This window comes from Streptomyces sp. NPDC002463 (assembly GCF_042889835.1).
GTDB classification, from domain to species: domain Bacteria; phylum Actinomycetota; class Actinomycetes; order Streptomycetales; family Streptomycetaceae; genus Streptomyces; species Streptomyces nymphaeiformis.
In genome coordinates, this window is the sequence record NZ_JBIARL010000002.1 from 549,570 (window position 1) to 604,857 (window position 55,288).

Here is a 55,288-nt window from a genome sequence, read left to right on the forward strand (position 1 = left end):
CCCGCGCGAGCTCACCGCCGACCAGGTGCGCGAGGCCGTCGCCGGCTTCGCCTCCGCCGCCCGCAACGCCGTCGAGGCCGGCTTCGACGGCGTCGAGATCCACGGCGCCAACGGCTACCTGATCCAGCAGTTCCTCGCCTCCGGCTCCAACCACCGCACCGACGAGTGGGGCGGCCCCGTCGAGAACCGCATCCGCTTCGCCGTCGAGGTCGTCAAGGCCGTCGCCGCCGAGATCGGCCCCGAGCGCACCGGCCTGCGCATCTCCCCGGCCAACACGCTCAACGACATCAGCGAGACCGACACCGACGAGATCTACACCCGGCTCCTCACCGCGATCGAGCCCGTCGGCATCGCCTACCTCCACGTCCTGGAGACCGGCCCCGAGCGCCGCCCGCTCGTCCTCGACCTGCGCAAGCGGTTCGCCGGCACGTTCATCCTCAACCCGGCCACCGGCGCCGACCCGACCGGCGCCGAGTCGCTCGCCCTCATCGAGGACGGCACCACCGACCTCGTCGCGTACGGCAGGCTCTTCATCGCCAACCCCGACCTGCCCGCCCGCCTGAAGACCGACGGCCCCTACGCCTCCCCGAACCCCGCCACCATGTACGCCGGCGGCCCCGAGGGCTACATCGACTACCCCGCGCTGTAGGTCGCGGGTACGCGGAAGGGGCGAGGGGTCCGAACCCCCCGCCCCTTCCGCGTACCACCGGCTACCAGGCCTCCGTGACCGCCCGGCGCGCGCCCTCCAGGTCCACCGCGCGGCCCGTGTCACCGAGCGCCGCGCCCAGGGCGGCCAGCGAGGACTGCACGGCCCCCGGGGTCGCGTCCACCCCGTAGTGGTTGACCCGGATCATCTCCTTGGCCAGCGCCCCGCCACCCGCGATCAGCGGCAGCGACGGATCGGCCGCGAGGGCCTTCGCCACCAGCTCCGAGGCGTCGACACCCGCGGGCGTCCGCAGCGTCGTCGCCACCGGCGCCGCGTCCTTCGCCTCGTACACGAACGGCTCCAGACCGCCGCCCAGGGCCAGCGCGCCCGCACGGGTCGCGGCCGCCGCCGAGGCGTGCCGGGCCATCAGCGCGTCCAGGCCCTCGGCCTCGATCCGCTCCACACAGGCCTCCAGGGCCAGCATCTCCAGCTGCGCCGGCGCGTGCAGCAGAGTCTTGCGTCCGCCGTCGATCCAGCGCTCCTTCCAGTCCAGGAGGGAGAGGTACGAGCGGCGCGGCGCGGCCGGGTTGGCGGCGAACCGCTCCCAGGCCCGCGCGCTCACCGACACCGCCGACACACCCGCGGGGCCGCCCATCGCCTTCTGCGCGCCGATGATGCACATGTCCACGCCCCAGGCGTCCGGCAGCACCGGCTCCGCGCCGATCGACGCCACCGCGTCCAGGTAGAACAGCGCGCCGTGCGCCCGCACGACCTCGCCGATCTCCGCCACCGGGTTGGTGTTGCCGGTCGCCGCCTCCGCGTGCACCAGCGAGACGAAGTCGATCTCCGGGTGCTCGGCGAGCGCCCGCTCCACCTGCTCCGCCGTCACCGCCGTGTGGAACGGCACCTCCAGGTCGACCACGGTCGCCCCGCAGTCCCGCAGCCAGTTCCCGAAGGTCTGACCGTACGGACCGGTGACGACGTTCAGCGCGGTCGAACCGGCCCGCGCGCCGCTGCGGATGCACCCCTCCAGGGGCAGCAGCGCCTCGCCCTGGGTGATCACCACGTCCTGCTCCGTGGAGAGCAGGGCGGCCACCCGGCGCTCGATGGACGCGAAGTGCGCGGCGGTCAGCGGGGCCAGGTCCAGCAGCGGATGTGTCACGGTCACGGTTTCCTTCTTCGGTGTCGCATGCGTGTCGCATACATCGGTTCGGGCTCGTGCCAGCGTAAGTGCTCGCCCGGAGGGATCCCCCGTCACGGTGCTGTTCGGAACGTGTCACAGGGCTCGCACCACCGCTTCCCCCGGAGTCCCGGCGGTGGGATGTTTCGGGCCGGAGCGACCCCGCCCGGGGCCGCCGGGAGGAGACGGGGTGGACACCATGGCTCGGAGCACCGGGAGAAGCGGCAGAACCGGCGCGGGCGGCAGGGCGCGGCTGCGCCGGGCGGCGGTGGCCGCCGCGGCGCTCGCCGTCGCCGCGCCCCTGACCCTCGCCGCCTCCGCGGACGCGGGAGCGGCGGGGTCGGCGGATACGGCGTGGGCGGCCGGGATGCGCTCGATCGTCTTCGCCCGCTACGACACGGCGGCGCCCATCGAGGACCTGTACACGATCTCCCCGCTCGGCGGCACGCCCGTCAAGCTCACCCACACCCCCACCGTCAGCGACGTGATGCCCAGCTGGTCCCCGGACCGCAAGCGGGTGGCGTTCCTCCGCTACGGCTCCGACGGCGCGATCGACGGCATCTGGACCATGGCGATCACGGGCGGCGACCTGAAGCCCGTGCCCGGCACGCAGGGCGCCTCCGACCCGGCCTGGTCCCCGGACGGCACGCGGATCGCCTACTCCAAGCCCGTCGGCGGCGAGCGCGAGATCTACGTGACCGACCTCGACGGCAGCCCGAACACCCGGCTCACCACCACCGCCGAGGACGAGTACCACCCGACGTGGTCCCCGGACGGCACCTCCCTCGCGTACAGCCGCGCGGACGCGTCCGGACACAGCCGGCTGATGCGGATCACGCTGTCCACCCTGGCCCAGACGCCCGTCACCCTGGCCGGTTCCCAGGACTGGACGCCCGACTGGTCGCGGGGCGATTGGATCGTCTTCAGCCGCGTGGACTCCACCGGCTTCGCCCACCTCTACGCCGTCCGGCCCGACGGCGGCGGGACGCACCGCATCACCTCGGCCCGCGCCCACGACAAGAACCCCTCCTGGTCGCCGGACGGCAGGCGCCTCGTCTTCACCCGGGGCGGCACCGACGACGCGGACCCCGAGCACCTCTTCCTCGTACGGGCCGACGGCACCGGCCTCACCCAGCTCACCACGACCGACTCGCACGACCTGGAGGCCGACTGGCGCCCCTAGAGACGGTCCCGCGGCGGCTCGTAGAGTGCGGGTATGAGCGATCACGAGGTGCTGCACGTGAAGGGGCGGGTGCTCGTCGGCCCGGAGGACGTACGCGACGAACTGTGGTGCGTCGACGGGCGGATCACCTTCGACCGGCCCGCCGCCGAGGCCGTCACCGTCGAGGGCTGGGTGCTCCCCGGACTCGTCGACGCCCACTGCCACGTCGGCCTCGACCGGCACGGCCCCGTCGACGAGGCCACCAGCGAGAAGCAGGCCCTCACCGACCGGGACGCCGGCACCCTGCTCATCCGGGACGCGGGATCGCCCTCCGACACCCGCTGGATCGACGAGCGCGAGGACCTCCCGAAGATCGTCCGGGCAGGGCGGCACATCGCCCGCACCCGCCGCTACATCCGCAACTACGCCCACGAGATCGAGCCCGCCGACCTCGTCGCGTACGTCGGCCGCGAGGCCCGCCGCGGCGACGGCTGGGTCAAGCTCGTCGGCGACTGGATCGACCGCGAGGTCGGCGACCTCACCGCCTGCTGGCCGCGCGCCGAGGTCGAGGCGGCCATCGCGGAGGCGCACCGGCTCGGTGCCCGCGTCACCGCGCACTGCTTCGCCGAGGACTCGCTGCGGGACCTCGTCGAGGCCGGCATCGACTGCATCGAGCACGCGACCGGGCTCACCGAGGAGACGATCCCGCTCTTCGCCGAGCGCGGCGTCGCGATCGTCCCGACCCTCGTCAACATCGCGACCTTCCCGCACCTCGCCGACGGCGGGCAGGAGAAGTTCCCCCGCTGGTCGGCCCACATGCGCCGGCTCCACGAGCGGCGGTACGACACCGTCCGGGCCGCGTTCGACGCGGGCGTGCCCGTCTTCGTCGGCACCGACGCGGGCGGCTCCCTCGCCCACGGCCTGGTCGCGGAGGAGGTCGAGGAGCTCACCAAGGCCGGCATCCCGCCGATCGACGCGCTCGCGGCCACCGCCTGGGGAGCCAGGGCCTGGCTGGGCCGCCCGTCCCTGGAGGAGGGCGCCCCGGCCGACCTCGTCGTCTACGGCGAGGACCCGCGCGCGGACGTCCGCGTCCTGGCGGCACCGCGGCGGGTCGTCGTCAACGGGCGGGTCGTGGGCTGAGCGCCGGCCGACAGGCGGCGGAGGCGGCTCTCGTACGACCGGCTCCGGCCCCGGCTCGGGTAGGGCGCCGGCCGGTCGCCGACACCAGGCCGAGCCACCGGGCCGTCAGCGGCTCAGGAACGCCAGCCGGGCGCGCTTCTCCGGGATGAAGACCTCCGGGAGGTCCACCTCCGGGAGCACGACCTCCGGGCCCAGCTCGAAACCGGCCCGTGTCATGCGGGCGAGCGCCTTCTCGTTGGCGGCGTCCGGCTCGATCACGATCCGGGTGTGGTCCGTCAGCGAGAAGTCGACGAGCGCGGTGAGCAGCCGGCCCGTGAAGCCGGGCTCGGGGGCGAGCCCCGGCGCGACGAACAGGTGCACGCCGATGTCGCCGGGCAGCGCCTCGTAGCACTCGCTCACCCGGTCCGCCGCCGGGTCGTACGTCTGGAAGAGCGCGACCGGCTCCCCGTCCCGGCTGACCAGGTAACCGTGGTGCGTGGTCAGCGAGTCGAGGTGCGCGTAGATCTCCCGGACCTGCTCGACGGTGGTGCCGACCATGCCCCAGAAGCGGGCCCGCTCCTCGTTGACCCAGCGGTGCAGGAGGTGCGCGTCGGCGTCGGGGTCGACGGGGCGGACCGTGACGGTGCCGAAGCCCTCGACGGTCTGGACGTGTACGGGGACGGTCATGCCCTGCTCCTTCTCGAGCTTCTGCCAGTCGGTGGTGACGGGGGCGAGCTCGCCCCGCAGCCACAGGGGGAGTTGGTCGCGGTGGTGCGGGTCGCCGGGGACGCCGGACGCGCCGAACGGCACGATCCAGCGGCTCCGCTCCCGGTCGCCGAGGTCCCAGACGTACCGTGCGGCGGAGGCGCGGGCGCTGCGGTCGGTCCACCCGGGGACGCTGGACGTGGAGAGCACGCAGTCGTGGTCGCCGCCGAGCCCCGGCCACTGCCCGTCGTCGGGATCGGGCAGCGCCTGCCAGGGCGCGAGCCGGTGCGTCGCGCCCCAGGCGGCGGGCGGCTCACCGGCGCCGACCTCGTCGAGCGCCTCGCGCACGATCCGGTCGACGTCCCCGGCGGGCACGGGCCCGGCCACGAGCAGCGTCTCCAGGGCGAAGGCGACGCGCGGCCCGAGCGCGAGCCAGGGCTGGAAGAGGGCGGGGTGCGGGGCCGGTTCACGCAACGCAGCGAAGGCCTCGTGCCGAGCGAGCCGCCGCACGACGGCCCCACGCACGGCCGCGTAGAGCCCGGCCCCGACGCTCTCGGCGTCCATCCGCCGATCCCAGTCGAGCAACCGCGCCCGGACGGCGGAACCGGCGGGGGAGAGCGGGACGGCCGGACCGCCGCCGTCGGCGCCGGACCGGGAGCCCGGCGACGGCACGCCGCCGACGCGTCCGGTCGCGCCGGTGACGCCGATGGCGCCGGCGCCGCCGGTCATGGCGGGGGTGCCCGTGGCGCCCGTGCCGGTGGCGCGGACCGCTTCGGCGGAGCCGGCCGCTCCGTCGACGGCGGCCTCGGTCGCCGCCGGCGCTCCCTCGCCGGCCTCCAGGTACCCGCCCACGCGCCGTACCGCCGTCAGGAGCGCCGTCGCCGAGGGGTTCGCGGTGTCCCGGTGGATCGTGGCCGTCGTCTCCGGGGTCCAGGTCGTCGACGCGGCGAGCAGTTCGTCGATGCGGGCCGCGCGGTGCGGTGGGGCGAACTCGACGCCCAGGGGCGCCGCCAGGCCCCGGGCGTTGGCCATCACGGCGTGGCCGTGGACCTCGGCGCGGGGGAGCGGCGCCGGTGCGTCGGCCCAGGAGTGCGCCGGGTCCCAGGCGGGCACGACGCGCAGGGAGTTGGCCCGGTGCCGTACGGGCACGTGTCCGGCGACCCGGTGCAGGAGCCCGCCCCGGGTGTCCGCGGCCTGGACGACGTTCACCGGCTCGACCCAGTCGTCGAGCGCCGCGTCCACGTCGGCGACGGTCCGGGCGCGAAGGAGCGCGGGCAGCGCCCCGAAGCCGAGCTCCCCGGTGACCCGCGGCGGGTACCGCAGGGCGATCCCCTCCCACTCGGCGGAGCCGTCCCCGGGCGGCCCGCCGATGATCACCGGTCCCCGGGCCGTCTCGATCACCTCGGTCACCACCGGCTCCCCGCCCGCGACCTCGACGGTCTCCCGGTGCGCGGCCGCCGGGGCCCAGCCGTCCGGGCCGAGGGCCTCCACGGTGCCGTCGGGGCGCCGGCGCAGCCGTTCCCGGTAGAGGTCCTGGTAGTCCGCCATCGCGTTGGTGATCGCCCAGGCCACCGGCCCGGTGTGGCCGAAGTGGGCGAGCCCGGGGACGCCGGGCACGGCGAGGCCCACCACGTCGTACGCGGGGCAGGCGAGCCGGATCTGCTGGTAGACGCCCGGCGCCTCGATGAAGCGGTGCGGGTCGCCGGCCACCAGGGCCGCCCCGCTCGCGGTCCGCCCGCCCGCGACGACCCAGCCGTTGGAGCCGGCGGTGCCGGGCCCGTCGGTCGCGAAGAGCTCCGTCCACTCCTCGCCGAGCCGCCGGGCGACCTCGTCCCGCCACAGTTTGGTGGGGAAGCCGGCGAAGAGGATGTGGGTGGAGAGCCAGACGGCGAGCGGGGTCCACGGTTCCCACCGGCCGGGCGCGAGGCCGGTGGACGCGAACTCGGGTGCGCGGCCGGCCCCTTCGGAGAGTCCGTCGTTGACCCCGTCCACGTACGCGCGTACCCACGAGGCCGTGGTCGCGTCGGTCTCCGCGAGCCGGTCGAAGCAGCGGCGGGCGGTGTCGGCGAGCCGCGACCGCCGGGCGAAGGCGTCCCAGCCGAGCTCGGCGGCGCCGAGGAAGGCGGCGGTGGTGCCCTGGGCCCGGTGCCGCTCGACCTCCAGCTGCCAGGCGCGGTCGCGGGCGGTGACCCGGCCCTGGGCGAAGGCGAGTTCCTCCGGGTCCGCGGCGCGCAGATGGGGGACGCCCCAGGCGTCCCGGTAGACCTCGATGCTCACGGAGACGGAGACCTTTCTTAGGTTAGGCTGGCCTAAATTAGCCTACAGGAGTCTGGAGTCCGCCCTTCTCGCCAGGTTGACGATCCGTGACCCGTGAGCGGTGCGGCTCGTTCTCATCGCCCCCGCGCACCCCACGCGCCCGTCGCCGTACGAAACACGCGGGGCGACCGGGAACGGTTGTGTCGAAAAAAATCGAAAATGAACACGGAAACCCCCCTTTGGGGTGAACTCACGCCAGGAGACTGCCAGTTCACTCTCCGTGCGTAAAGATTCCGGTGTCTCAAGTCGCCGAGGCCGCACCGACCCACCGTCCCCGTGGTGAGCGGCCGGCGACGCCATGTCTCTTGTGGGGGTTCCACCATCTTGAACAGCAACACCTTCCGCCTGCCCGTACGCCGTTCCGCCGCCGCCGCGACCGTCGCCGCCCTGGCCGTCGGACCCGTGCTCCTCGCGGCCCCCGCGGCGCACGCCACGGACGGCGAAGGGCGCTCCACCGCCGTCGTGCTGCGGGCCGGACTCGACGTCTCGCTCCTCGGCAAGACCGTGAACGTGCCGGTGCGGGCCTCCCTCAACGAGGTCAAGGCGCCGGAGAGCGAGAACGAGACCGCGCTCTCCGTGAAGGTGCAGGGAGCCGAGGGCGGGGAGCCGATCGACCTCCTCAAGGCCGACGTCGCCACCGCCGACGCCACCGTGGACGAGAAGAAGGCCGAGGGGTACGTCAACCTCGTCAAGGCCCGGGTCCACGTCCCCGGCATCCCGCTGCTCTCCCTCATCGAGGTCGAGAAGGTCACCTCCAAGGCCCTGTGCGAAGTGGGCAGGAAGCCGGTCGCCGAGTCCAACGTCCTCGGTCACGTGACCGTGTTCGGCAAGAAGACCACCCTGTCCGCGGGCGGCCGGACCCAGGTCGGCGTGCCGGGCGTCGGCAAGGTCACCCTGGACCTCTCCCGTACCTCCACGACCTCCCGCACCGCCGCCGCCACGGCCCTCGAACTCAAGGTGGAGGTCGACCCGCTGAAGCTCGGCGTCGCCGAGGTCAACGGCACGGTGACCCTCGCCGAGGCCACCTGCGAGACGCCCAAGGGCGCGGCCCCGACCGAGAAGCCCACCGAGAAGCCCACCGGGCAGCCGACCGGCCAGCCGAGCGAGCAGCCCTCGCAGCAGCCCTCGGCCCGGCCGAGCGACGCCGGCGGCATCAAGACCAACAACGGCGGCACCACGCCCACCGAGAACCTCGCCGAGACCGGCGGCAGCTCCACCACCCCGTACATCGCGGCCGGAGCGCTCGCCCTCCTCGTCGCCGGCGGCGGCGCCCTCGTGGTGACCCGCTCGCGCGCCCGCAACCGCGGCTGACGGCCCGAGGGGGAAGCGCCGGGGGGCGCCGGGAGGGAGCGAGGGTCCGGGGAGGGCGGTGGTGACGACACCGCCCTCCCCGGACCCTTCCGCGTGGGTACGCGGCTCGGCGCCGCACGGCCGGCCCGCAGGTCGGCCGCACGGTCAGCCGCAGCTCAGCCGCAGATCAGCAGCGCCTGGTCGAGCGCCTGCAGGAATCGGTTCGTCGTCGCCCGGTCCCGGACCGCGATCCGCAGCCAGTTCCGGTCGAGCCCCGGGAACGTGTCGCCCCGGCGGGCCGCGAACCCGAGCGACCGCAGCCGCTCCCGCACCACGTCGGCGCCGTCGATCCGCAGCAGTACGAAGGGGCCCTCCGCCCCCGCCACCGTCCGGACCTCGTCGAACTCCGCGAGCCCGGCGAGCAGATGCGCCCGCTCCACCCCGATCCGGTGCGCCGCGTGCTCCGCCTCCGCGAGCGCCGCCCGCGACATGCACGCCTCCGCCGCCACCAGGGCCGGCGTCGACACCGGCCACAGCGGCTGCGTCCGTTCAAGGGCCGCGATCGTCTCCGGCTCGGCCAGGACGTACCCGATCCGCAGCCCGGCGAGCCCCCACGTCTTGGTGAGGCTGCGCAGCACCACGAGCCCCGGCACGTCCGTCCGCCCGGCCAGCGACTCCCGCTCGCCCGGCACCGCGTCCATGAACGCCTCGTCCACCACCAGGGTCCGCCCCGGACGGGCGAGCGCCGCGATCGAGGCGGCCGGATGCAGCACGGACGTCGGGTTCGTGGGGTTCCCGATCACCACCAGGTCCGCGTCCTCCGGAACGGCCGCCGGATCCAGCCGGAAGCCGTCCTCCTCGCGCAGCAGCACCCGGCCCACCGCGTGCCCGGCGTCCCGCAGCGCCGCCTCCGGCTCGGTGAACTGCGGATGCACCACCACCGGCCGCCGCACCGGCAGGGCCCGCGCGAGCAGCACGAAGGCCTCCGCCGCGCCGGCCGTCAGGAGCACCCGGTTCGACGTCAGATCGTGCCGCTCGGCGACCGCAGCCCGCGCGGCCCGCCCGTCGGGGTAGGCGGCGAGGCCGGTCAGCGAGTCGGCGATCCGCTTCCGCAGCCAGTCCGGCGGGGTGTTCGTCCGGACGTTGACCGCCAGGTCGATGAGCTTCTCGTCCCGGACCTCGGCGTCACCGTGGTGGCGCAGGTCGTGGGCGTCGGTGTGCGTGTGCGTGTCCATGGCCGCCGTCGTGTGGGGGGTGGGGATGGTGGGGGGTGAGCCAGGCTCGCCAGCGATGTACCCGTCAGTCAAGGGCAACAACCGTGCGACGGACGTCACTTGGTTCGAACGAAATGGGGCAAAAGTGGCGATCGCGCAGGTCGCGCGCCGGGATTTCCGCTTCGGGACGAGAAGAACGGCGCATTCCGGGCCGGCGGGCAGGACGCCCCCGTCCCGGCCGGCGGGCAGGACGCCCCCGTCCCGGCCGGCGGGCAGGACGCCCCCGTCCCGGCCGGCGGGCGGCACCACCGGTCCCGCCGACACCGCCGGCCCCGCCCGCCCGTCGCCTCCCGCCGTCGCCGCCAGCAGCGCCGCCGCCTCCGCCACCGAGGCCGTACCCGTCGCCGAGAGCGGCAGCGCGGACGGATGCGGTACGGGTACGGCCGCCAGCTCCCCGGCCGGGAACCCGCGCACCGGCACCCCGAGCGCCGCCGCGGCCGCCACGATCCCCGGCTCCGCCACCCGCGCGTCGAGCGTGCCGAGCGACCGCACGTCCGCTCCCGTCAGACCCGCCTCCCGCAGGACCGCGCCGACGAGCGCGAGGACCTCGTCCGCCGCCGTCCCCGGCCGTACCCCCACGCCGAGGTGCGCACCCGGCACCCCATCGGATAGCAAAGGCCCATGGCTGTAGTCGTCGCGCTCGGCGCGTTCTTCATGACGCTCTTCGGCGGCTGGGTCGCCGGGCGCGTCACCGACCGCCGCCACCTCGTCCTCGGCCTCGCCGGCGGACTCATGCTCGGCGTCGTCGGACTCGACCTCCTGCCGGAGGCCCTGGACGCCGCGGGGAAGAAGGTCTTCGGCGTCCCGGAGGCCCTGCTGCTCTTCGTCGGCGGCTTCCTCCTCGCCCACGTCGTCGAACGGCTCCTCGCCGTCCGCCGGGCCGCCCACGGGGTCGGCGCCGACGAGCGCGTCCCTCAGGTCGGGCTCACGGCCGCCGCCGCGATGGTCCTGCACAGCCTCATGGACGGCATCGCGCTCGGCGCCGCCTTCCAGGTCAGCGGCGGCATGGGCGCCACCGTCGCACTCGCCGTCATCACCCACGACTTCGCCGACGGCTTCAACACGTACACGATCACGAGCCTCTACGGGAACGCCCGCCACAAGGCCCTCGCCATGCTCGTCGCCGACGCCGTCGCCCCGCTGCTCGGCGCCGGACTCGCCACCCTGTTCACCCTTCCGGAGGAACTGCTCGGGTGCTATCTCGGCTTCTTCGGCGGCGCCCTGCTCTACCTCGCCGCCGCCGAGATCCTGCCGGAGGCCCACCACGAACACCCCGCCCGCTCCACCCTGCTGTGCACGGTGGCGGGCGTGGCCTTCATCTGGCTCGTGGTGGGCGTCTCCGGCGGCTGATCTCACGCGCAGTGCTCCACGAACCGCGCGGCGACCTCAGGGGACCCCGCCCAGTGGGTGTGCACATAGCTGGCGTGCACCCCGCCCTGCACGAAGCCCTCCACCCGCCGCTCCGGCTGCCGCAGCCCCCAGGCCGCGAGCGGCCCCGCGCCCGGCTCGATCACCGTGCGGTGGAACTCGTGCCCGCGCATCCGGGCCCCGGCCGGCGCGAGGACGCTGTCGCTCACGGCGACGGCGTCCCGGTAGCCGAGCGTGAGCCGCTCCGACATCCGCGCGTCGGCGTCGAGCACCCCGCACATGGGCGTGCCGTCGAGCGACCGCGCCAGGTAGAGGAGCCCGGCGCACTCGGCGGCGACGGGCGCGCCGGAGGCGGCGAGCTTCGCCACGGCCATCCTGAGCGGCTCGTTGGCGGACAGCTGCTCGCCGTACATCTCGGGGAATCCGCCGCCTATGACGAGCCCGCTCGTGCCCTCGGGGAGGTGCTCGTCCCGGAGCGGGTCGAAGGTCACGACCTCGGCCCCCGCCGCTCGCAGGAGCTCCGTGTGCTCGGCGTACGAGAAGGTGAACGCGGCCCCGCCTGCGACGGCGATGACCGGTTTGCGGCCAGGCTTGTTCGCCGTCTGCAGCCCGGTGGTCGCTTTGTGCCCACCCTCCTCCAAGCTCTCGGCTTCGCTCGAGCAGGGGGCACCCCCATCGCCCTGCGGAACGCCTGCCCGCAAAGCGTGGGCGTCCCACGGCTCGGCGTCCAGCGAAGGCGCCGACCGTGCGAGCGCGAGCAGCGCCTCCATGTCGCACCCGGCAAGCACCTGCTCCGCCTGCGCGGCGACCGCCTCCACCGCCTGGGCCTGCCGCTCGGCGACCGGTACGAGACCGAGGTGCCGCGAAGGCGTGGCGACGGCGGGGGCCCGCCGCAGCACGCCGAGCACCGGCACCCCCGACTCCCCGAGGGCCTCCCGCAGCAGGTGCTCGTGCCGGTCCGTCGCGACCTTGTTCAGGATCACGCCCCCGATCCGCACCTCCGGGTCCCAGGACGCGAACCCGTGGACGAGCGCCGCCACCGACCGCGACTGCGAGGACGCGTCGACGACGAGGACCACCGGCGCCTTGAGCAGCTTCGCGACCTGCGCGGTGGACGCCAGCTCGCCCTGGTCGGCGGCACCGTCGTACAGGCCCATGACCCCCTCGACCACGGCCAGGTCGCAGCCGCGCGCCCCGTGCAGGAAGAGCGGCGCGATCAGCCCCGTACCGCACATGTACGCGTCGAGGTTGCGGCCCGGGCGGCCGGTCGCGAGCGCGTGGTAGCCCGGATCGATGTAGTCGGGGCCGACCTTGTGCGGGGAGACGGCCAGACCACGGCCGGCGAACGCGGCCATGAGGCCGGTCGCGACCGTGGTCTTGCCCGCGCCGGACGACGGCGCGGCGATGACGAGACGTGCTACCACTCGATGCCCCGCTGGCCCTTCTGACCGGCGTCCATCGGGTGCTTGACCTTGGACATGTCGGTGACGAGATCGGCGAAGTCGCAGAGCTCCTGCGGCGCGTTGCGACCGGTGATGACGACGTGCTGCTGCCCGGGACGGTCGCGCAGCACCTCGACGACCTCCTTGACGTCGATCCAGCCCCAGTGCAGCAGGTAGGCGAACTCGTCGAGGACGTAGAACTTGTACTTCTCCTCGGCGAGGTCCCGCTTGACCTGCTCCCAGCCCTCGCGGGCCTTGTCCTCGTGGGACTGCTCGCCCTCGGCGACCTCGCGCTGGATCCAGGACCAGCCCTCGCCCATCTTGTTCCAGGTGACCGTGCCGCCCTTGCCGGTCTCGCCGAGCGCCTTGAGGGCGTTCTCCTCGCCGACCTTCCACTTGGCGGACTTGACGAACTGGAACACCCCGATCGGCCAGCCCTGGTTCCAGGCGCGCAGCGCCATGCCGAACGCGGCGGTCGACTTCCCCTTGCCGACGCCGGTGTGCACCATCACCAGTGCCCGGTTGCGGCGCTGACGGGTGGTGAGACCGTCGTCGGGCACGACGGTCGGCTGTCCCTGCGGCATTAAGCGGCCCTCCTGGTGGCGTTGTCTGCTTGTACGTCTCTGACGAGGCCGGCGATCGAGTCGGCGCGCAGCTCGTCCAGGGTCACGGCGGTGCCGCCGAGTTCGCGCGCCAGGTTCCCCGCGAGCCCGAGCCGCACCGGCCCGGTCTCGCAGTCCACGACCACGCTCGCGGTGCCGTCGGCGGCGTGCAGCCGCGCGGCCCGGGCGGCGAGCGCCACCGGATCGCCGGCGGCCCGCCCGCCGGTCGCCCGCCCGTCGGTCACGACGACGAGCAGCGGGCGGCGCGAGGGGTCACGCAGCCGTTCGATCCGCAGCACGTCATGGGCCTTGAGCAGCCCGGCGGACAGCGGCGTACGGCCTCCGGTCGGAAGCTTCTCGAGGCGGGCGGCGGCCGCGTCCACGGACGAGGTCGGCGGCAGCGCGACCTCGGCGTCCCGCCCCCGGAAGGTGACGAGACCGACCTTGTCGCGCCGCTGGTAGGCGTCGAGCAGCAGCGACAGCACGGCGCCCTTCACGGCGCTCATCCGCTGCCGCGCCGCCATGGAGCCGGAGGCGTCCACGGCGAACAGCACCAGGTTCCCCTCGCGGCCCTCGCGGGTCGCCTGCCGCAGGTCGTCCCGGCGGACCACGAGACCGGGCCCGGACCGGCCGCGCGCCCGCTGGTGCGGGGCGGCGGCCCGGACGGTCGCGGCCAGGTGCAGCTTGGTCAGCGCGCCCCGGGGCCGGGTCGATCCGGTGGTACGGCCGTGCTCGGTGCGGGCCCGGGAACGGCGCCCGGCCGCGCCCTCGCCGAGACCGGGCACGCTCAGCACCTTCGTACGGAAGGGCTCGCCGGCCTTGACGGCGGCACGCTCACCGGCGCCGGAGCCCTGCGGGGCCTCCTGAGGGGCGGGCGCGCTCTCCGGGGCGTCGGCGGCCTCGGGCGCGGGGCCGTCGGGCCCCTCGCCCTGCGGCGGAACGCCCCCGCCACCGCCGGGCCCACCGTCGCCCGGACCGTCGGGCTCGGGATCCTCGTCGTCGCCCTTGAACTGCTCCAGGGTCTCGTCGAGCTTGTCCTCGTCGAGGCCGGGCGCGTCGAACGGCGAGCGCCGGCGCCGGTGGGGGAGGGCCAGGAGCGCGGCCTGCCGCACGTCCTCGGAGGTGACCTCGGTCCGTCCGGCCCAGGCGGCGAGCGCGGTCGCGGTCCGGGCCATCACGATGTCGGCGCGCATGCCGTCCACCTCGAACGCGGCGCAGGTGGCGGCGATCTGGAGCAGCACCGCGTCGCCGAGGGTCACCTGGGGCAGCAACTCCCGGGCGGCGACGATCCGTTCGCGCAGGGCGGCCTCCTCGCCGGCCCAGCGGGCGGCGAAGGCGGCCGGGTCGTCCTCGAAGGCGAGCCGCCGCCGGACGACCTCGACCCGCTGCTCGGGGTCCCGCGAGGCGGCCACCTCGACGGTGAGCCCGAACCGGTCGAGCAACTGCGGCCGCAGCTCGCCCTCCTCGGGGTTCATGGTCCCGACGAGCAGGAAGCGCGCGGCGTGCCGCACGGAGACGCCCTCGCGCTCGACGTGGGAGGCGCCCATGGCGGCGGCGTCGAGCAGGTGGTCGATCAGGTGGTCGCTGAGGAGATTGACCTCGTCGACGTACAGGATCCCCCGGTGCGCGGCGGCGAGCAGCCCCGGCTCGAAGGCCTTCACGCCCTCGGCGAGCGCCTTCTCGATGTCGAGCGCGCCGACGAGCCGGTCCTCGGAGGCGCCGACGGGCAGCTCGACCATCCGCGCGGGACGGGCGGTCCCGGGCGCATCGCCGTGGGGCCCGTCGGGGCAGCCCGGGTCGGGGGAGGCCGGGTCACAGCTGAACCGGCACCCCGCGACGACCGGGACCTCCGGCAGCAACTCGGCGAGCGCACGCACGGCGGTGGACTTGGCGGTCCCCTTCTCGCCCCGCACGAGCACTCCGCCCACAGCCGGGCTGACGGCGTTCAGCAGCAGCGCGAGCCGCAGGTCGTCCATGCCGACGACGGCGGTGAACGGATACCGGGTGCTCATCGGACGGTCACTCCTTCGGGAAGTACGGAACTCGGGGCGGGGCGGGTGCTCATGGCGCCCCCGGCGGCACGAACGGCAGCCCCTCAGGGGCGCCGTTCTCGATCAGCCGGAGCAGCGCGTCCGTGTCCGCGTGTTCCTCGATCAGGTCGCCGAGCCGGTCGAGCTGCTCCTCGCGCAGCGCGCCGAACGAGGTGTCAGGGGCCGGGACGAACCGCCGTCCGGCCGCCGCCGCGACCTCCCGCAGGAACGCCCGCCGGAAGCCGTCGCTCTCCAGCGAGCCGTGCCAGTGGGTGCCCCACACGGAGCCGACCCGGCAGCCCTCCAGACCGTGTCCGTTGTCATCAGAGATGAACGCGTCCCCGCCGAGCACCTCGGCCACGCCGTGGTGGATCTCGTACCCCTCGACCCGCTCGCCGAGCGCCTCGCCGACCGGCCGGGCGAGGGTCTTCTCGACCCCGAACCGGATCCGTACGGGCAGCAGCCCGAGCCCGTCGACGACGCCGGCCTTCGACTCGACCTCGTCCTCGATGCGCTCGCCCAGGACCTGGAAGCCGCCGCAGATGCCGAGCACCGGCCGGCCCTCGGCGGCGCGCCGGACGAGGGCGTCCGCGAGTCCCCGCTCGCGCAGCCAGGCGAGGGCCTTGACCGTCCCGCGCGTGCCCGGCACGACCACCAGGTCCGCGTCGGCCAGCTCCTCCGGCCGGTCCACGAACCGCACGATCACGCCCGGCTCCGCCGCCAGCGCGTCCACGTCGGTGAAGTTCGACATCAGCGGGACCGCGCAGACCGCGACCCGCAGCACGTCCGCGCCGACCGGCGGCGCGACGACCGACTCGCGGACGGCACCCCGCAGGGAGACCCGCAGGCCGTCCTCCTCGTCGATGCCGAGCCCGTGCGCGTAGGGCAGGACGCCGAAGGTCCGGCGGCCGGTGAGCCCGTGCAGCATGTCGAGGCCCGGTTCGAGGAGGGACACGTCGCCGCGGAACTTGTTGACCAGGTAGCCCGCCACGAGCGACTGGTCCTCGGGAGAGAGCAGCGCCGTCGTCCCGAAGAACTGGGCGAAGACCCCGCCCCGGTCGATGTCCCCGACGACGACCACGGGCAGCTTCGCGGCCCGCGCGATGCCCATGTTCACGATGTCCGTGCGCCGCAGGTTGATCTCGGCCGGACTGCCCGCCCCCTCGCAGATCACGGCGTCATACGTGCCCCGCAGCTCCTCCAGGCACGCCAGGACCGGCTCGAAGAGTTCCTTCTGCCGGCCCCCGTGGTAGCCGCGGGCGCTCAGTTCGCCGACGGGCTTGCCCATGAGGACGACCTGGCTGGAGCGGTCGCTGCCGGGCTTGAGCAGCACCGGGTTCATGAGCGCGGTCGGCTCGACGCGCGCCGCCTGTGCCTGCATGGCCTGTGCGCGGCCGATCTCGGCGCCCTCCCGGGTGACGAAGGAGTTCAGGGACATGTTCTGTCCCTTGAACGGCGCGACCTTGACGCCCTGCCGGACCAGCCACCGGCAGATGCCGGCCGTGACGACGCTCTTGCCCGCGTCGGACGTGGTCCCGGCGACGAGCAGCCCCCCACCCCTCATGCGTTCCTCCGCTTCAGCGCGCTCGCGATCATGCGGCCGCCCACGCAGACGGCCAGGGTCAGTCCGGTGATCCGGCGTGACAGCCGGACCGCGCGGTCGATGTCGGCGACCTCGACGGGCCGCCCCTCCCCGTTGAGGACGGGCCGGTGTTCGACCCGCCCGGCGTACGAGAGGGTCCCGCCGAGCCGTACGCCGAGGGCGCCCGCGAAGGAGGCCTCGACCGGTCCCGCGTTGGGGCTCGGGTGCTTTCCGGCGTCCGCCCGCCAGGCCCGCAGGGCTCCGCGCGGGTTCCCTCCGGCGACGGTCGCGAGCAGGGCGGTCAGCCGGGCCCCGGGCCAGCCGGCCACGTCGTCGAGGCGGGCCGAGGCCCAGCCGTAGCGCAGGTGGCGGGGGGACTTGTGGCCGACCATCGCGTCGAGGGTGTTCACCGCGCGGAAGCCGACCAGGCCCGGCACGCCCGCGACCGCTCCCCAGAAGAGGGCGCCCACGACGGCGTCGGAGGTGTTCTCGGCGACGGACTCGACGACCGCGCGGGCCATCGCGGGACCGTCGAGGGACTGCGGGTCGCGTCCGCACAGGTGCGGCAGCCGTTCCCGGGCCACCTCCAGGTCGCCCGCGGCGAGGGCCCCGCCGATCGCGTGGGCCTCGCGTCCCAGGGTCGTACCGCCGACGACGGCCCACACGGCGGCGGCGGTCAGGGCGACGGATCCGGCGCGGCTGCCCCGTACCGTACGGGCGGCGAGGGCGCCGGCCGCGACGGTGGTACCGGCGCAGACGGCGGTGTGCAGGGCGCCCCGGCCGCGGTGGTCGCGCCACAGGGCCTGTTCGACGCGGCCGGCGGCCCGGCCGAAGGCGGCGACGGGGTGTCCGCGGCGGGGGTCGCCGACGAGCCGGTCGACGGCGAGGCCGAGGGCCGCGCCGTACGCGAACACACCGGTGGCTCGGGAAGGTCCTGGCCTGAGGCCGGGCATGGCGCACTGTCCTCACTCAGGGTCCGCGCCCTGGGTCGACGAAACCGGCGGCGAGAGTTCCTGACTTCCGGACCTTCGGGATCCGGTCACAGTGGCGGGACCGCGCCGGATTCGCACCGGACTTCCTCTCCTGCCGCCGTATGGCCCCGGCAGTCCACCACGGCCCGAGAACACCCGTCAACTCACCCTTGACCTGCACCGCGTCACTGTGCGAAGCACCACAAACACGACGGCCGGGCGGCCCGCACGCGAGGTGCGGACCGCCCGGCCGGTGGTGCCGGGGAGACCGTCAGGCGACGATCAGGTAGATGCCGTACGCCACGGCCCCGAGGCACAGGGCGAAGCAGGCGTAGGCGCCGGTGCGGGCCAGGGCGGCGGAGCCTCCCTGGGCGGCGGCCTGCTCCTGCTTGGAGAGGCCGATGACGCCGAGGGTGAAGAGGCCCACGAGGGCGACGGTCGCCACGAGGCTGACTCCGAAGACGGAGCCGAGGGCTGCCCAGTCGATCTTCATGCTTGGTTCCAGTTCCTTAGACCGCGGCCGTGGCCGGGGGAGCGGCCGGGTCCGTGGGGGCCGGCGCGGGGATGGTGGTCTTCAGGTCCTCGTCCGCGACGGCGGCGACGGTACCGGCCGGCGGCGGGGTGACGGCCGCGATCGCGGTGGTCACGACGCCGTCCGGCTCGGCGCCGGTCTCGACCTCGTTGACGTTGGTGTGGTCGACCGGCTGGCGGCGGGAGACGAGCCAGATGGCGACGCAGGAGGCGGCGAGGAAGGCGGCGACGACGTAGACGCCCCAGTTGCCCTGGCGGGCGACGTACTCGGCGCCCGCGCCGACAAGGCCGGCGGCCGGGAGGGTCAGGCCCCACGCGACGAACATGCGGGTGGCGGTCGACCAGCGGACGACACCGCCCTTGCGGCCGAGACCCGCACCCATGACGGCGCCGGAGACGGAGTGCGTGGTGGAGAGGGAGAAGCCCAGGTGGGAGGAGGCCAGGATGACCGTGGCGGCGCTGGTCTGGGCGGCGAAGCCCTGCTGCGGCTGGAGGTCGGTGAGGCCCTTGCCCATGGTGCGGATGATGCGCCAGCCGCCGAGGGCGGTGCCGAGCGCGATCGCCGTACCGGCGGAGACGATGACCCAGACGGGCGGGTTGGAGCCGGCGGGCAGGGAGCCGCCGGCGACCAGGGCGAGGGTGATGATGCCCATGGTCTTCTGGGCGTCGTTGGTGCCGTGGGCGAGGGAGACGAGACCGGCGGAGGCGATCTGGCCGACGCGGTAGCCCTTGGCCGTGTCCTTCTCGGAGGTCTTGGCGCCGATCTTGTAGGTCAGCTTCGTGGCCAGCGTCGCGGCGATGCCGGCGACGATGGGCGCGGCGACGGCCGGGATGAGGACCTTGCTGACGACGACCTCGCCGTTGACGCCGCTGACGCCGATCGAGGCGACGGTCGCGCCGATGAGGCCGCCCATCAGGGCGTGGGAGGAGCTGGAGGGCAGTCCGACCAGCCAGGTCACCAGATTCCAGAGGATCGCGCCGACGAGCGCGGCGAGGATCACTTCGGGCTGGATGCCGTCCTCGTTGACCAGTCCCTTGGAGATCGTCTTGGCGACCTCCACGGACAGGAACGCGCCGACGAGGTTCAGCACGGCGGACATGACCACCGCCGTCTTCGGCTTGAGGGCACCGGTCGAGATGGTCGTGGCCATCGCGTTCGCGGTGTCGTGGAAACCGTTCGTGAAATCGAACACGAGAGCTGTCACGACCACAATGGCGAGCAGCAGCGTGATGTGTTCCATTTACCCAGGCAATCGTTCGACGTCAGTGTTTCGTTGAACGTAGGCAACCTGAGTGAACGGAAGATGAACTGGGCCGGGCGGCGTGGTGTCTCTAACCGGTGTCAAGAGGTTCCGCTTCTCGCCCCGGGGCTCCCGGTGTCCACGATGCGGTCACCCCGGAACCACGGGTGTCCCAGTCCTCCCGGGGCACATACGACCTGTCCCGCTTCCTCCCCCGACATCCCGTTCCGCTCCCTGGACATGACCATCCGGCCGGGGGACCCCGCGGAGGAGACCCATGTCACTCCCCGGGGCGCCCCTTCCGCTTTCCCCCCGGCCGGGTCCGTCCGGTGGCAGCCCCACCCCGCCCTGCCGACACTGGGAGCGTGCGCCCGGCTACAGCGACGGCAGCGGCCGTCACCACACTGATCGGTGTCGGCGCGGTCGCGATCGCGGCCGGCCGGTACGCCAGCGACGTCGCCCTCAAGGCGCCGTCCGGACGACCACTGCCCGGAGACCCGGGACTCACCGTGCACGCCACGGGACCCGAACGGATCACCCTCACCCGCAGCCTCGCCTCCCTGCGCCCCGGCACGTACGGGATGGAGGCCTCCGGACTGCACGCCGTCCTCGGCCCCGTCCTCGACCGCGTCCCGCACACCGCCGACACCGTCGTCCGCCGCCTCGAACGCGTCGAGCTCGGCGTCGTCGCGCCCGGCGTCCGCGTCCGGCTCACCCCCCAGCTCCACCGGGGCACCCCGATCAGCGCCCTCGGGATCGCCCACGAGGACGTCGAGATCCCCGGCGAACTCGGCCCCCTGCCCGCCTGGCTCGTGGCAGCCCCCCGCACCACCTGGGTGATCGCCCTGCACGGTCTCGGCACCACCCGCGAGCACCCGCTGAACCTCGTCCCCTTCTACAACCGCCGCAAGATCCCCGTCCTCGTCCTCGCCTACCGCGGCGACGAAGGGGCGCCGCCCTCCCCGGACGGCCTCGCCCACCTCGGCGACTCCGAGTGGCGGGACGTCGACGCCGCCATCCGCTACGCCGTCCGCCGCGGCGCCCGGCAGGTCGTCCTGCACGGTTGGGGGACCGGCGCCTCCATGGCCCTGCGCGCCGCCGTCGAATCGGGCGTCCGCGACCGGATCGGCGGCCTCGTCCTCGACTCCCCCGTCCTCGACTGGGAGGCCACCCTCCGCAACCTCGCGGCGGCCCGCCACGTCCCCGGACCCCTGCTCCCGCTCGCCGTCCGCGCCGCCCAGGGCAGGACCGGCCCGCACGGCGACCTCCTGCGGACCGCCTCGGAGCCGGGCGCCCTGCGCGTCCCCGCCCTCCTCTTCCACGGCCCCGACGACACCATCGCCCCCTGGGAACCCTCCGTCGAACTCGCCTCCCGCCTCCCCGGCACGGTCAGCCTGCGGACCGTGCGCCAGGCCCCGCACGCCGCCATGTGGAACGCCGACCCGGTCCCCTACGAGGAGTCCCTCCGGCGCTTCCTCACCCCGCTGCTCTGACGGCACTTCTGATTCCGATTGGGCTTTCGGGCCGTCAGCGGGAAGACTGCCCCCGTGACGTCTCGAAAGCCCGATGAACCATTGGCGCGCAACTCCAGACTCCGACTCGTCCGCCCGCGGGCGCTGGCCACCGCCCGACGGGCCGTGACGACCCGGCGCACCCGGCCGGCGCCGCGGCCGCCCGAGGGCACTCCGCCCCGCGCGGAGCTCGCCCGCCAGGCCCGGCACGTCCTCGCCGACGCCGTGCGGATCGCCCGCTGGGCCGCCGTCGAGCACGGCGCCGACACGGCCCCCCGCACCGGCACCGGCGCCCGCCCCGCCCAGGAACGGGCCGCGGCCGCACTGGACCTGACGCCCGGCCAGATCCGGGCCGGCTGGGACCGCGCCCGGCTCGCCGGACTCGTCGAACTGCACGGCGACACCGCCCGCCCCGGCTGGCGGCTGCACGCCTGGGACCGCGACGACTCCGCCGTCCTGCGCGGCTGGGTCGCCCTCTTCGACGCCTGGTCCCTGGTGCACCCGGCCCCCGAGGGGGTCGCCCCGAGCGCCGTCGCCGAGGTCGTCGAGGCCGTCCCCCAGGTGCTCTCGCTGCTCCAGCTCTCCCAGGGCCCGGTCCTCGTCCCCGCCCTCCTCGACCTCCTCGGCCAGCGCGTCGAGGAGCTCCGCGAGGAGCGCTGCGAGGTCCCGGCGGCCGAGCAGACCCCCGAGACGGCGGACGCCCCCGTCGTCCCCGCCCTCGATGGTCTGCCCACCCTCCTCGACTGGGCCCTGGAGGGCCTGGCCGCCGTCGGCGCGCTCACCCTCGACCCCGGCACCGAGGAGCGCCACGCCACCCTGACCCCGCTCGGCAACTGGGCGGTCTGGGTCAAGCTGGAGCAGATCTGCGTCGCCGCGCAGAGCCCCGCGGGCAACATCGAGCAGTCCGCCGAGGACATGCTCCGCGGCTGCGCCCGGCTCACCCCGGGCCCCGCCCGCGACGAGTACCGCGCCTGGCTCGCCGCCCGCACGCTCTCCAGCGCCGTCGCCGAACTCCTCGCCGTCGCCCGCGGCGAGGACGCCCTGCTGCGCGGGCTCGCCTTCGAGGCGCTCCGCGTCGTCGGCGCGCCCGCCGAGGCCGAGGTGCGGGCCACCGTCGCCGAGCCCTCGCTCCGCCCGTACGCGCTGCTCTGGCTGGCCGAGTACGAGGGGGCCGACCCCGACGACGCCCAGGAGGTGCTGACCCGCGAGGAGTCGACCTGGCTCTGGGTCGACACCGCGGCGGCCGTCGCCGACCACGGCGAGAGCGAGCTGCTCGTCCGGCACCTCGACTCCGCCGTGCAGGGCACCGTCCCGGCGCTGCTCGACGAGGTCCGCGCCGTCGGCCACCCCCGCACGGTCCAGGTCCTGGTCGCCCTGGCCGCCGCCCACCCGGACCCGGCCCTGGCGAAGGCGGTCCGCCGGGCGGCCTTCCAGGTCCACACCGGGGGAGCCTGAGCCGCCGGACGGGCCCGGGGGTTCCCGCCCCGGCGCGCCGGGGCGGGCGTGACCTCGGGGCCCACGCGCCCCGAGGACGTCCACGTCGGCGCGCCGGGGGAGCGTGACCCCGAGCGGTGCGTCTACGCCGGCGCGCCGGGGGCGTACGTGCCGAAGCTCCACACGTTGCCCTCGGCGTCCCGGGCCGTGTAGTCCCGGGAGCCGTACTCCTGGTCCGTCGGCGGCATCACGATCTCGACGCCCCGCGCCACCGCGCGGGCGTGGTGCTCGTCGACGTCGTCCACGCGCACGTACACCGCGGCCGGGCCGCCCCCGGCCATCAGCCGGTCGAAGGCGCTGCCACTGCCCTTGCTGCCCAGCATCACCATGCCGTTCCCGCAGGAGAGCTCGGCGTGCGTCACACGGCCGTCCTCGCCCTCGAACACGGCGTGCGTGGTGAAACCGAAGCCCTCCGTGAGCTGCTCGATCGCGGCCTTCGCGTCCTCGTACCGCAGCGCCGGACAGATGTCGGGGATCCCAGCCATCCCGATCACTTCCTCTCGATGTGACCTGGATCTCAGTCTCGCAGCCGCCACTGACAACTCAGCGGAAGGTGTTGCACCGGGCCATGTCGCCCGTCCTGTAGCCCTCGTAGAACCACTGCTGCCGCTGCGCCGCCGAGCCGTGCGTCCAGTTCTCCGGCGTCACCCGGCCCTGGAACCGCTCCTGGATCCGGTCGTCGCCCACGGCCGCCGCCGCGTCCAGGCCGTCCCGGATGTCCTCGTCGGTGAGCCGGGTGAGCAGCGGCCGGCCCGTCTTCTCGTCGGGGGCGGCCGTCGCGTGCCGCGCCCAGACCCCGGCGTAGCAGTCGGCCTGGAGCTCGACCCGCACGGCGTTGGAGTTCGCCCCCGTCCGCCCGTCCTGGGCGCGGCTCAGGGTCCCCATCAGGTTCTGGATGTGATGCCCGTACTCGTGCGCCACCACGTACGCCTGGGCGAAGGGCCCGCCCGTCGAGCCGAACTCGGTCCGCAGCTCGTCGAAGAAGCCGAGGTCCAGATAGACCTGGCGGTCGCCGGGGCAGTAGAAGGGCCCCACCGCCGAGGTCGCCGCGCCGCACGCGGTGCCGACCCGGTCGGTGAACATGACGGTGGCGGCGCTCCCGTACGTCCCGCCCCGGCGCGGGTACTCGCTGCGCCAGTAGTCCTGGACGCTGTTGACGACGGCGACGATCCGGCAGTCCTGGCGCGTGTTGGCGTCCGAGCCCTTCTTGCAGCTCTGGTTCACCTGGGCCGCCGACGAGGAGCTCGCGACCGGCGCGTCACCGCCGGAGGAGAGCCCGAGCTGGTCGGGACCCACCCCGAAGAGCACGCCGAGGACCAGCGCGATGAGGCCGATGACGCCGCCGCCGACGGTCGCCCTGCCGCCCGGGATGCGGCTGCCGCGGACGTCCCGTACCTCCGAGGTGTCCAGGTCGGCGTCGTCGTCGAACTGCACGGTCCACCACCCTCCGCGTCGCTGTCGCGGCGGTGGCCGCCGCCCTGCGCCGAGTATCGAATGATCTAGACCGCCCCGCCCCTTTTGCGGCGCATCAGCGCGAATGTGAGAAAGATCCTGCTTCGTCCCTCATCCCTCGCATGGCCGAAAACCAGTTGCAGACGCCCGTTAGACTGGCCGCATGGCCACTCTCCTTTGGGTGCATTAGCGGCGTCGAAGCCCGCCACCAGTCGTCCTTCCGCCGTTTCCCACCGCCCTGGAGTCTGTCCGTGATCACCGCTTCCGGCATCGAGCTGCGCGCCGGCGCCCGAGTCCTCATCGAGTCCGCTTCCTTCCGCGTCGCCAAGGGCGACCGCATCGGCCTCGTCGGCCGCAACGGAGCGGGCAAGACCACGCTCACCAAGTGCCTCGCCGGCGAGGGCCAGCCCGCCGCCGGCTCCATCGCCCGCTCCGGCGAGGTCGGCTACCTCCCGCAGGACCCGCGCACCGGTGACCTCGACGTCCTGGCCCGCGACCGCATCCTCTCCGCCCGCGGCCTCGACGTCCTCATCAAGAAGATGCGGATGAACGAGGAGCGCATCGCCACCGGCTCCGGCGCCACCCGCGACAAGGCGCTGCGGCAGTACGAGCGCCAGGAGACCGAGTTCCTGACCAAGGGCGGGTACGCGGCCGAGGCCGAGGCCTCCACCATCGCCGCCGCCCTCGGCCTGCCCGACCGGGTCATGGGCCAGCCGCTGCACACCCTCTCCGGCGGTCAGCGCCGCCGCGTCGAGCTCGCCCGGATCCTCTTCTCCGACGCCGACACCCTGCTCCTCGACGAGCCCACCAACCACCTCGACGCCGACTCCATCGTCTGGCTGCGCGACTACCTGAAGACCTACCGCGGCGGCTTCATCGTCATCTCCCACGACGTCGACCTCGTCGAGACCGTGGTCAACAAGGTCTTCTACCTGGACGCCAACCGCTCCACGATCGACGTCTACAACATGGGCTGGAAGCTCTACCAGCAGCAGCGCGAGGCCGACGAGAAGCGCCGCAAGCGCGAGCGTCAGAACGCCGAGAAGAAGGCCGCCGCGCTCAACTCGCAGGCCGACAAGATGCGTGCCAAGGCCACCAAGACCGTCGCCGCGCAGAACATGGCCAAGCGCGCCGAGCGCCTGCTCTCCGGCCTGGAGGCCGTCCGCGCCTCCGACAAGGTCGCCAAGCTCCGCTTCCCCGAGCCGGCGCCCTGCGGCAAGACCCCGCTGACCGCCGAGGGCCTCTCCAAGTCGTACGGCTCGCTCGAGATCTTCACCGATGTGAGCCTCGCGATCGACAAGGGCTCGCGCGTCGTCATCCTCGGCCTCAACGGCGCGGGCAAGACGACCCTGCTGCGCCTCCTCGGCGGCGTCGAGCAGCCCGACACCGGCGAGGTCACCCCGGGCCACGGCCTCAAGCTCGGCTACTACGCCCAGGAGCACGAGACCCTCGACCCCGAGCGGACCGTCCTGGAGAACATGCGCTCGGCCGCGCCCGACCTCGACCTCGTCGACGTCCGCAAGACGCTCGGCTCCTTCCTCTTCTCCGGCGACGACGTCGACAAGCCGGCCGGCGTCCTCTCCGGCGGCGAGAAGACCCGGCTCGCGCTCGCGACCCTCGTCGTCTCCTCGGCGAACGTGCTGCTCCTCGACGAGCCCACCAACAACCTGGACCCGGCCAGCCGCGAGGAGATCCTCGGCGCGCTGCGCACGTACAAGGGCGCCGTCGTCCTCGTCACCCACGACGAGGGCGCCGTGGAGGCGCTCGACCCGGAGCGGATCATCCTGCTCCCGGACGGCGTCGAGGACCTGTACGGCGCGGACTACGCGGACCTGGTCGCCCTCGCCTGACCCTCCGAGCGGTGCTCCGGGGCTCCTCGGAGCACCGGATGATCATCTCGGGCTGGATCATTCGGCTCATGGGTGATCCTTCATCTGAGTGAGGATGTCTCGTACCTCCCGGCGCGGTGCTCTGCCGAATCCTTCCGGCAGACCCGCGCCGTACGTGTGTTCCCGTAGCCGCGCTGACCTGGCACTTCCCGCATCATGCGGTGCGGAGGCGCCCTGCCGGTCGTGCGGAATGCCGGCTTCCGTTCGTGATGACGGCGTACTCGTCCACAAACCCGACGGGACGGACCTTGTCGAATGGGTGGCCAGGACGGACGGGAGGGGTGATCATGAGAAGTCCAGAGCGCACTTCCCATGAGGAGGCACGGGTGGCCGAGACTCTGAAGAAGGGCAGCCGGGTGACCGGCGCCGCGCGCGACAAGCTCGCGGCAGACCTGAAGAAGAAGTACGACTCCGGTGCGAGCATCCGGGCGCTGGCCGAGGAAACCGGCCGCTCCTACGGATTCGTCCACCGGATGCTGAGCGAGTCCGGAGTCACGCTGCGTGGACGCGGCGGAGCGACACGGGGCAAGAAGGCGGCCTCGGCCTGACATCGGGGCGGCTCGACCGGCCCACCGGGACCTCCCGGTGGGCACCCGGTCGGCCCTGCGGTCGGCCGGGTGGTTACTGTGCAGTCACTTAGCATCTCGAATGCAGTGCTGCACCGGAACCGGAGGCGCCCCCATGACTACGCTCGACGACTCTGAGCTCGTATTCGACAAGGACGGTGTACGGCTCACCGTCGAGGACGCCGTTGCCACGGTGACCCTGACCAATCCGGCGAAGCGCAACGCCCAGTCTCCCGCTCTGTGGCGGGCGTTGACGGAAGCCGGCCGGTCGTTGCCCGGCAGCGTGCGGGTCGTCGTTCTGCGCGGCGAGGGCAAGTCCTTCTCCGCCGGACTCGACCGGCAGGCGTTCACGCCCGAGGGCTTCGACGGCGAGCCGTCCTTCCTGGAGATGGCGCGCGGGTCCGACGCGGACCTCGACGCGCTCATCGCCGAGTACCAGGAGGCGTTCACCTGGTGGCGCCGCAGCGACCTCGTGTCGATCGCGGCCGTCCAGGGCCACGCCATCGGCGCGGGCTTCCAGCTCGCCCTCGCCTGCGACCTGCGGGTCGTCGCCGAGGACGTGCAGTTCGCCATGCGCGAGACCAGCCTGGGCCTCGTCCCGGACCTGACCGGGACGCACCCGCTCGTCTCGCTCGTCGGCTACGCCCGCGCGCTGGAGATCTGCGCCACCGGCCGCTTCGTGTACGCGGAGGAGGCCGAGCGCATCGGTCTCGCCAACCTGTCCGTACCCGCCGAGGAGCTCGACGCGGCGGTACGGGACCTCGGCGCCGCCCTGCTCGCGGCGCCGCGCGACGCGGTCAACGAGACCAAGGCGCTGCTCCAGGGCGCCTCCGGCCGCTCCTACGAGGAGCAGCGCACCGCCGAACGCGCCGCCCAGGCCCGCCGCCTGCGCGACCTGGCGGGCCTCGGCGACTGACGCGCGCGGCGCGCGGGTGGGTGACCGTTCCGGGTGACCGGCCGGCGCGTCCGACGGGCCTGTGCGCGCGGATCGCCTGCGCGTCCGTGCGCCGGGTCGCCGGCTGCCGCGCCCTGCGGCGCACGCGCGCGTTCAGCGCAGTTCCGACACCAGTACCGTGACCGCGGTCGCCTCCTCGGCGGCCGCGGTCGCGGCGCTTCGGGCGGCGCGGGCCACGTCCAGCGGGCGGTGCCCGGCCGTCACGGCCAGTTCCACCCGCACCCCGTCCGGGCCCCGGCGCACCGGCGGTCCCCAGGCGTCCGTCACGCCCGCCACGCCCTCGACCCGCAGGACCGCCAGGGCCACCGGGTCGTCCGTCGCCGGAGCGGGCCGCCCCGGCGGGGGAGCGGCCGGTCCGGCCGCCGCCGGCTCCGCGTCGAGCAGCTCCGTCACCCGCAGGTCCACCGCCGTCACCCGCAGCCCGAGACCGTCCCGCCCCGCCCCGAGCAGCGCCGCCCGCAGCTCCTCCGCCAGCTCCGGCAGCGGACGGCCCGCCACCGCCCCGAAGTCCACGGTGATGCGCAGGTCCCCGGGCTCCGCCTGGTCGTCGGGCCCGACCCGGAGCTCGCCCGGCACCACCCCCCGTACCGCCGCGGCGGCCGGGACGAGGATCCCGCGCGCCGCGCGCTCGGTGATCCACGCGCCGTCCCCGGCCGCCCCGAGCGGCAGCAGCCTGCCCGGCGCGAGGCGCTCCCGTACCGCCGCCGTCCAACCCTCAGCCGTCGTCATTCCCCCAGCCTGCCGCATCCCCGGAGCGGATTGGGGCAAGCGCCCTTAATGTGGGCGAGTAACCCCGAAACATGACAGAAGGGGCTCACTCTTATGACGGACACCACTCACTCCGGAGACCCCGCGGCGGACGAGCCGCGCCGTACCTCCGTGACCAAGCGGGGCGGCGGCGCCGCGGCGACCCGGGGCCGGACGACGATCGCCGACGGTGTCGTGGAGAAGATCGCCGGTCTCGCCGCGCGTGACGTCGTCGGCGTCCACGCCATGGGCAGCGGCCTCTCCCGGACCTTCGGCGCCGTCCGCGACCGGGTCCCCGGTGGAGGCGGCGCCAAGGCGAGCGTCACCCGAGGGGTCAAGGCCGAGGTCGGCGAGGTGCAGACCGCGCTCGACCTGGAGATCGTCGTCGACTACGGCGTGTCCATCGCCGATGTCGCCGGAGACGTCAGGGAGAACGTCATCGCCGCCGTGGAGCGGATGACCGGCCTCGAGGTCGTCGAGGTCAACATCGCGGTCAGCGACGTGAAGCTGCCCGAGGAAGAGGAAGAGGAGTCGGAGCCCCGGCTCCAGTAGTCGTCGCAGCCCCCGGCGACAGGTGCCGGGGGCCAGGGAAAGGGGCTCGGAATGAGTATGGCGGTGGTCGGCCTGGTGGCCGGCATGGCTCTCGGCTTCGCCGGATACTTCGGCGGCTTCGGAGCGTTTCTGCTGGTCGCGGCCCTCGGGGCGATCGGCTTCGTGGCGGGCCGTTTCCTCGACGGCGACCTCGAGGCCGGCGATCTGTTCCGGGGACGCGAGCGCGGCGACCGGCGGCGGTGACCGGAGGTGGTGACGGATCTGGCGGACGGCGCGGTACGGGACGGGGTGCGGGACCGGGGGGCGACCACGGTCGCCGACCGCGTCGTCGCGAAGATCGCCGCTCAGGCGGCCAGGGAGGCCCTCGACGCCCTCCCCGAAGGGGGGTCGAAGCCGCACGCCTCCGTCGTCGTCCACCGGGAGATCGCCCGCGTCTCGGTGAGCCTCGACCTCGACTACCCGTCCGACGTCGGCCGCCAGTGCGGGGCCGTCCGGAGCCGGGTACGCACGCGCGTGGAGGACCTCGTCGGCCTGGAGGTCCACGAGGTGGACGTCCACGTCGAGCGCCTCCACTCCGCCCACACCCGCCACACCACCCCGAGGGGCCGCCTCGCATGACCACGACCCCGGAACCGGACGCCTCCGCACACCCGGGCTCCGAGCCGGACCCCGACCCCACCGACGCCCCCGCCCCCCGCGTCCGCCGTTTCTGGGCCGTGCGTCGCATCCCCGCCGCCGTCCTCGCGGCCGTCGTGCTCGGGGGGACCGGGCTGCTGCTCTACGACGTCGCCGCCGTGCGGGCCGACCGGCCCGCCATGGCCTGGCGGCGCAAGCTGGCCGACGGGCTCGCGACCCGGCCGCTGGACGACGTGGCGGTCGTCGTCGGCGCGGCCGTCGCCGTCGTGCTCGGTCTCTGGCTCCTGATCCTGGCCGCCACCCCGGGGCTGCGCGGCATCCTCCCGATGCGCCGGGAGCACACCGACGTGCGGGCGGGGCTCGACCGCAAGGCCGCCGCCTTCACTCTGCGGGACCGCGTCATGGAGGTCTCCGGGGTCCAGTCCGTCCGGGTGCGCGTCGGCCGCGCCAAGGTCGCCGTCCGGGCGGTCTCCCACTTCCGGGCCCTCGACGAGGTCCGCGCCGACGTGGAGACGGTGCTCGCCACCGGCGTCGACGAGCTCGGCCTCGCCCACCCGCCCGCGCGGACGGTACGGGTGGCCAGGCCGCCCCGCAAGGAAGGGAAGGCCAAGTGACCGTCGTCCTGCGGCGCGTCAACCGCGCCCTGCTCGGTCTCGCCGGGCTGCTCCTCGTCGTCGTCGGCGGCGCGGTCCTCGCCGCCGCCCTCGACCTGCCCGTACCGTCCTGGTGGCCCTGGTCGGGCCCCGACGACGTGCTGCTCTCCACCTCCGAACGGCAGCACTGGCGCGACGAGAGCTGGTGGTGGCCGGTGGTCATCGCCGTCCTCGGGCTCGTCGTCCTGCTCGCCCTCTGGTGGCTGCTCGCCCAGTTCCGGCGGGCCCGGCTCGCCGAGGTCCTCGTCGACACCGGCGACGGCGAAGCGGCGGTCCTGCGCGGCCGGGCCCTGGAGAGCGTCCTGGAGGCGGACGCCACCGCACAGGACGGCGTCGCCCGCGCCAAGGTCGCCCTCACGGGGCGCCGCGGCGCCCCCCGGACCCGGATCGCGCTGCTCCTGGAGCCGCACGCCTCCCCGGGCGCCGCCCTGACCACCCTCAGCACCCGGGCGCTCGCCGACGCCCGTACGTCGACGGGCCTGCCCGCGCTGCCCACGGAGGCGCGCCTGCGCGCGGTCAAGCACCGCGCCCGCCGGGTCGCCTGAGGACCCGGCGGCGGGTCAGAACTCGGCGCGCGCCCCGCCGTCCACCGGCAGCATCAGACCCGTCAGGTACGAGGCGGCCGGCGACAGCACGAAGGCCGCCGTGCGGCCGAACTCCGCCGGGGTGCCGTACCGGCGCAGCGGGATCGTGAGCTCGTTCGCCGCGCGGGCCGCGTCCGCGTCGCCGGAGAGCGCGTCCAGGGAGCGGACCCGGTCGGTGTCGATGCGGCTCGGCAGCAGGCCGACGACCCGGATCCCGCGCGGGCCCAGGTCGTTGGCGAGGGACTTGGCGAAGCCGGCCAGGCCCGGCCGCAGTCCGTTGGAGATGGTCAGGCCGGGGATCGGCTCGTGGACGGAGCCGGACAGGACGAAGCCGATGACCCCGCCCTCGCCGAGCATCTCGGCGGACGCGCGGGCCAGCCGTACCGCCCCCAGGAAGACCGTGTCGAAGGCGGCCGCCCACTCCTCGTCGGTGTTGTCCGCCGCGAAGCCGGGCGCCGGGCCGCCGACGCTGATCAGGATGCCGTCGAAGCCGCCGAAGCGGGCCCGCGCCTCGGCGATCAGCCGGGCGGGGGTCCCCAGGTCGGTGTTGTCGGCGGCGACGCCGGCCGCGCCCTCGCCCAGCTCGGCCACCGCGTCGGCGACGGTCTTCTCCTCGCGCCCGGTGATCAGCACCTTCGCGCCCTCGGCGAGCAGCGCCTCGGCCGAGGCCCGGCCGAGCCCCCGCGTCGCACCGGTCACCACGTACACACGGTCCTTCAGTCCAAGATCCATGCCCCTATCCTGCCGCGTCCCCGGCGGCGAGGGCGAGAGCGGTCCCCACGAGGCCGATGTGGCTGAACGCCTGCGGGTAGTTCCCCAGCTGGCGTCCCGCCACCGGGTCGTACTCCTCGGCGAGGAGCCCCACGTCGTTGGTGAGGGTGAGGAGCCGCTCGAAGAGCTCGCGCGCCTCCTCGGCGCGGCCGGTCAGCCGCAGCGCGTCCGCCAGCCAGAACGAGCAGACCAGGAAGGTGCCCTCCTGCCCGGGGAGCCCGTCCAGGGCCGTCGAGTCGGGGCTGTAGCGGCGCAGGAAGCCGCCGTGCGTCAGCTCCGCCCGTACGGCGTCCACGGTCCCCACCACCCGCGGGTCGTCCGGCGGCAGGAAGCCGACCTGGGGGATGAGGAGGGTCGCGGCGTCCAGCTCGGTCGAGCCGTACGCCTGGGTGAAGGTGTTCCGCTCGGGGTCGTACGCCCGCTTGCACACCTGGGCGTGGATCTCGTCCCGCATCGCCCGCCAGCGGTCCGCGTTCCCCGGCAGCGAGGGGTCGGCCTCCAGGGTGCGCACCGCCCGGTCGGCGGCGACCCAGGCCATGACCTTCGAGTGGGTGAAGTGGCGGCGCGGCCCGCGGACCTCCCACAGGCCCTCGTCGGGCTCCCGCCAGGTGGACTCGAGGAAGCCGAGCAGGCTCAGCTGGATGTTCCAGGCGTGCCGCTCCGCCGGGATCCCGGCCTCACGCGCGCGGCTGAGGGAGTCCATGACCTCGCCGTACACGTCGAGCTGGAACTGGTCCACCGCGGCGTTCCCGGTGCGTACCGGCGAGGAGTCGGCGTAGCCGCGCAGCCACGGCAGGCTGGTCTCCGGCAGCCGGCGCTCCCCGGCGGGTCCGTACATGATCTGCAGGTCGGCGGGGTCGCCCGCGACCGAGCGCAGCAGCCAGTCCCGCCAGGCGCAGGCCTCCTCCTCGTAGCCGGTGGCGAGCAGCGCGCCGAGGGTGAGGGAGGAGTCGCGCAGCCAGCAGGCGCGGTAGTCCCAGTTCCGCACGCCGCCGAGCTCCTCCGGCAGGGAGGTGGTGGGGGCGGCCATGATCCCGCCGGTGGGGGCGTACGTGAGCGCCTTGAGGGTGATCAGGGAGCGCACGACGGCCGCCCGGTACGGGCCCCGGTAGGTGCAGCGGGCCGTCCACTCCCGCCAGTCCGCGAGGCACTGCTCCAGGGCCTCGAAGGGGTCGACGAGCTCGGGGCGCGGCTCGTGCGAGGGGTGCCAGGTGAGGACGAAGGCGACCTTCTCGCCGGCGGCGACGGTGAAGGCGGACTGGGTGGAGAACTGTTGGCCCCAGGTCTTCACGTGCGGCTCGCTGCGCAGCCAGACCGAGTCGGGACCGGCGATGGCGACCCGGTGGCCGTCGGCCCTGCGCACCCAGGGCACGATCGAGCCGTAGTCGAAGCGGAGCCGCAGCACGGAGGCCATCTCGACGCTGCCGCTGACCCCCTCCACGATCCGCATCAGGTCGGGGGCCCTGTCCCGCTGCGGCATGAAGTCGATGACCTTGACGGTGCCCGTACGGGTCTCCCAGTAGGTCTCCAGGACGAGGGTGTCCTCGGCGTAGCGGCGGGTGGAGCAGGTGGTGGCGCCTTTGGGCGCGATGGTCCAGTGGCCGTTGTTCTCGTCGCCGAGGATGGCGGCGAAGCAGGCGGCGGAGTCGAAGCGGGGCAGACACAGCCAGTCGACCGACCCGTCGCGGCCGATGAGCGCGGCGGTCTGGAGATCGCCGATGAGGGCGTAGTCGTCGATACGTTGCGTCACGCTTTGGGCTGTTCCCGGAAGCGGCGACGGTCAATCAGCGGGCCGGAGCGGCCTCGGACTCCGCCGTGTCCGGCTCGGTGGATCCGGGGACGCCTGAGGCGGTCTGCGCCGCCCGGTCGCGCTTCTCCCGGCGCACCAGGACCACCCAGCCGACGGGCACGCCGGCGGCGAAGAGCCACCACTGCACGGCGTACGCCATGTGGGGGCCGATCGAGTCGTGGTCCGGCTCGGGGATCAGCTCGGGGGTGCCGCCGGCCGGGTCGGGCGCGCTCTGCTCCAGGTAGCCGCCGAGCACCTCGCGGCCGATGAGCTCGGCCTGCTGCCGGCTGCTGATGAGCATGACCTGGCGGTCCGGCAGGCCCTTCAGGTCCTTGATGCCGCTGGCGCCCGTCGTCTCGTCGGCCTTGAGCCGGCCGGTGACGGTGACCTCGCCCTTGGGAGCGGGCGGCACGGGAGGGAAGGCGTGCTGGTCGGCGGCGGCCGGGATCCAGCCGCGGTTGACCAGCACGATCCGGCCGTCGCGGAGGACCAGCGGGGTCAGGACGTGCACGCCCACCTGGTCGTCGGAGGAGGTGCGGCGGCGGACGACCACCTCGTGGGCGGTGTCGAAGGTGCCGGTGGCGGTGACCCGGCGCCAGTAGTCGGCGCGCGGGACGGTGTGACCGGGGGAGGTGAGCTGCTCGACCGGGAGCGGCTTCGTCTTGAGGTTGTCCGCGATCAGGGTGTTCTGGGCGACCCGGCTTTCGTGCCGGTGGAACTGCCAGAAGCCCAGCTCGATCATCGTGGGGATGAGGACGAGGGCGACGAGGGTGAGGATCACCCACTGCCGGGACAACAGGAAGCGGTACACCCCACGACCGTACCTTTCGGGCTGCGGGGTGTACGCACGGGGGGTTCGGGTGGCTCGCGCCACCCGCCCGGGAACGTTTCCTCACACCCTGTCGACGATGCCCACCTTCCCCTCGGCGCGGGCGCAGTGGCCGCCGCAGTACCAGCTGCCCTCGACCTCGACGCCCTGCCCGATGATCTGGACCCGGCAGTGCTCGCAGATGGGCGCCATGCGGTGGATGGCGCAGGAGAAGCAGTCGAAGACGTGCACCGCGCCCTGCGCGTGCACCTCGAAGGACATGCCGTAATCGTTTCCGCAGACCTCACAACGTGCCATGCGCCACAGGGTGGAGCGCCCGCCGGGCGCGCGCAGCGCGGCGCGCCCGCCGGGACCGGGCTGTCACCCGTCTGCCGGGGTCACGTCCCGCAGGAGCTGGGTGTAGGCGGCCTCGTCGACGACCGGGGTGCCGAAGGACCGGGCCTTGAGGGTCTTGGAGGTGACGGAGTCCGGGTCGTTGGTGACCAGGAGGCTGGTCAGCCGGGAGACGCTGGTGGCGACGTGCAGGCCGGCCTCGACGGTGCGGTCCTCCAGGAGCTCGCGGTCGATGGAGGTGTCGCCGGAGAAGGCCACCCGCATGCCCTGCTTGAGCGGTTTGTCCGACTCGTAGCGCCCGGGGTTGGGGTACGGGCACGGCGGCCGCTTCCGCGAGGGGCGCCAGCTGCCCGCCCGGTAGGAGGACTGGTGGCCGATCCGCTGCTGCGCGGGCGTCGAGGCCCACTCGGTGAGCGGCCGGCACTCCAGGAGCGGCAGCCGGACGTTCCGCTCGGCCGCCGCGTGCAGGCTCGGCCGGAACGCCTCGGCGAGCACCCGCGCGTCGTCGAGCGCGTTGTGCGCGCGCTGCTGCACCACACCGAAGTGCGCGGCGAGCGACTCCAGCTTGTGGTTGGGCAGCGGCAGCGACAGCTCCTTGGCGAGCGCGATCGTGCACAGCCGCTGGCGCACCGGCGCCGCGGACTCCGCGCGCGCGTACTCCCGGGCGATCATCTGCCAGTCGAACATCGCGTTGTGCGCGACGAGCACCCGTCCGTCCAGCCGTGCCGCGAACTCCGCCGCGATCTCCGGGAAGAGCGGCGCGCCCTCCAGGACGTCGCTGGTCAGCCCGTGGATCCAGACCGGACCGGGGTCGCGCTCGGGGTTGACGAGGGTGTACCAGTGGTCCTCGACGTTCCCCTGGGCGTCCAGCCGGTAGACGGCAGCCGACACTATCCGGTCGTCACGGGCGAGTCCGGTGGTCTCCACGTCGACCACCGCGTACCCCTGCGGGTAGGCGGCCGGCCACATCGCTGCTGTCGTACGGTCGTCAAGCACGGTTAATGAGAATACGGCCCGCGACCGACACTCCCGTCCTCGGTGCCCCCGGAGGCCCCCGCGAGCAGACCGTCCACCAGAGCCCGTACGGAGTCGGCGAAGAGCCGCTCGGTGTCGATCGGCGCGGCGAGCGCGCGGGCGAGGGGCCCGTCGGCCTCGGCGTCCTCGCCCCGCCACAGCTCCTCCTCGGCGGGGGACTGGGCGGGGGCCCGCTCGCGGTTGCGCTCCACCAGGACGTAGCCGACGACCTGGAACTGCACCGCGCGGACGGCCCGGGCGGCCTCCGCCCCGCGCAGCCCCGCCGCGTGCGCCTCGTGCACCAGGGCCCGCTGGGCCGGCAGGAACATGCGCTCGGTCAGCCCCCGCTCGTGGACCATCGCCACCAGGTGCGGGCGCTCGCGCAGCGCCCGGCGCAGCGCGCGGGCGACCGAGACCATCCGCTCGGCCGGGGTCGCGCCCCGGGGCCGGATGGCGCCGAGGTCGGCGACGGTGCGGGCGGCGAGCGCGTCGAGGAGCGACTCGCGGTTGCCGACGTGCCAGTAGATCGAGGTGACCGCGGTGCCGAGCTCGGCGGCGAGCCGGCGCATCGTGAGCGCGTCCGGGCCGTGCTCCCTCACCAGGGCGGCCGCCGTGTCCAGGACCTCGTCGCGGGTCAGCGCGGAGCGTGCCATCGGTTCCCCCAACTCCTCTGCGTGCAGCCCTCTTTACCCTGCGGGGTGCTCGGTGTAACAGTGTTACAGGCCGATACGTTCCCGAAGGGCGGTACGTCATGGCACGAGTACGGTACGGGGCGCGCAGCGACGCGGAGGCGGCGGCGGCCCGCGAGCGGTCCGCCAAGCTCCCCGACATCTGGTCCACCGGCGTGGTCGCCGTCTGGGAGACCGACCCGGACGTCGTGGCGGCGGTCCTGCCGCCCCCGCTGAAACCCACCGCGCGCCCCCTCGTGCGCGCCAACATCAGCAAGGTCGACCTGCCCGGCTATCCGCTCGGCGCCGGCTCGGTGGCCGTGGCCGCCGCCCACGGCGACCGCGAGGGCTGGTACCCGCTGGTCATGCCGATGACCCACGAGCGGGCCCTGATCGGCGGGCGCGAGGTCTTCGGCGAGCCGAAGAAACTGGGCGAGGTCACGGTCGAGCGCGACGGCCTCGTCGTGCGCGCCGCCCTCGCCCGGCACGGCATCGCCTTCGTGGAGGTGCGCGGGGCGGTCTCCGGACCGCTGCCGCTGCCGGAGCCCGTCGAGAAGACCGACTTCTACTTCAAGTTCCTGCCCGGCGTGGAGGGGACCGGCTTCGACGCGGACCCCGTCCTCGTGCACTGCGTCCGCAACGAGAAGGTGCGGAGGCTGGAGCGGATCACCGGCGACGTCGTGCTGCGCGAGTCCATGTACGACCCGGTCGCCGACCTGCCCGTGCGCCGGCTCGTCGAGATCACGATCGGCGAGAAGACCACCGACCAGAAGGGCACGGTCGCCGAGCGCGTCTCCGCCCGGGACCTGCTGCCCTTCGTCCACCAGCGGTACGACGACCCGCTCCAGATCCTCGACGGACCCCCGGAAGGAAGTGCCTGATGGAGCTGCGCGAGGGGCAGGTCGCCGTCGTCACGGGCGCGGCGAGCGGCATCGGGCTCGCGATGGCCCGCCGCTTCGCCGCCGAGGGCCTCGCCGTCGTCCTCGGGGACGTCGAGCGCGGCGCCCTGGAGGAGGCCGCCGACGAGCTGATGGCGAGCGGGGCGCAGGTCCTCGCCCGGACGGTCGACGTCTCGGACCCCGACGAGGTCCGGGCGTTCGCGGACGCCGCGTACGACACCTTCGGCGCCGTCCACGTCCTCTGCAACAACGCGGGCGTCGGCTCCGGCGCCGAGGGCCGCATGTGGGAGCACGAGCCGAACGACTGGAAGTGGGCCTTCTCCGTCAACGTCTGGGGCGTCTTCCACGGCATCCAGGCCTTCGTCCCGCGCATGCTCGCCGGCGGCGAACCCGGCCACGTCGTGAACACCTCCTCCGGCGACGGCGGCATCGCCCCGCTGCCCACCGCCTCCGTGTACGCGGTCACCAAGGCGGCCGTCGTCACCATGACCGAGTCGCTCTACGCCCATCTGAAGGCCGAGCACGCGCGCGTGGGCGCCTCCGTGCTCTTCCCGGGCCCGCACATGCTCCGCACCGGACTGTGGGAGTCGCACCGCAACCGGCCCGAGCGGTACGCCAAGCAGCGGCCGCGCAGGACCCCGTACCGCAGCCTCGACCAGTACGAGGCCGCGATGAAGGAGGCCGGCCACGAGGTGACCTTCACGCCGGTGGAGGACGTCGCCGAGCACGTCGTCGACGGCATCCGCGCCGACCGCTTCTGGATGCTGCCGGAGAGCGAGCACAGCGACCGGCAGATCACGGCGCGCTCGCGGTCCATGCTCGACCGCGCCAACCCGTCGTACCTGGAGAGCTTCATCCTCGACTGAGGGGCTTCACCATGAGCAACGAGCGCCATGAGGACCCGTATCTGATCATCTCCTCCGACTGCCACGCCGGGCTGCCCACCGAGGAGTACCGGCCCTATCTCGACCCCCGTTTCCACCGGGACTTCGACGACTTCCTCGCCGGGCGCGAGGCCCGCCGGGCGGCCATGACCCGGCTCGGGGTGCGCAACGAGGCCTTCGCGGACAAGTGGTTCCGCGACAACGAGGAAGGCCTGCGCGGCGGCTGGGACCCCGCCCAGCGGATCAAGGAGCTCGACGGCGACGGGGTGGCCGCCGAGGTCGTCTTCCCCGACGCGGACGCCGTCGACAGCCAGACCGCCGCGCCCTTCGGCGTCGGCCTCGGGCTCTCCGGCGACCAGGACCCGGAGCTCGGCATGGCCGGCGCGAAGGCCCACAACCGCTGGCTCGCCGAGTTCGTGTCCGCGAACCCGGCTCGGCACTGCGGGGTCGCCCTCCTGCCCGTCACCGCCGACGTCCGCGAGGTCGTCGCCGAGATCCACCGGGCCAAGGAGTCCGGCCTCGGCGCGCTGATGATCCCCTCCATGTGGGTGGACAAGGCCCCCTACCACGACCGGCGTTACGACCCGGTGTGGGCGGCGGCCGCCGAGACCGGCATGCCGGTCGTCACCCACTCCGGGGCGGCGCCGCGCGAGGAGTACGGCGACCACCTCGGGATCTACGTCTCCGAGGTCACCTTCTGGCCGGCCAGGCCGCTGTGGTTCCTGCTCTGGTCGGGCGTCTTCGAGCGCCACCCGGGCCTGCGGTTCGGGGTCGCCGAGTCCGGCTGCTGGTGGCTGCCGAACCTGCTCTGGTTCATGGACCGGCTCTATCTGGGCGCGCACGGCGGCAAGAAGCTGTCCCCGTTCGCGGAGCTGAAGCGGCCGCCGAGCGAGTACCTGGACCGGCAGGTCTTCGTCTGCGCCACCAACACCAAGCGGCGCGAGCTGGCGCAGCGGTACGAGATCGGCGTCGACAACATCCTGTGGGGCTCGGACTTCCCGCACCCGGAGGGCACCTGGCCGGACACGCGCGCGTGGCTGCGGAAGACGTTCCACGACATCCCGGTCGCGGAGACCCGGCGGATGCTCGGTCTCGCCGCCGCGGAGGTCTTTGGATTCGATATCCAAATATTGGATCCGATAGCCCGTCGGATCGGCCCCACCCCCGCCGACCTCGGCCAGCCCGCCGACCAGACCGCCGTCGAAGCCTCCTGGGCCCGCTCGCGCGAGGTCGGCCGGCACTGGCTCACCGACCACGAGTTCCCGGTCCTGGGGGTGAACCCGTGACCGACCGCTACACCGTCGTCTCCGCCGACTGCCACGCCGGCGCCGACCTCCTCGACTACAAGCCGTACCTGGAGAAGAAGCACCACGACGACTTCGACGCCTGGGCGGCGGCCTATGTCAACCCGTACGAGGACCTCCTCGCCGACACCGCCGACCGCAACTGGAACTCGCAGCGCAGGCTGCGCGAGCTCGAAGCGGACGGGATCGTCGCCGAGGTCGTCTTCCCGAACACCATCCCGCCGTTCTTCCCCAAGGCCTCCCTGATGGCCCAGCCGCCCACCCGGGCCGAGTACGAGCGGCGCTGGGCCGGGCTCCAGGCGCACAACCGCTGGCTGGCCGACTTCTGCGCGGACGCCCCGGGGCGCAGGGCGGGCGTGGCGCAGATCCTCCTCAACGACGTGGACGCGGCGGTCGCGGAGATCCGCCGCACCCGCGAGGCCGGGCTCACCGGGGGCGTCCTGCTGCCGGGCGTCCCGCCGGGCTCGCCCGTCCCGGAGCTGTACTCCGAGGCGTACGACCCGATCTGGGCGGTCTGCGCCGAGCTCGACGTCCCGGTGAACCACCACGGCGGCTCCGCCTCGCCGCCGCTGGGCGACGAACCGGCCGCCCGGGCGGTGTTCATGGTGGAGACCACCTGGTTCTCCCACCGGGCCCTGTGGCACCTGATCTTCGGCGGCGCGTTCCGGCGCCATCCGGGGCTCAAGCTGGTCCTGACCGAGCAGGGCTCGGGCTGGATCCCGGGCGTGCTCGACATGCTGGACTACTACCACGGGCGCCTGGTCTCGGCCGCGACGAGGGCCGCCACCGCCGAGTCCAAGTTCGGCGCCGGCCTCGCCGAGTCCATGGGCAAGGGCCCCGGCGAGGTCTGGCGGGACAACTGCTTCGTCGGCGCGAGCTTCATGCGCCCCCACGAGGTGCCGCTGCGCGAGCGGATCGGCCTCGACAAGATCATGTGGGGCAGCGACTACCCGCACGACGAGGGCACCACCCCGTACTCCCGGGAAGGCCTCCGCATCGCCTACGCGGGACTGCCCCGGGAGGAGGTCGCCGCCATGGTCGGCGGGAACGCCGCCCGCGTCTACGGCTTCGACCTCGCCCTCCTCGACCGCCTCGCCGCCGTCCACGGCCCGTCCGTCGACGAGATCGCCGAGCCCCTGAAGGAGGTCCCGGCGGGCGCCACCAGCCCGGCCTTCGCGAAGGGCGGGTCGGTCCGGGTCTGGTGACCCACCGGGTGCGACCCTCCAGGGGTGACCGAAGCCCCCGCACACGACGAGGCCCACGACGGCGGCCTCGGCTCCCGTCTCAACTGGCTCCGGGCCGCCGTGCTCGGAGCCAACGACGGCGTCGTCTCCACCGCCGGCCTCGTCGTCGGCGTCGCCGGCGCCACCGAGTCCCAGGCGGCCCTGCTCACGGCCGGCCTGGCGGGGCTGCTCGCCGGCTCGATGTCGATGGCGGCGGGGGAGTACGTCTCCGTCTCCACCCAGCGCGACTCGGAGAAGGCGGCGCTGGCCCAGGAGAAACGCGAACTGCGCGAAGAGCCGGAAGCGGAACTGGCGGAACTGACCGGCCTGCTCGCCGCCCGCGGCCTCTCCCCCGAGGTGGCCCGCGAGGCCGCCGAACAGCTCACCGCCCGCGACGCGCTGCGGGCCCACGCGCGCGTGGAGCTCGGCATCGACCCCGACGACCTCACCAACCCCTGGCACGCGGCCGGCGCCAGCTTCCTCGCCTTCACCGTCGGCGCCCTGCTCCCGCTGCTCGCGATCGTCCTCCCGCCGGCCTCCGCCCGCCTGTGGGTCACGGTCGTCTCCGTCCTCGCCGCCCTCGCCTTCACCGGCTGGTGGAGCGCCCGCCTCGGCAGCGCCCCCACGGGCCCCGCGATCCTGCGCAACGTGGCGGGCGGCGCCCTCGCGATGGCGGTCACCTACGCGGCGGGGTCCCTGCTCGGCGCGGCCGGGGTCTAGCGGCGTCTTGTCGGAAGGTGCCAAAGCTTGCTGACAGACGGTCTTACTTACTTGTAAGTAATCACGTCTAGCCGAGCCCGGTCCCCGCCTCTACCGTCGTCGGCATGCCGCCCAACCCGCCCGATGTCGTGCTCTGGTCCATACCGGCGTTCGTCCTGCTCACCGTCCTGGAGATGGTCGTCCACCGGATCCACCCCGACGAGGACGCCGCCGGGTACGAGGCCAAGGACGCCGCCACCAGCATCGGCATGGGCCTGGGAAGCCTCTTCTTCGACGCGCTGTGGAAGATCCCCGTGGTCGCGATCTACACCGCCGTCTACGAGCTGACCCCGCTCCGCGTCCCCGTCCTCTGGTGGACGATCCCGCTCATGCTGCTCGCCCAGGACTTCCTCTACTACTGGCAGCACCGGGGACACCACGTCGTCCGCGTCCTCTGGGCCTGCCACGTCGTCCACCACAGCAGCCGGAAGTTCAACCTCTCCACCGCTCTGCGCCAGCCGTGGACCGGTGTGACGGGCTGGCCGTTCTACCTGCCGATGATCGCCCTCGGCGTCCACCCCGCGGCCCTCGCCTTCTGCTACTCGGTCAACCTCGTCTACCAGTTCTGGATCCACACCGAGCGCATCGACAAGCTGCCCCGCCCCTTCGAGCACGTCCTCAACACGCCCTCGCACCACCGCGTCCACCACGCCTCCCAGGGCGGCTACCTGGACCGGAACTTCGGCGGCATCCTCATCGTCTGGGACCGGATGTTCGGCTCCTGGATCGCCGAGACCGAGCGGCCCGTCTACGGACTCACCAAGAACATCGAGACCTACAACCCGCTGCGCGTCGCCACCCACGAGTACGCCGCCATCGCCCGCGACCTGCGCGCCGCGCACAGCTGGCGCGAGCGCGCGGGACGCGTCTTCCGCGGCCCCGGCTGGCAGCCCGCCCCGCCCGCCGGGACGAACCGGCCCGCCACGACGGAGGCCGCCGCATGAGCACGCTCGCCCTCTCCCGCCCGACCGCCTCCCGCGCACTGCTCGCCGCCTTCGGACTCGCCGCCGCCGTCGACCTGGTCTCCCTGCTCGCCGGCGCCGACCTCGGCCACCAGGTCGCCAAACCGCTCCTGATGCCGCTGCTCGCCGCGTACGCCGCCACCCTCGGTGCGCCCCGGCTGCTCACCGCCGCGCTCCTCCTCGGCTGGGGCGGCGACGTCTTCCTGCTCTCCGGCACCGACTGGGCCTTCCTCGTCGGCATGGGCTCCTTCGCCGCCGGACACGTCTGCTACCTGGTCCTCTTCGGACGCAGGCGTACGTCCCCGGCGCTCGGCGCCCTGTACGCGGCCGCGCTCGCCGGCACCGTCACGCTCCTGTGGCCCGACCTCCCCGCCGACCTGCGGATCCCCGTCGCCGGCTACTCGCTGCTGCTCGCCGCGATGGCGTACCGCTCCAGCGCCCTCGGGCTCGCGGCCGGCCTGGGCGGAGCCCTCTTCCTGCTGTCCGACACCCTCATCGCCACCGGCATCGCCGAGTGGCCCCAGCTGCCGGCGCCGGACTTCTGGGTCATGCTGACCTATATCGCGGCGCAGTACCTGCTGACGGCGGGAGCGCTCCGCGCGATGTACGGTGAACGTCGTACAACCATCTGACAGCAAGGACCGCCCCCCATGCGCGCCACCACCATCCACGCCCCGTTCGACATGCGCGTGGAGGACGTGCCCGACCCGGTGATCCAGGAGCCCACGGACGTCGTCCTGAGGGTCCTGCGCGCCTGCATCTGCGGCAGCGACCTGTGGGCCTACCGCGGCGAGGCCGCCCGGCAGCCCGGCCAGCGCATCGGCCACGAGTTCCTCGGCATCGTCGAGGCGGCCGGCTCCGACGTCACCGGCTTCGCCGCCGGCGACCTCGTCGTCGCCCCCTTCGTCTGGTCCGACGGCACCTGCGAGTACTGCGCCGAGGGCCTCCAGACCTCCTGCCCGCGCGGCGGCTTCTGGGGCTCGGTCGGCTCCGACGGAGGCCAGGGCGAGGCCGTCCGCGTCCCCTTCGCCGACGGCACCCTCGTCAAGCTCCCCGCCGACGCCGCCTCCGACGACCGGCTCCTGACCGCGCTGCTCGCCCTCTCCGACGTCCTGGGAACCGGCCACCACGCGGCTCTCGGCGCGGGCGTCACGAAGGGCTCCACGGTCGCCGTCGTCGGCGACGGGGCCGTCGGCCTCTGCGGCGTCCTCGCCGCGAAGCGGCTCGGCGCCGAGCGGATCATCGCGCTCGGCCGGCACACCGCCCGTACCGACATCGCCCGCGCCTTCGGCGCCACCGACGTCGTCGCCGAGCGCGGCGAGGCCGCCGAGGCGGCCGTCCGCGAGCTGACCGGCGGGCAGGGCGCGCACGCCGTGATCGAGGCGGTCGGCACCGAGCAGTCGATGCGCACGGCCGTCGGCATCACCCGCGACGGCGGCTCCATCGGCTACGTCGGCGTCCCGCACGGCAGCGGCACCGGCCTCGACCTCTCCGTCATGTTCGACCGCAACATCGCCCTGCGCGGCGGCGTCGCCCCGGTCCGCGCCTACATCCCGGAGCTCCTCCCGGACGTCCTCTCCGGCGCGATCGACCCGTCCCCGGTCTTCGACCTGACGGTCGGCCTGGACGGCGTCCCGTCGGGCTACAAGGCGATGGACGACCGCACGGCCCTGAAGGTCCTGGTCAAGCCGTAACCACCTGTGTGCCCACCCGTTCCGCCGGAGCGGAACGGGTGGGGTGGGCACCCGGGTGCCCACCCCGTACGGAGCCGGCCCGGGGCCCCTCAGGCCCCGACCCACTCCGCCGCGTCCGCCCCCGCGACGCCCGGCGGGCGCGACCACCCGGCCGGCCCGCCCTCGTACGCGACCGGCGACATCGCGTACCGCAACCGCCCGAGCGGTCCCTCCGACTCCGCGAGGTACCGCTCCGGCGCGTACCGCGGCAGCGAACCGCTCAGCCAGTGCCCCGTCTGCGCCAGCGCGAGCCGTACGAGACGGCTGCCGCCCTCCGCCCGCTGCTCCGTCAGCGACCGCAGCACCGCCGCCGCCAGCAGATACCCCGTGCCGTGGTCCAGCGCCTGCGCCGGCAGCGCGCCCGGCTCCTCCGCCGACCCCTCCACCGCCGCGATCCCCGTGGCCACCTGCACCAGGGAGTCGAAGCCCCGCCGCTCGCCCCAGGGCCCGTAGTCGCCCCAGGCGGAGAGGCGGGCGGTCACCAGACCGGGCCGCTCCAGGTCGAACCGGTCGAGCGCCCCCGGCCGGTAACCCGTGACCAACACATCGGCGGAATCCAGGAGTTCGTCGAAGGCGCGCCGGTCCGACGCCCGGTCGAGATCGAGCGCGACCGTCCGCTTGCCGACGCCCGTGTCCGCGTGCTGGTCGGGCAGTTCGGGGTTGGCGGGCGGGTCGATCCGCAGGACGTCCGCGCCGAGCAGGGCCAGCGTCCGCGTCGCGACGGGCCCGGCGATCACCCGGGTCAGGTCGAGGACCCGCAGCGGGCCGCCCGGACGCCGCCTCGGCGCGGCCTCGTCGAGCCGCTCCCGGGTCAGCAGCGGCCGCGCCGCCACCTCCCGGCCCTGCTCGCCGGCCGCCCACTCCTCGGGCGTGCGCAGGGCGACGGCCAGGCCCCCGGCCGCGTACACCGCCGTCTCGACCTCGACGGCCTTCCGCTCGCCGATCGCCGCCGCGACGGCCTCCACGGAGCCCGAGCCGGAATCCGGTACCCCCAGAGCCGCGAGCAACGCCGCCCTGTGATGCGGGTAGTTGGCGTGCGTACGGACCCATCCGTCGGCCGCCCGCCAGAACCGGGACAGCGGCGCGAAGTTCACCGGCGCCCGCCCGTCGACCCGCAGATGACGCTCGCTCACGAAGGCGGTGGCGACGGCCCCGTCGTCCACCCGCACCGGCCCCGGCAGCCCCGCGTGCTCCACCGCGGCGAGCGAGCAGGCCGCGACCGTCGCGCGCGCCAGGTCCATCACGGGCAGCCGCGCGGGCAGCAGCCCGGAGACCCCGCCGTACTCCACGCGGTCGACGAGGGCGGGATCGCCGCCGAGTGCCGACCACAGCGACTCCGTACCTGTACGCACTGTGTTGTCCATGGCGGCAGTGTGGCACTGAGTGCCACCCCGTGGGCATGGAGAGGGCCCTGGTGTGGCGCACCACACCAGGGCCCTCATGCACGGGTACCGCTTACTTCACGGCGGCCAGCGCGTCGATCAGACCGGCTCCGTAGAAGCCGTTCTTGTTCTTGCCGCCCTCGCAGACGGCGTCGATCTTGCCGTCGCCCTCGATGTCGTACGGGTTGGTGCAGGCGAGGTCGTCGGCCTGCGCGTACAGCAGCGCCTTCAGCGCCGCCGGGCTGGCGTTCGGGTGCGTCGACTTCAGCAGCGCGAGCACACCGGCGGCGTGCGGGGACGCCATCGACGTACCGGCCTTGTAGTTGTAGCCGCCGTCGACCGTGGTGGACAGGATGCGGCCGTTGACCGCCGGGGCGTCCGGGGTCTGGTACTCGGTGCGGTCACCGCCGGGAGCGGCGATGTCGATCACGCCGAGACCGTAGTTGGAGTAGGACGCCTTGAGGTTCTTGGCGCCGGTCGCGGAGACCGTCACGACGCCCGGCAGCATCGACGGGTAGTCGAAGCACTCCGTCGGGTCGATGTCACGGGTGACCGCCGTGGTGTCGTTCGGGCTGGACGTGTCCGTGATCGTGTCGGCCGCCAGGTCGAACTTGGAGTTGCCGGCCGCGGCGACGTTGACCGTGCCCTTCTTCTCCGCGTAGCGGGTGGCACGGGTGACCGCCTCGATGAGGGCCTTCTGGTCCTCGTCGTTCTTGCAGGCGAACATCCACGGGTCGGTGTAGTAGCTGTTGTTCGTGACGTCGACGCCGTGCTCGGCCGCCCACACGAAGCCGCAGACCACGGCCTCGGTGTAGAAGAAGCCGTCGGGGGTCGACACCTTGATGCCGGCGAGCTTCACGCCCGGCGCGACACCGGTGATGCCGATGCCGTTCTTGGCGGCGCCGATGGTGCCCGCGACGTGCGTGCCGTGGTCGCTCTCGCCCTTCTTGGGGCGCCACGAGCCGGGGGTGGTGTCCGGCTTGCCGGACACGCAGTTGGCGGAGGCGGCGGCGTCGAAGTTCGGCGCCAGGTCCGGGTGGGTGTCATCGACACCCGTGTCGATGATGCCGACGGTGACCTTGCTGCTGCCGAGCGTCTTCGCGTGGGCCTTGTCGGCCTTGATCGCCGGCATGTCCCACTGCAGGGGCTCCATCGGGTCCTGACCGTCCGTCGCGGCGGCCGCGGCGGCCTTGATCTCGGCCGGGGTCAGCGCCTGCGCGCCCTCGTCGACGGAGTCGTCGGACTGGGCGGAGAGCGGGGCGGTGCGGGTCGAGCCGGCCGACACCACGCCGTCCGCCTGGCGGATCGTCTTCGCGAACTCGGGGTTCTGCGAGTGGACGACTATCACGCCTATCTGGTCGTACGAGATGACCACCTCGCCACCGGCGGCGGCGATCGCCTTCCGCACCGAGGCGGCGGTCCAGCGGCCGCCCTCGATGTTGACGACGTACGAGAGCTTCGGGCCGCTGAAAGCGGCCACGGTGGCCGGAGCGTCGCTCAGTTCCGCGGCGGAGGCGGCGCCGGGGGCAAGGAAGCCGAGCGAGGCCGTGAGCGCGAGACCGACCGGCAGAGCGAGAGCTCGGCCGCGCCTCGATCCCAGATGAGCCATGGGTTCTCCACATCATCCGTATGTACTGTCCACGCGCGGGTTTACGCGCGGACAGGTGCATGACGAGTGAAGCTATCGCTGATCTTCCCGAACCTTCAATGAGTTGAGAAGACTTCATGAAGATCTGTTCAAGAAAATCCGCGACGTGAACCGCTTCGCTTCCGGCTCCGTGCCGTTGGGCAGGGGAGGAGCTCCGCTCGGAGCCCCGCTTCCCACACCCCTGGTGAGGCCCCCTTGACCCAGCCGTCCGCCCCCGCGTCACGAGGAGAGTCCGTGGCTACCGAAGCACCGCCGCCGCCCAGAGACGACACGGAGACCGGCCACGGTCCCGCGTCGCCCACCACGGAGCAGTTCGTCGAGGTGCAGGAGGGTGCGGAGTTCGGCGAACTGCGCCGTACCTACCGCTCCTTCGCCTTCCCCCTCACCCTGGCCTTCATCGCCTGGTACCTGCTGTACGTGCTGCTCTCCAACTACGCGGGCGGCTTCATGGGGACCAAGGTCTTCGGCAACATCAACGTGGCCCTCGTCCTCGGCCTCGGCCAGTTCCTCACCACGTTCCTCATCGCCTGGCTCTACTCGCGGCACGCGGCGAACCGGCTCGACCCCAAGGCCGAGGCCATCAGAACCCGTATGGAGGGCGACGCATGAGCACCCCCGTCCTGCTCGCGGCGGGCAACGCCACCACCGAGCACCGGCCCCTGATCATCGCCCTGTTCGGCGCCTTCGTCGTCGCCACCCTCGTCATCACCGTCTGGGCCGGCCGCCAGACCCGCAGCGCCGCCGACTTCTACGCCGGCGGACGCCAGTTCACCGGCTTCCAGAACGGCCTCGCGATCTCCGGCGACTACATGTCCGCCGCGTCGTTCCTCGGCATCGCCGGTGCCATCGCCCTCTTCGGCTACGACGGCTTCCTGTACTCGATCGGCTTCCTCGTCGCCTGGCTCGTCGCCCTGCTCCTGGTCGCCGAACCCCTGCGCAACTCCGGCCGGTTCACCATGGGCGACGTCCTCGCCTACCGGATGCGCCAGCGTCCCGTCCGCACGGCCGCCGGCACCTCGACGATCGTCGTCTCGATCTTCTACCTGCTCGCCCAGATGGCGGGCGCGGGCGTCCTCGTCTCGCTGCTGCTCGGCATCACCAGCGACGGCGGCAAGATCGCGATCGTCGCCCTGGTCGGCCTCCTGATGATCGTGTACGTGACGATCGGCGGCATGAAGGGCACCACCTGGGTGCAGATGGTCAAGGCGGTCCTGCTCATCGCGGGCACCCTCCTGATCACCTTCCTCATCCTCCTCAAGTTCCACTTCAACATCTCGGAGTTGCTCGGCGCCGCCGCCACCAACAGCGGCAAGGGAGACGCCTTCCTGGAGCCCGGCCTCAAGTACGGCGCCACCGCCACCTCCAAGCTGGACTTCCTCTCGCTCGGCATCGCGCTCGTCCTCGGCACGGCCGGCCTGCCGCACATCCTGATCCGCTTCTACACGGTGCCGAACGCCAAGGCCGCCCGTAAGTCCGTCAACTGGGCCATCGGCATCATCGGCGCCTTCTACCTGATGACGATCGTCCTCGGCTTCGGCGCCGCCGCCCTCCTCAAGAACAGCGACATCGTCGCCTCCAACAAGGCCGGCAACACCGCCGCCCCGCTCGCGGCCCTGGAGATCGGCGGCGGAGCGGACTCCACCGGCGGCTCGATCCTCCTCGCCGTCATCTCCGCCGTCGCCTTCGCGACCATCCTCGCCGTCGTCGCCGGCCTGACCCTGGCCTCCTCCTCGTCCTTCGCGCACGACATCTACGCCAACGTCATCCGGCGCGGGAAGGCCACCGAGAAGGAGGAGGTGAAGGCCGCCCGCTGGGCGACCGTCTTCATCGGCATCGTCTCCATCGCCCTCGGCGCCCTCGCCCGCGACCTCAACGTCGCCGGCCTCGTCGCCCTCGCCTTCGCGGTCGCCGCCTCGGCCAACCTGCCGACGATCCTCTACTCGCTCTTCTGGAAGCGCTTCACCACCCAGGGCGCCCTGTGGTCGATCTACGGCGGCCTGGTCTCCGCCGTCGTCCTCGTGCTGTTCTCGCCGGTCGTCTCCGGCAAGCCCACGTCGATGTTCAAGACGGCCGACTTCTACTGGTTCCCGCTGGAGAACCCCGGCCTCGTCTCCATCCCGCTCGGCTTCCTGCTCGGCTGGCTCGGCTCGATCCTCTCCAAGGAGGAGCCGGACAAGGGCAAGTACGCGGAACTGGAGGTCAAGTCCCTCACCGGAGTCGGAGCGCACTGATCCGTACACGGTCCGCGACCGTCGGACGGCCGCGTCGTAGAGTTCTACGACGCGGCCGTGCCGGTCCTCGTGACAATCGGCCCTGCTCGATGTCCGAGCGCTCACGTAGGCTCGACACCACACGCATCCGGAATTCGGGGAGGGGGCCCACAGTGCTCATCGACACCTACGGCCGTGTGGCCACTGACCTGCGCGTCTCGCTCACGGACCGGTGCAACCTGCGCTGCACGTACTGCATGCCGGAAGAGGGCCTCCAGTGGCTCGCCAAGCCGGACCTCCTCACCGACGACGAGATCGTCCGGCTGATCCGCATCGCCGTCACCGACCTCGGCGTCACCGAGGTCCGCTTCACCGGCGGCGAACCGCTGCTCCGCCCTGGCCTCGTCGGGATCGTCGAGCGCTGCGCCGCCCTGGAGCCCCGCCCCCGGATGTCCCTCACCACCAACGGCATCGGGCTCAAGCGCACCGCCGCCGCCCTCAAGGCGGCCGGCCTCGACCGGGTCAACGTCTCCCTCGACACCCTGCGCCCCGACGTCTTCAAGACCCTCACCCGCCGCGACCGCCACCAGGACGTCCTCGACGGCATGGCCGCCGCACGCGACGCCGGCCTCACCCCGGTCAAGGTCAACGCCGTCCTGATGCCCGGGCTCAACGCCGACGAGGCCCCCGACCTGCTCGCCTGGGCGATCCAGGAGGGGTACGAGCTCCGCTTCATCGAGCAGATGCCCCTGGACGCCCAGCACGGCTGGAAGCGCGACGGCATGATCACCGCCGGGGACATCCTGGAGTCGCTCCGCACCCGCTTCACCCTGACGCCGGAAGGCTCCGAGGAGCGTGGTTCCGCCCCCGCCGAGCGCTGGAAGGTCGACGGGGGAGCCCACACGGTCGGTGTCATCGCCTCCGTCACCCGCCCCTTCTGCCGGGCCTGCGACCGGACCCGGCTCACCGCCGACGGCCAGGTGCGCACCTGCCTCTTCGCCACCGAGGAGACCGACCTGCGGGCCGCGCTCCGCTCGGACGCCCCGGACGAGACGGTCGCGGAGCTCTGGAAGAAGGCCATGTGGGGCAAGAAGGCGGGCTCGGGCCTCGACGACCCGAGCTTCCTCCAGCCCGAGCGCCCGATGTCAGCTATCGGAGGCTGAGTCCCAGTCGGCCAGCGGCACGACGTCCTTCAGGAAGCCCCGTACACCCAGGAACTGGGAGAGGTGCTCGCGGTGCTCCTCGCACGCGAGCCACGTCTTGCGCCGCTCCGGCGTGTGCAGCTTGGGGTTGTTCCACGCGAGGACCCAGACGGCGTCGGCGCGGCACCCCTTGGCGGAACAGATCGGCTTCTCTTCGCTCACTGGACCATTGATCACACGGTCATTGTCCAGCAACAGCGATGCCGGGCAGCCACGGGGGGAGCTGCCCGGCATCGGTCCGTCGCTCCGACGGGGGATGCGGAGCGCGTACGCAGTATGTCACGGCACATGGGGTGCGGTGCACCGGATCGTCATGATTGATCTGAGCTTCTCTTGAGGTTCGGTGCGTCGAGCGCCGGGCGCACCGGAGGCGGGACGAAGGTGGAGGGAAGGGACGGAGCCGTCTCGCGTCCCGCGTTGGCGATCACCACGGCGATGTAGGGGAGCAGGATGCCCAGGCCCAGCGCCACGAAGGCCACGTGCCGCTCGACGTTCCACAGCACCGCCGCGGCGATCACGGAGAGCGTCCGCACCGTCATCGAGATGACATAGCGCCGCTGTCGTCCCCGGACGTCATCGGCGAGCCCCTGTCGGGCCCCCGTGATCCGGAAGACCTCGGTCCCGCCACGCTTCGGCATCGCCGCTCACCACCCACCGGTCGTGCCGGACCCTCCCCGGTCCGGACCTCGCTCCACCGTACGCCCGCCGTCCCGGGCCGACGAGACCGGGGCACGTACGGCGCTGTCCGACATGCGCCGTATGGCCGATGGGCTGAGACTGAGCCCAGACGCGCACTAGGAGGCGGCGATGAGTTGGTTGTGGGCGATCATCGTGGGATTCGTCCTCGGTCTGATCGCGAAGGCGATCCTGCCGGGGAAGCAGCAGATCCCGCTGTGGTTGACGACCGTGTTCGGCATTCTCGGCAGTGTGCTCGGCAACGCGGTCGCCACGTGGATCGGGGTCAACGACACCCGGGGCATCGACTGGACCCGGCACCTGCTCCAGCTGATCGGTGCCGTCGCCGTCGTCGGGGTCGGCGACATGCTGTGGGCCTCGGTCAAGGGCACCAGACAGCGCACCTGAACACGGGAAGAGGCCCGGTACGGCGCACCGCGCGTACCGGGCCTCTTCCCGTGCTCCTCTACCGGCCGGCGAACTCGATCGCCGCCAGGTTCTTCTTGCCGCGCCGCAGCACCAGCCAGCGGCCGTGCAGCAGGTCGTCCGCCGACACCTCGGCGTCCTCGGCGGTCACCTTCACGTTGTTCACGTAGGCGCCGCCCTCCTTCACCGTGCGCCGCGCCGCCGACTTGCTCGCCACGAGACCGACCTCGGCGAACAGGTCCACGACCTGGCCGAGCTCGGACACGCGCGCGTGCGGCAGTTCCGACAGCGCGGCGGCGAGCGTCGGTCCGTCCAGCTCGGCCAGGTCGCCCTGCCCGAACAGCGCCTTGGAGGCGTTGATGACGGCCGCGCACTGCTCGGCGCCGTGCACCAGCGTCGTGAGCTCCTCCGCGAGCGCCCGCTGGGCGGCACGCGCCTGCGGCCGCTCGGCGGTCTGCGCCTCCAGCTCCTCCAGCTCCTCGCGGGACTTGAAGGACAGGATCCGCATGTACGTCGAGATGTCCCGGTCGTCCACGTTCAGCCAGAACTGGTAGAACGCGTACGGCGTCGTCATCTCCGGGTCCAGCCAGACGGCCCCGCCCTCGGTCTTGCCGAACTTGGTGCCGTCCGCCTTGACCATCAGCGGCGTCGCGAGCGCGTGCGCCTCGGCACCCGGCTCCAGGCGGTGGATCAGGTCGAGGCCGGCCACCAGGTTGCCCCACTGGTCCGAGCCGCCCTGCTGGAGCGTGCAGCCGTAGCGGCGGTACAGCTCCAGGAAGTCCATGCCCTGGAGGAGCTGGTAGCTGAACTCGGTGTAGCTGATGCCCTGCTCGGACTCCAGGCGCCGGGCGACGGAGTCCTTGGTCAGCATCTTGTTGACCCGGAAGTGCTTGCCGATGTCCCGCAGGAACTCGATCGCCGACATCCCGGCGGTCCAGTCCAGGTTGTTCACCATGACCGCCGCGTTCTCCCCCTCGAAGGAGAGGAAGGGCTCGATCTGCGAGCGCAGCCGGTTCACCCAGTTCGCGACCGTCTCGGGGTCGTTCAGGGTGCGCTCGGCCGTCGGCCGGGGGTCACCGATCTGCCCGGTGGCCCCGCCGACCAGCGCCAGCGGCCGGTGCCCGGCCTGCTGGAGCCGGCGGACGGTGAGGACCTGGACCAGGTGACCGACGTGGAGACTGGCCGCGGTCGGGTCGAAGCCGCAATAGAACGTGACGGGACCGTCCGCGAGAGCCTTGCGCAGTGCGTCCTCATCGGTGGACTGGGCGAAGAGCCCGCGCCACTTCAGCTCGTCGACGATGTCCGTCACGTCGTCCGTCTCCTCGTGATGATCAGGGGTACAAGTTGTCTCGATCAGTCTATGGGGGTCAGACCCCCTTGCTGACCGAGCTCATGTTGAAGTCCGGCACCCGCAGGGCGGGCATCGCGGCCCGGGTGAACCAGTCGCTCCACTCGCGCGGCAGCGTCTTCTCCGTACGGCCCGCCTCCGTGGCCCGCGACAGCAGGTCCACCGGCGACTCGTTGAACCGGAAGTTGTTCACCTCGCCGACCACCTCGCCGTTCTCGACGAGGTAGACGCCGTCCCGGGTCAGCCCGGTCAGCAGCAGCGTCGCCGGGTCGACCTCGCGGATGTACCAGAGGCAGGTCAGCAGCAGACCGCGGTCCGTCGCGGCGACCATCTCCTCCAGGGAGCGCTCGCCACCGCCGTCCAGGATCAGGTTCCCCGCTCCCGGCGCCACGGGCAAACGAGTAAGCCCCGCCGTGTGCCGGGTGGTGATCAGGTGCGCCAGGCTGCCGGCCTTCACCCAGTCGACCGGTCCGACGGGCAGACCGTTGTCGAAGACGGAGGAGTCGTCGCCGGAGGAGTGCGCGATCACGAACGGCGAGGACTCCAGGCCCGGCTCGTTCGGGTCGCTGCGCAGCGTGAGCGGCAGCGGGGAGAGCGTCTCGCCGAGCCGGGTGCCACCGCCGGGCTTGGAGAAGACCGTACGGCCCTCCACCGCGTCCCGGGCCGCCGAGGACCACAGCTGATAGATCATCAGATCGGCCACGGCGGTCGGCGGCAGCAGCGTCTCGTACCGCCCGGCCGGCAGCTCGATCCGCCGCTCCGCCCAGCCGAGCCGGGTCGCGAGCTCGGCGTCGAGCGCGGCCGGGTCGACGTCCTTGAAGTCCCGGGTCGAGCGTCCGGCCCAGGCGGAGCGCGCCCGGTCGGGGGACTTGGCGTTGAGCTCCAGGGTCCCGTTCGGCTGGTCGTGGCGCAGCCGCAGCCCCGTCGACGTGCCCAGGTAGGTGGAGGTCAGCTCGTGGTTGGCGAAGCCGTACAGCTCACGGCCGCCGGCACGCGCGCGCGCGAAGGCCTCGCCGAGCGCCGGGGCGAAGTCGGTGAAGACGGCGGAGGAGGTCTCCACCGGGGCGTCCGTGAAGTCGGGCGAGGCGGGCACGCCCTCCACCAGCGGCTGGGCGTCCTCGGCGGGCCCTGCGGCCCGGGCGGCGGCCTCGGCGGCCCGGACCAGGGGCTCCAGGTCGGCGACGGTCACGGCGGACCGCGAGACGACACCGGATGCGGTGCCCTGGGCGCCGTCGACGGTCGCGATCACGGTGAGCGTCCGGCCCCGGGTCACGCCGTTCGTGGTGAGCGCGTTCCCGGCCCAGCGCAGATTGGCCGAGGACTCCTCGTCGGCGATGACGACACACCCGTCCGCGCGGGACAGCTCAAGGGCCCGCTCGACGATCTCGTACGGCTTGCTGACGCGGCTCATCGACCGGCCTCCTGCGTCGTATTGAGGATGTTGACGCCCCGGAAGAGGGCGGACGGGCAGCCGTGCGAGACGGCGGCGACCTGGCCCGGCTGGGCCTTGCCGCAGTTGAAGGCGCCACCGAGGACGTACGTCTGCGGGCCGCCGACCTGCTCCATCGAGCCCCAGAAGTCCGTCGTCGTCGCCTGGTACGCCACGTCCCGCAGCTGCCCGGCGAGCCGGCCGTTCTCGATGCGGAAGAATCGCTGGCCGGTGAACTGGAAGTTGTAGCGCTGCATGTCGATCGACCAGGACCGGTCGCCGACGACGTAGATGCCGCGCTCCACGCCCCCGATCAGGTCCTCCGTCGACAGACCGCCCGGGTCCGGCTGGAGCGACACGTTCGCCATCCGCTGCACCGGGACGTGCGCGGGGGAGTCGGCGAAGGAGCAGCCGTTCGACCGGCCGAGGCCCGTGAGCTTCGCGATCCGCCGGTCCAGCTGGTAGCCGACGAGCGTGCCGTCCTTCACCAGGTCCCAGCTCTGCGCCTCGACGCCCTCGTCGTCGAAGCCGACCGTCGCGAGACCGTGCTCGGCGGTCCGGTCACCCGTCACGTTCATGATCGAGGAGCCGTACGCCAGCTTGCCCAGCTGGTCGAAGGTGGCGAACGAGGTGCCCGCGTACGCCGCCTCGTAGCCGAGCGCCCGGTCCAGCTCGGTGGCGTGCCCGATGGACTCGTGGATCGTCAGCCACAGGTTCGACGGATCCACGACCAGGTCGTACCGGCCGGCCTCCACGCTCGGCGCCCGCATCTTCTCGGCGAGCAGGCCCGGGATCTCGTCGAGCTCCTTGTCCCAGTCCCAGCCGGTCCCCGTCAGGTACTCCCAGCCCCGCCCGACCGGCGGCGCGATCGTCCGCATCGAGTCGAACTCGCCGGTCGTCTCGTCCACGGCGACCGCCGTGAGCTGCGGGTGGAGCCGGACGCGCTGCTGGGTGGTCACGGTGCCGGCCGTGTCCGCATAGAACTTGTTCTCGTGCACGGTGAGCAGCGAGGCGTCCACGTGCGCCACGCCCTCCGCGCGGAGCAGCCGCGCGCTCCAGTCGGCGAGCAGGGCGCTCTTCTCCTCGGCGGGGACGGAGAAGGGGTCGATCTCGTACGAGGAGACCCAGGTGCGCTCGGAGTGCACCGGCTCGTCCGCCAGCTCCACACGTTCGTCGGAGCCGGCCGCCGCGATCACCTTCGCCGACAGCTTGGCCATGGCGACCGCCTGCGAGGCGACCCGCGCGGCACCGTCCATCGTCAGGTCGACGCCGGACGCGAAGCCCCAGGCCCCGCCGTGCACC

At 73.3% G+C, this 55,288-nt stretch carries 53 protein-coding genes and 1 riboswitch (2 of these 54 only partly in view); of the genes, 27 read left to right on the top strand and 26 right to left on the bottom strand.

The genetic code is table 11. From position 1 onward, the window contains the following. Window positions 1-649: the 3' portion of an alkene reductase gene (locus ACFYX3_RS07605; protein ID WP_376586300.1), read on the top strand. 422 nt of this gene lie to the left of the window's left edge; only the last 649 of its 1,071 coding nucleotides appear in the window; its start codon lies off the left edge, out of view; it ends in the stop codon at window positions 647-649. A 61-nt stretch (window positions 650-710) separates the two neighbouring features. Here ACFYX3_RS07605 and ACFYX3_RS07610 read toward each other — a convergent pair whose 3' ends face one another. Further along, entirely contained in the window at window positions 711-1,808 is a 1,098-nt protein-coding gene (locus ACFYX3_RS07610; protein ID WP_376586453.1) for a pyridoxal-phosphate-dependent aminotransferase family protein, read from the bottom strand. 217 nt (window positions 1,809-2,025) lie between these two features. Between ACFYX3_RS07610 and ACFYX3_RS07615 the strand changes: the two genes are divergently transcribed. Together ACFYX3_RS07615 and ACFYX3_RS07620 are read left to right on the top strand one after the other, a co-directional pair. After that, on the top strand, window positions 2,026-3,009 hold the full coding sequence (locus ACFYX3_RS07615) for a hypothetical protein (protein WP_389009277.1): 984 nt from the start codon (window positions 2,026-2,028) through the stop codon (window positions 3,007-3,009). A gap of 33 nt (window positions 3,010-3,042) precedes the next feature. Continuing rightward, window positions 3,043-4,128, top strand: a complete 1,086-nt coding sequence (locus tag ACFYX3_RS07620; protein WP_359509242.1) for an amidohydrolase family protein — start codon at window positions 3,043-3,045, stop codon at window positions 4,126-4,128. A gap of 105 nt (window positions 4,129-4,233) precedes the next feature. Here the strand turns inward: ACFYX3_RS07620 and ACFYX3_RS07625 are convergent, their stop codons facing one another. Further along, window positions 4,234-7,089 (bottom strand): GNAT family N-acetyltransferase, encoded by a 2,856-nt coding sequence (locus tag ACFYX3_RS07625; RefSeq protein ID WP_389009281.1) that lies wholly within the window; start codon window positions 7,087-7,089, stop codon window positions 4,234-4,236. A gap of 363 nt (window positions 7,090-7,452) precedes the next feature. Here ACFYX3_RS07625 and ACFYX3_RS07630 point away from each other — a divergent pair, with 363 nt between their 5' ends. Further along, complete coding sequence (locus ACFYX3_RS07630; RefSeq protein WP_389009284.1) at window positions 7,453-8,439, top strand: SCO1860 family LAETG-anchored protein; 987 nt, start codon at window positions 7,453-7,455, stop codon at window positions 8,437-8,439. A gap of 155 nt (window positions 8,440-8,594) precedes the next feature. Here ACFYX3_RS07630 and cobC read toward each other — a convergent pair whose 3' ends face one another. Continuing rightward, a complete protein-coding gene (gene cobC / locus ACFYX3_RS07635; protein WP_389009287.1) occupies window positions 8,595-10,292 on the bottom strand; it encodes an Rv2231c family pyridoxal phosphate-dependent protein CobC in 1,698 nt (565 codons plus the stop codon). Window positions 10,293-10,313: 21 nt separating this feature from the next. Between cobC and ACFYX3_RS07640 the strand changes: the two genes are divergently transcribed. Further along, window positions 10,314-11,042, top strand: a complete 729-nt coding sequence (locus ACFYX3_RS07640; RefSeq protein WP_376586286.1) for a ZIP family metal transporter — start codon at window positions 10,314-10,316, stop codon at window positions 11,040-11,042. Between the two features lie 2 nt (window positions 11,043-11,044). Here ACFYX3_RS07640 and ACFYX3_RS07645 read toward each other — a convergent pair whose 3' ends face one another. From ACFYX3_RS07645 to ACFYX3_RS07675, 7 genes are all read right to left on the bottom strand, one after another. Then, window positions 11,045-12,484 carry a cobyrinate a,c-diamide synthase gene (locus ACFYX3_RS07645; protein ID WP_389009290.1) on the bottom strand — a complete coding sequence of 480 codons (1,440 nt, stop codon included), beginning with the start codon at window positions 12,482-12,484 and terminating at the stop codon, window positions 11,045-11,047. Then, the gene (gene cobO / locus ACFYX3_RS07650; protein WP_389009293.1) at window positions 12,478-13,086 is read right to left on the bottom strand and encodes a cob(I)yrinic acid a,c-diamide adenosyltransferase; all 609 of its coding nucleotides are present in this window, start codon (window positions 13,084-13,086) and stop codon (window positions 12,478-12,480) included. The genes ACFYX3_RS07645 and cobO overlap by 7 nt, the downstream gene beginning before the upstream one ends. Further along, the gene (locus tag ACFYX3_RS07655) at window positions 13,086-15,116 is read right to left on the bottom strand and encodes a putative cobaltochelatase (protein WP_389009296.1); all 2,031 of its coding nucleotides are present in this window, start codon (window positions 15,114-15,116) and stop codon (window positions 13,086-13,088) included. The genes cobO and ACFYX3_RS07655 overlap by 1 nt, the downstream gene beginning before the upstream one ends. 49 nt (window positions 15,117-15,165) lie before the next feature. Then, on the bottom strand, window positions 15,166-16,698 hold the full coding sequence (locus ACFYX3_RS07660) for a cobyric acid synthase (protein ID WP_389009299.1): 1,533 nt from the start codon (window positions 16,696-16,698) through the stop codon (window positions 15,166-15,168). After that, window positions 16,695-17,669, bottom strand: a complete 975-nt coding sequence (locus ACFYX3_RS07665) for a cobalamin biosynthesis protein (protein ID WP_389009302.1) — start codon at window positions 17,667-17,669, stop codon at window positions 16,695-16,697. The genes ACFYX3_RS07660 and ACFYX3_RS07665 overlap by 4 nt, the downstream gene beginning before the upstream one ends. Window positions 17,670-17,700: 31 nt before the next feature. Next, window positions 17,701-17,843, bottom strand: a riboswitch (cobalamin riboswitch). A 115-nt stretch (window positions 17,844-17,958) separates the two neighbouring features. Continuing rightward, complete coding sequence (locus tag ACFYX3_RS07670; RefSeq protein WP_116161672.1) at window positions 17,959-18,180, bottom strand: hypothetical protein; 222 nt, start codon at window positions 18,178-18,180, stop codon at window positions 17,959-17,961. 16 nt (window positions 18,181-18,196) lie between these two features. Beyond that, entirely contained in the window at window positions 18,197-19,459 is a 1,263-nt protein-coding gene (locus ACFYX3_RS07675) for an anion permease (RefSeq protein WP_376586270.1), read from the bottom strand. Window positions 19,460-19,824: 365 nt separating this feature from the next. Between ACFYX3_RS07675 and ACFYX3_RS07680 the strand changes: the two genes are divergently transcribed. Then, window positions 19,825-20,952, top strand: coding sequence for an alpha/beta hydrolase (locus ACFYX3_RS07680; protein WP_389009306.1), 1,128 nt, complete (start codon window positions 19,825-19,827; stop codon window positions 20,950-20,952). Between the two features lie 54 nt (window positions 20,953-21,006). After that, the gene (locus ACFYX3_RS07685) at window positions 21,007-22,425 is read left to right on the top strand and encodes a hypothetical protein (RefSeq protein WP_389009309.1); all 1,419 of its coding nucleotides are present in this window, start codon (window positions 21,007-21,009) and stop codon (window positions 22,423-22,425) included. 122 nt (window positions 22,426-22,547) lie between these two features. Here the strand turns inward: ACFYX3_RS07685 and ACFYX3_RS07690 are convergent, their stop codons facing one another. Next, window positions 22,548-22,949: a VOC family protein gene (locus ACFYX3_RS07690; protein ID WP_389009312.1), complete on the bottom strand. Its 402-nt coding sequence runs from the start codon at window positions 22,947-22,949 to the stop codon at window positions 22,548-22,550. A 58-nt stretch (window positions 22,950-23,007) separates the two neighbouring features. Beyond that, complete coding sequence (locus ACFYX3_RS07695; protein WP_389009315.1) at window positions 23,008-23,898, bottom strand: neutral zinc metallopeptidase; 891 nt, start codon at window positions 23,896-23,898, stop codon at window positions 23,008-23,010. Window positions 23,899-24,167: 269 nt separating this feature from the next. Between ACFYX3_RS07695 and ACFYX3_RS07700 the strand changes: the two genes are divergently transcribed. The 3 genes from ACFYX3_RS07700 (at window position 24,168) to ACFYX3_RS07710 (ending at window position 27,287) form a co-directional block, all read left to right on the top strand. Then, window positions 24,168-25,766: an ABC-F family ATP-binding cassette domain-containing protein gene (locus ACFYX3_RS07700; RefSeq protein WP_116161678.1), complete on the top strand. Its 1,599-nt coding sequence runs from the start codon at window positions 24,168-24,170 to the stop codon at window positions 25,764-25,766. A gap of 365 nt (window positions 25,767-26,131) precedes the next feature. Further along, window positions 26,132-26,353 (top strand): helix-turn-helix domain-containing protein, encoded by a 222-nt coding sequence (locus ACFYX3_RS07705; RefSeq protein ID WP_006123601.1) that lies wholly within the window; start codon window positions 26,132-26,134, stop codon window positions 26,351-26,353. Window positions 26,354-26,486: 133 nt separating this feature from the next. Then, a complete protein-coding gene (locus ACFYX3_RS07710) occupies window positions 26,487-27,287 on the top strand; it encodes an enoyl-CoA hydratase/isomerase family protein (RefSeq protein WP_376586254.1) in 801 nt (266 codons plus the stop codon). 132 nt (window positions 27,288-27,419) lie between these two features. On the opposite strand, the gene ACFYX3_RS07715 is transcribed toward ACFYX3_RS07710, so the two are convergent. Beyond that, the gene (locus ACFYX3_RS07715) at window positions 27,420-28,055 is read right to left on the bottom strand and encodes a hypothetical protein (RefSeq protein ID WP_389009320.1); all 636 of its coding nucleotides are present in this window, start codon (window positions 28,053-28,055) and stop codon (window positions 27,420-27,422) included. Between the two features lie 93 nt (window positions 28,056-28,148). Here ACFYX3_RS07715 and ACFYX3_RS07720 point away from each other — a divergent pair, with 93 nt between their 5' ends. The 5 genes from ACFYX3_RS07720 to amaP are packed head-to-tail and all read left to right on the top strand — an operon-like array spanning window position 28,149 to window position 30,459. Further along, entirely contained in the window at window positions 28,149-28,625 is a 477-nt protein-coding gene (locus ACFYX3_RS07720; RefSeq protein ID WP_382651304.1) for an Asp23/Gls24 family envelope stress response protein, read from the top strand. A 51-nt stretch (window positions 28,626-28,676) separates the two neighbouring features. Beyond that, window positions 28,677-28,868, top strand: a complete 192-nt coding sequence (locus tag ACFYX3_RS07725; protein ID WP_116161682.1) for a hypothetical protein — start codon at window positions 28,677-28,679, stop codon at window positions 28,866-28,868. 6 nt (window positions 28,869-28,874) lie between these two features. Next, a complete protein-coding gene (locus ACFYX3_RS07730; protein ID WP_376586246.1) occupies window positions 28,875-29,243 on the top strand; it encodes an Asp23/Gls24 family envelope stress response protein in 369 nt (122 codons plus the stop codon). Next, a complete protein-coding gene (locus ACFYX3_RS07735) occupies window positions 29,240-29,875 on the top strand; it encodes a DUF6286 domain-containing protein (RefSeq protein WP_389009325.1) in 636 nt (211 codons plus the stop codon). The genes ACFYX3_RS07730 and ACFYX3_RS07735 overlap by 4 nt, the downstream gene beginning before the upstream one ends. Continuing rightward, the gene (amaP, locus tag ACFYX3_RS07740; protein ID WP_389009328.1) at window positions 29,872-30,459 is read left to right on the top strand and encodes an alkaline shock response membrane anchor protein AmaP; all 588 of its coding nucleotides are present in this window, start codon (window positions 29,872-29,874) and stop codon (window positions 30,457-30,459) included. Before ACFYX3_RS07735 ends, amaP begins: the two co-directional genes overlap by 4 nt. A gap of 15 nt (window positions 30,460-30,474) precedes the next feature. Here the strand turns inward: amaP and ACFYX3_RS07745 are convergent, their stop codons facing one another. The 6 genes from ACFYX3_RS07745 to ACFYX3_RS07770 all read right to left on the bottom strand — a co-directional run bounded on the left by ACFYX3_RS07745 (window position 30,475) and on the right by ACFYX3_RS07770 (window position 35,887). Continuing rightward, a complete protein-coding gene (locus ACFYX3_RS07745) occupies window positions 30,475-31,230 on the bottom strand; it encodes an SDR family oxidoreductase (protein ID WP_389009331.1) in 756 nt (251 codons plus the stop codon). A gap of 4 nt (window positions 31,231-31,234) precedes the next feature. Next, window positions 31,235-33,019 carry a glycoside hydrolase family 15 protein gene (locus ACFYX3_RS07750; protein ID WP_389009333.1) on the bottom strand — a complete coding sequence of 595 codons (1,785 nt, stop codon included), beginning with the start codon at window positions 33,017-33,019 and terminating at the stop codon, window positions 31,235-31,237. Window positions 33,020-33,053: 34 nt separating this feature from the next. Then, window positions 33,054-33,869, bottom strand: a complete 816-nt coding sequence (locus ACFYX3_RS07755; protein ID WP_389009336.1) for an SURF1 family protein — start codon at window positions 33,867-33,869, stop codon at window positions 33,054-33,056. An 81-nt stretch (window positions 33,870-33,950) separates the two neighbouring features. Beyond that, the gene (locus ACFYX3_RS07760) at window positions 33,951-34,184 is read right to left on the bottom strand and encodes a hypothetical protein (RefSeq protein ID WP_078905232.1); all 234 of its coding nucleotides are present in this window, start codon (window positions 34,182-34,184) and stop codon (window positions 33,951-33,953) included. Window positions 34,185-34,247: 63 nt separating this feature from the next. After that, window positions 34,248-35,189: a DEDDh family exonuclease gene (locus ACFYX3_RS07765; protein ID WP_376586450.1), complete on the bottom strand. Its 942-nt coding sequence runs from the start codon at window positions 35,187-35,189 to the stop codon at window positions 34,248-34,250. 29 nt (window positions 35,190-35,218) lie between these two features. Next, a complete protein-coding gene (locus tag ACFYX3_RS07770) occupies window positions 35,219-35,887 on the bottom strand; it encodes a TetR/AcrR family transcriptional regulator (protein ID WP_389009339.1) in 669 nt (222 codons plus the stop codon). A 98-nt stretch (window positions 35,888-35,985) separates the two neighbouring features. Here ACFYX3_RS07770 and ACFYX3_RS07775 point away from each other — a divergent pair, with 98 nt between their 5' ends. The 8 genes from ACFYX3_RS07775 to ACFYX3_RS07810 all read left to right on the top strand — a co-directional run bounded on the left by ACFYX3_RS07775 (window position 35,986) and on the right by ACFYX3_RS07810 (window position 43,627). Continuing rightward, complete coding sequence (locus ACFYX3_RS07775) at window positions 35,986-36,783, top strand: acetoacetate decarboxylase family protein (protein WP_376586225.1); 798 nt, start codon at window positions 35,986-35,988, stop codon at window positions 36,781-36,783. Continuing rightward, a complete protein-coding gene (locus ACFYX3_RS07780; RefSeq protein WP_376586222.1) occupies window positions 36,783-37,667 on the top strand; it encodes an SDR family NAD(P)-dependent oxidoreductase in 885 nt (294 codons plus the stop codon). Before ACFYX3_RS07775 ends, ACFYX3_RS07780 begins: the two co-directional genes overlap by 1 nt. Window positions 37,668-37,678: 11 nt before the next feature. Further along, window positions 37,679-38,971: an amidohydrolase family protein gene (locus ACFYX3_RS07785; protein WP_389009343.1), complete on the top strand. Its 1,293-nt coding sequence runs from the start codon at window positions 37,679-37,681 to the stop codon at window positions 38,969-38,971. Beyond that, entirely contained in the window at window positions 38,968-40,194 is a 1,227-nt protein-coding gene (locus ACFYX3_RS07790) for an amidohydrolase family protein (RefSeq protein WP_389009346.1), read from the top strand. Before ACFYX3_RS07785 ends, ACFYX3_RS07790 begins: the two co-directional genes overlap by 4 nt. Before the next feature lie 24 nt (window positions 40,195-40,218). Next, a complete protein-coding gene (locus ACFYX3_RS07795; RefSeq protein ID WP_389009349.1) occupies window positions 40,219-40,932 on the top strand; it encodes a VIT family protein in 714 nt (237 codons plus the stop codon). Window positions 40,933-41,036: 104 nt separating this feature from the next. Beyond that, entirely contained in the window at window positions 41,037-41,915 is an 879-nt protein-coding gene (locus ACFYX3_RS07800) for a sterol desaturase family protein (protein WP_389009352.1), read from the top strand. Continuing rightward, window positions 41,912-42,565, top strand: coding sequence for a lysoplasmalogenase (locus tag ACFYX3_RS07805; protein WP_389009355.1), 654 nt, complete (start codon window positions 41,912-41,914; stop codon window positions 42,563-42,565). Before ACFYX3_RS07800 ends, ACFYX3_RS07805 begins: the two co-directional genes overlap by 4 nt. A gap of 18 nt (window positions 42,566-42,583) precedes the next feature. Continuing rightward, a complete protein-coding gene (locus ACFYX3_RS07810; protein ID WP_116161697.1) occupies window positions 42,584-43,627 on the top strand; it encodes a zinc-dependent alcohol dehydrogenase family protein in 1,044 nt (347 codons plus the stop codon). 89 nt (window positions 43,628-43,716) lie between these two features. Here ACFYX3_RS07810 and ACFYX3_RS07815 read toward each other — a convergent pair whose 3' ends face one another. Then, on the bottom strand, window positions 43,717-45,030 hold the full coding sequence (locus tag ACFYX3_RS07815; RefSeq protein ID WP_389009359.1) for a CoA transferase: 1,314 nt from the start codon (window positions 45,028-45,030) through the stop codon (window positions 43,717-43,719). A 91-nt stretch (window positions 45,031-45,121) separates the two neighbouring features. Next, on the bottom strand, window positions 45,122-46,657 hold the full coding sequence (locus ACFYX3_RS07820; RefSeq protein ID WP_389009362.1) for a S8 family serine peptidase: 1,536 nt from the start codon (window positions 46,655-46,657) through the stop codon (window positions 45,122-45,124). Between the two features lie 273 nt (window positions 46,658-46,930). Between ACFYX3_RS07820 and ACFYX3_RS07825 the strand changes: the two genes are divergently transcribed. The 3 genes from ACFYX3_RS07825 to moaA all read left to right on the top strand — a co-directional run bounded on the left by ACFYX3_RS07825 (window position 46,931) and on the right by moaA (window position 50,069). Then, complete coding sequence (locus ACFYX3_RS07825) at window positions 46,931-47,305, top strand: DUF485 domain-containing protein (protein ID WP_389009365.1); 375 nt, start codon at window positions 46,931-46,933, stop codon at window positions 47,303-47,305. Next, window positions 47,302-48,927: a cation acetate symporter gene (locus tag ACFYX3_RS07830; protein WP_389009369.1), complete on the top strand. Its 1,626-nt coding sequence runs from the start codon at window positions 47,302-47,304 to the stop codon at window positions 48,925-48,927. Before ACFYX3_RS07825 ends, ACFYX3_RS07830 begins: the two co-directional genes overlap by 4 nt. A gap of 152 nt (window positions 48,928-49,079) precedes the next feature. Continuing rightward, window positions 49,080-50,069, top strand: a complete 990-nt coding sequence (gene moaA / locus ACFYX3_RS07835; RefSeq protein WP_376586198.1) for a GTP 3',8-cyclase MoaA — start codon at window positions 49,080-49,082, stop codon at window positions 50,067-50,069. Here the strand turns inward: moaA and ACFYX3_RS07840 are convergent. Beyond that, window positions 50,052-50,270 (bottom strand): hypothetical protein, encoded by a 219-nt coding sequence (locus ACFYX3_RS07840; RefSeq protein ID WP_376586196.1) that lies wholly within the window; start codon window positions 50,268-50,270, stop codon window positions 50,052-50,054. The two genes, moaA and ACFYX3_RS07840, sit on opposite strands and share 18 nt — an antisense overlap. Window positions 50,271-50,419: 149 nt before the next feature. Beyond that, entirely contained in the window at window positions 50,420-50,746 is a 327-nt protein-coding gene (locus ACFYX3_RS07845; protein WP_376586193.1) for a DUF3099 domain-containing protein, read from the bottom strand. Window positions 50,747-50,915: 169 nt separating this feature from the next. Here ACFYX3_RS07845 and ACFYX3_RS07850 point away from each other — a divergent pair, with 169 nt between their 5' ends. Beyond that, window positions 50,916-51,191, top strand: a complete 276-nt coding sequence (locus tag ACFYX3_RS07850; protein WP_389009374.1) for a GlsB/YeaQ/YmgE family stress response membrane protein — start codon at window positions 50,916-50,918, stop codon at window positions 51,189-51,191. A 58-nt stretch (window positions 51,192-51,249) separates the two neighbouring features. Here the strand turns inward: ACFYX3_RS07850 and tyrS are convergent, their stop codons facing one another. The 3 genes in view from tyrS to ACFYX3_RS07865 are tightly spaced (at most 58 nt apart) and all read right to left on the bottom strand, a layout consistent with a single transcriptional unit that may run on beyond the window. Continuing rightward, the gene (tyrS, locus tag ACFYX3_RS07855; protein WP_376586188.1) at window positions 51,250-52,518 is read right to left on the bottom strand and encodes a tyrosine--tRNA ligase; all 1,269 of its coding nucleotides are present in this window, start codon (window positions 52,516-52,518) and stop codon (window positions 51,250-51,252) included. A gap of 58 nt (window positions 52,519-52,576) precedes the next feature. Beyond that, complete coding sequence (locus tag ACFYX3_RS07860; RefSeq protein WP_389009377.1) at window positions 52,577-53,968, bottom strand: metallopeptidase TldD-related protein; 1,392 nt, start codon at window positions 53,966-53,968, stop codon at window positions 52,577-52,579. Then, window positions 53,965-55,288 carry the 3' portion of a TldD/PmbA family protein gene (locus tag ACFYX3_RS07865; RefSeq protein WP_389009380.1) on the bottom strand. Its footprint extends 200 nt past the window's final position, so only the last 1,324 of its 1,524 coding nucleotides appear in the window; its start codon lies off the right edge, out of view; its stop codon occupies window positions 53,965-53,967. The genes ACFYX3_RS07860 and ACFYX3_RS07865 overlap by 4 nt, the downstream gene beginning before the upstream one ends.

What these genes read in the sequence shown, in the direction of transcription:
- ACFYX3_RS07615 (WP_389009277.1), top strand. Translation starts at nt 2,026, where the DNA reads ATGGCTCGGAGCACCGGGAGAAGCGGCAGAACCGGCGCGGGCGGCAGG.
- ACFYX3_RS07620 (WP_359509242.1), top strand. Translation starts at nt 3,043, where the DNA reads ATGAGCGATCACGAGGTGCTGCACGTGAAGGGGCGGGTGCTCGTCGGC.
- ACFYX3_RS07640 (WP_376586286.1), top strand. Translation starts at nt 10,314, where the DNA reads ATGGCTGTAGTCGTCGCGCTCGGCGCGTTCTTCATGACGCTCTTCGGC.
- cobO (WP_389009293.1), bottom strand. Translation starts at nt 13,086, where the DNA reads ATGCCGCAGGGACAGCCGACCGTCGTGCCCGACGACGGTCTCACCACC.
- ACFYX3_RS07655 (WP_389009296.1), bottom strand. Translation starts at nt 15,116, where the DNA reads ATGAGCACCCGGTATCCGTTCACCGCCGTCGTCGGCATGGACGACCTG.
- ACFYX3_RS07660 (WP_389009299.1), bottom strand. Translation starts at nt 16,698, where the DNA reads ATGAGGGGTGGGGGGCTGCTCGTCGCCGGGACCACGTCCGACGCGGGC.
- ACFYX3_RS07665 (WP_389009302.1), bottom strand. Translation starts at nt 17,669, where the DNA reads ATGCCCGGCCTCAGGCCAGGACCTTCCCGAGCCACCGGTGTGTTCGCG.
- ACFYX3_RS07670 (WP_116161672.1), bottom strand. Translation starts at nt 18,180, where the DNA reads ATGAAGATCGACTGGGCAGCCCTCGGCTCCGTCTTCGGAGTCAGCCTC.
- ACFYX3_RS07675 (WP_376586270.1), bottom strand. Translation starts at nt 19,459, where the DNA reads ATGGAACACATCACGCTGCTGCTCGCCATTGTGGTCGTGACAGCTCTC.
- ACFYX3_RS07690 (WP_389009312.1), bottom strand. Translation starts at nt 22,949, where the DNA reads ATGGCTGGGATCCCCGACATCTGTCCGGCGCTGCGGTACGAGGACGCG.
- ACFYX3_RS07710 (WP_376586254.1), top strand. Translation starts at nt 26,487, where the DNA reads ATGACTACGCTCGACGACTCTGAGCTCGTATTCGACAAGGACGGTGTA.
- ACFYX3_RS07715 (WP_389009320.1), bottom strand. Translation starts at nt 28,055, where the DNA reads ATGACGACGGCTGAGGGTTGGACGGCGGCGGTACGGGAGCGCCTCGCG.
- ACFYX3_RS07720 (WP_382651304.1), top strand. Translation starts at nt 28,149, where the DNA reads ATGACGGACACCACTCACTCCGGAGACCCCGCGGCGGACGAGCCGCGC.
- ACFYX3_RS07725 (WP_116161682.1), top strand. Translation starts at nt 28,677, where the DNA reads ATGAGTATGGCGGTGGTCGGCCTGGTGGCCGGCATGGCTCTCGGCTTC.
- ACFYX3_RS07735 (WP_389009325.1), top strand. Translation starts at nt 29,240, where the DNA reads ATGACCACGACCCCGGAACCGGACGCCTCCGCACACCCGGGCTCCGAG.
- ACFYX3_RS07745 (WP_389009331.1), bottom strand. Translation starts at nt 31,230, where the DNA reads ATGGATCTTGGACTGAAGGACCGTGTGTACGTGGTGACCGGTGCGACG.
- ACFYX3_RS07760 (WP_078905232.1), bottom strand. Translation starts at nt 34,184, where the DNA reads ATGGCACGTTGTGAGGTCTGCGGAAACGATTACGGCATGTCCTTCGAG.
- ACFYX3_RS07765 (WP_376586450.1), bottom strand. Translation starts at nt 35,189, where the DNA reads ATGTGGCCGGCCGCCTACCCGCAGGGGTACGCGGTGGTCGACGTGGAG.
- ACFYX3_RS07770 (WP_389009339.1), bottom strand. Translation starts at nt 35,887, where the DNA reads ATGGCACGCTCCGCGCTGACCCGCGACGAGGTCCTGGACACGGCGGCC.
- ACFYX3_RS07775 (WP_376586225.1), top strand. Translation starts at nt 35,986, where the DNA reads ATGGCACGAGTACGGTACGGGGCGCGCAGCGACGCGGAGGCGGCGGCG.
- ACFYX3_RS07780 (WP_376586222.1), top strand. Translation starts at nt 36,783, where the DNA reads ATGGAGCTGCGCGAGGGGCAGGTCGCCGTCGTCACGGGCGCGGCGAGC.
- ACFYX3_RS07785 (WP_389009343.1), top strand. Translation starts at nt 37,679, where the DNA reads ATGAGCAACGAGCGCCATGAGGACCCGTATCTGATCATCTCCTCCGAC.
- ACFYX3_RS07800 (WP_389009352.1), top strand. Translation starts at nt 41,037, where the DNA reads ATGCCGCCCAACCCGCCCGATGTCGTGCTCTGGTCCATACCGGCGTTC.
- ACFYX3_RS07805 (WP_389009355.1), top strand. Translation starts at nt 41,912, where the DNA reads ATGAGCACGCTCGCCCTCTCCCGCCCGACCGCCTCCCGCGCACTGCTC.
- ACFYX3_RS07810 (WP_116161697.1), top strand. Translation starts at nt 42,584, where the DNA reads ATGCGCGCCACCACCATCCACGCCCCGTTCGACATGCGCGTGGAGGAC.
- ACFYX3_RS07815 (WP_389009359.1), bottom strand. Translation starts at nt 45,030, where the DNA reads ATGGACAACACAGTGCGTACAGGTACGGAGTCGCTGTGGTCGGCACTC.
- ACFYX3_RS07820 (WP_389009362.1), bottom strand. Translation starts at nt 46,657, where the DNA reads ATGGCTCATCTGGGATCGAGGCGCGGCCGAGCTCTCGCTCTGCCGGTC.
- ACFYX3_RS07830 (WP_389009369.1), top strand. Translation starts at nt 47,302, where the DNA reads ATGAGCACCCCCGTCCTGCTCGCGGCGGGCAACGCCACCACCGAGCAC.
- ACFYX3_RS07845 (WP_376586193.1), bottom strand. Translation starts at nt 50,746, where the DNA reads ATGCCGAAGCGTGGCGGGACCGAGGTCTTCCGGATCACGGGGGCCCGA.
- ACFYX3_RS07850 (WP_389009374.1), top strand. Translation starts at nt 50,916, where the DNA reads ATGAGTTGGTTGTGGGCGATCATCGTGGGATTCGTCCTCGGTCTGATC.
- ACFYX3_RS07860 (WP_389009377.1), bottom strand. Translation starts at nt 53,968, where the DNA reads ATGAGCCGCGTCAGCAAGCCGTACGAGATCGTCGAGCGGGCCCTTGAG.